Consider the following 57,671-nt stretch of genomic DNA (forward strand, 5'->3'; position numbering starts at 1 on the left):
CTGTGTTTGGTAAAGCGTTTCAAACCCAGAAGCATCATGCGCAATTCGTCGCCCGATGAAATGCTATTGGCAGCATCTTTTGCATTTTTATGAATGCGATCGGCGGCATCGTAAAAGAAGACCTTACACATGGCAATTTGTTCCTTGCAGACTTCTTCTCCTTTGTTTTCTAGCAACTTTTTAACGCGCAGCAATAAAGATTCTGCTTGATAACAATCGTTAATGATATCTGAGATATTCATCAGGATTTCCTGCTCCTTACTTAGCTTTTGCATGAACTTTTGTGCAGCTGCACCAGCTACCAGTAAAGCTGCTTTTTTAAAGCCTTTTATCAATTTTGTTTCAGTGGCAAGCAGGCTGGTATCTTCTTCTCCAAAATCAGGAATAGACATTAACTCCTTGGCCACCGATTGAGAAGCAGCCAACAATGGTAATTCATTTTTAAAAGCTTTACGCAATAGATAATCTACCACCAACATGCGGTTAATTTCGTTGGTTCCCTCAAAAATTCTGTTGATACGAGCATCGCGATAGGCTCGTTCCATTGGTGCTTCGGCAGAGTATCCCATACCACCATAAATCTGCACACCTTCATCCACCACATAATCCAAAGCTTCGGATGCAGCAACCTTTAAAATGGCAGCTTCGGCAGCAAACTCCTTCTGAGCCAGAACAGATGCTTGTTCCTTACTCATGCCTTCTTCTATCAAATGATGCTTGGTGTTCTGAATGTCGTTACTGCAACGATAAATGGCTGATTCGATAGCATAGGTTCGAATGGCTTGCTCAGCAATTTTGTACTGGATAGCCCCAAAATTAGCAATCTCGGTACCAAACTGAATGCGTTCGTTGGCATAGTTGATGGAATTGGAGATTACCTTTTTTCCAGCACCTAAAACAGCCGCAGCCAATTTAATTCTTCCATTGTTCAGAATGTTCAAAGCCATCTTAAAACCTTCACCTCTTTCTCCCAGAAGGTTTTCAACAGGAATTTCACAATTTTCGAAGAACATCATGCAGGTTGAAGAACCTTTAATCCCCATTTTCTTTTCTTCCTGTCCTAAACTGATTCCTGGAAAGTCTTTTTCTACAATGAAAGCACTTAAGTTTTTGTCATCATCAATCTTGGCGAACACTGTGTAAATATCGGCAAAACCACCATTGGTAATCCACATCTTTTGTCCGTTCAAAATGTATTTCGAACCATCTTCCGAAAGTTTTACCTTACTTTTTCCTGAATTGGCATCCGATCCTGCACCTGGCTCCGTCAAACAATAAGCTCCTTTGTATTCGCCACTGGCAAGCATTGGCAAATATTTTTCTTTTTGTTCTTGTGTTCCATAGTAGAGGATAGGAAGCGTTCCAATTCCCACATGAGCCGCATAAGCCACGGCAAAAGAGCTGTAGGTTCCCATTACCTCAGTACTTAGCATGGATGTATTCATGTCTTGACCAAATCCACCATACTCTTCTGGAATTGCGATTCCCAATAGTCCCAATTCACCTGCTTTATCAAGTAAATTGGTCATTAAGCCTTCTTCCTGTTTATCAATTCTATCTTGCATTGGAAATATTTCTTTTTCCTGAAAATCCCTACAAGTTTCCATGATCATTTTTTGCTCTTCCGATATCTCTTCCGGAATAAAAATATCTTGTGGCATGGTTTCTTTTACCAGAAACTGACCGCCTTTTACAGTTTTTATCTTTTCCATAGGGCAATAAATTATGAGTTATGAATTATAAATGGTCTTACCTCCATTTTTTATTACTCCCCTTTAGGGGAGATGTCCAAAGGACAGAGGGGGGGGCACAAAACTTATAAGATCTCAAAAATACCGGCGGCCCCTTGTCCTGATCCCACACACATGGTAACCATGCCGTATTTTTGTTTTCTTTTCTTCATTTCGTGTAAGAGCTGAACCGAAAGTTTTGTTCCTGTACATCCCAATGGGTGTCCTAAAGCAATTGCTCCACCATTTACATTGGTGATTTCAGGATTCATGTCCAACTCTCTCATTACAGATAAGACTTGAACTGCAAATGCTTCGTTCAATTCGATCTGTTCTATTTGATTCAAGTTCATTCCTGATCGTTTTAATACTTTAGGAATGGCTTCAACAGGTCCAATGCCCATGTGTTTTGGCTCAACACCGGCTACTGCATAAGAAACAAAACGGGCAATTGGTTCTACATTCAATTGTTTCAGCATTTTTTCAGATACCACCAAAACAAATGCTGCACCATCGGATGTTTGCGAAGAATTACCAGCTGTAACCGTACCATTTTGAGCGAATACAGGTCTCAATTTTGCCAATCCTTCCAAACTGGTGTCAGCTCTTGGGCCTTCATCGGTGGCAACAATATGTTCTTTGGTTTCAGCTTTCTCTTTACTGTTCACAAAAGTCTCCAATACTGTAATGGGAACAATTTCATCTACAAAACGGTTCGCTGCCAATGCTTCTAAAGCTTTTCTATGCGAATGAAATGCAAATTCATCTTGATCCTCTCTCGAGATTTTATACTTTTTCTGCAAGGCTTCTGCTGTAATTCCCATGTTCCAATAGTAATCGGGATTCGATTTTGCTATTCCCAGATTGGGAACCAATCGCCAGCCACCCATTGGCATAAGCGACATCATCTCCACACCACCAGCAAGAATGCAATCGGCCAATCCAGCTTCTATTTTCGATGCAGCAATGGCAATTGCTTCCAGGCCCGAAGAGCAGTAACGGTTCACAGTCATTCCAGGGACTTGAATATTATCCAATCCCATTAAAGAAATCATTCTGCCTATATTTAATCCTTGTTCGGCTTCAGGTGTGGCATTACCAACAATTACATCCTCAATAATCAGAGGATACAAACTTGGCATTTTTTCCAGAATGTGTTGTACTACTTGTGCGGCCATATCATCTGGCCTAATCAAGCGGAGCTTTCCTTTTTTTGCTTTGCCTACAGCAGTTCTATATGCGGCTACAATATATGCGTTCATATTTTTCAATTTTCAGTTATCAGTAAACAATTATCAATCACCAAGAATTAGTTTCGAAGAATTTTTCCTTTTTGGAGTAAACTTTGCATTCTTTCCAGTGTTTTCTTTTGTTGACAGAGTCGTACAAAAGCAATTCGTTCCAGATCGAGTAAATATTTTTCCGAAACTTCGGTTGGTTCATTTAGTTCACCTCCACTTAGCACTTTTCCAAGCTCTATGGACAAATGTTTATCGTATTCGGATATGTAATTTCCTACTTGCATTCCATCGGCACCCGAATACACCAAAGCCAAACCTTCACTTCCCAAAACAGTAATGTCTTTGGTTGGTAGAGGAGGAGTGTAGCCTTTCTCAAGCATTAACAAAGCTGCTTTTTTTGCATACGTTAACTGATGTTTTTTGCTAATAATTACTTCATCCACATCCTTTCGGAGATATCCCAAGTCGAATGCTTCGTAGGCCGACATCGATACCTTTGCCTGACCAATACTCAAGAATTTATCGCGGAAACGGTTGGTCCTGATATCATCCTTAGCAATTTCCCTGGACAATCGGTAGGCGAACTCTTTGGTTCCTCCACCAGCTGGAATCACTCCAACACCCAATTCAACCAATCCCATGTAGGTTTCGGCGTGAGCAATTACCTTATTGGTGTGCATGCAAAGTTCGCATCCTCCTCCCAGAGTCATGCCATGTGGAGCTGCAATTATGGGAACCGATGCGTACTTTAATTTCAGCATTGTATTTTGGAAAGTGCGAACAACCATGTCCAACTCTTCAAACTCCTGTTCAATGGCCAGCATAAATACCAATCCAATATTGCTCCGGCCGAGAAGTTTTCTCCTTCGTTGGAGATTATCAAAGCTTTATAATCGCTTTCTGCTAACTCAATCGCTTTGTTAGTTCCTTGTATGATTTCACTTCCAATGGTATTCATCTTGGTATGAAATTCCAGATTGATGATTCCATCTCCGAGATCAATGATACTGGCTCCTTCGTTACTCCAAATGGTTTTGGATGAACGAAGGTTATTAAGAAGAACCAGATTTTCAGTTCCAGGAATGGTTTGATGAGCATTGGTATTTACATCATAGTATTGTTTCAAGCCGTCTTTTAATTGATAGAAACCAAGATCTTCCTGAACCATATTGTGCACCCAATTGGCAGCCTTAAAGCCCATTTCTTCCATCATGCTTAAAGTCTTTTTCGCACCTAAACTTTCCCAAATCTCGAATGGACCCATTTCCCAGGCAAAACCAGAACAGATGGCTTCATCAATTTTGTAAAGATCATCAGTAATCTCAGGCATTCTGTTCGAAACATAGGCAAATAATCCAAAGAACATCTTCTGGTAGAACTGATTTACTTTGCTATTTCCTTTGAGGAGAACTTTAAAGCGATCATTGAGATGAGGTACAGCCTTTGCTGCTTCAAATTCACCAAACTTTACCCTTTGCTTTTCCTGATATTCAAAACTTTCCAGATTCAAGCTTAAAATCTCACTCTTTCCTTCTGACTTTATTTTTTTATAAAAGCCCTGACCAGTTTTTGATCCCAACCATTGGTTGCCCATCATGTGTTGAATAAACTCTGGAATCTGGAAAACATCTTTGGCTTCATCATCTTGCAGAGCTTTTTGAAGGTTTTGAGCTACAAATACCAAGGTATCCAGACCAACAACATCGCAAGTACGGAAGGTTGCCGATTTGGGTCTTCCAATAATTGGTCCAGTCAACTTATCTATTTCATCCACTGTGAATCCAAATTCATCAATCAAATGAAAGACCGACATCATGGAATAAACACCAACTCGATTAGCAATAAATGCAGGAGTATCCTTGCAACTTACCACTGATTTGCCTAAGAATCTTTCTCCAAAATCAGTAAGAAAATCTATTACCTCCTGATTTGTGTTAGGGGAAGGAATGATTTCTAACAATTTCAAATACCTTGGAGGATTGAAGAAGTGAGTACCACAAAAATGCGCAGCAAAATCTTCTGATCTTCCTTGAATCAACATCTGAATAGGAATACCTGATGTATTTGTGGTAATCAGGGAACCAGGTTTTCGGTGCTTTTCAATTTTGGTATAAAGCTCTTGCTTGATTTTAAGATTTTCGATAATGGCTTCTATTACCCAATCGCATTCTGCTATTTTATGAAGATCATCTTCGAAATTCCCTGTTGTAATTCTATTGGAATAAGTCTGTAAATACAATGGAGCGGGTTTCAGTCTTGTAGCCTTCAGAAAAAGATCGTTTACAATTCTGTTTCTCACTTTAGGATGCTCAGGTAACAAACCAGCCTTTTGTTCTTTTTCGTTAATCTCCTTTGCAGGCATGTCCAATAGTAAAACCTCGATGCCTATATTGGCAAAATGACATGCAATTTGAGCGCCCATGACTCCTGCACCCAAAACTGCAACTTTTCTTATTTTTCGAGCCATATTTTTGTTTGTTATAGTGTGTGAATATTTATTTAAAGTTCTTCTTCGTAGGCGTAAATATTTCGGATAATGTCTTTGTATTTATCTTTTAAAACTTTTCTTTTGAGTTTTAGGGTTGGTGATAATTCACCAGATTCAGGAGTCCATACATCTGAAACCAAACGGCAGGTTTTAATTTTCTTCGGTCGGTCAAGATTTACATTGGTTTTTTCAATCTCCTGCCAGATTCGCATTTGAATTCGTTCATTCTTAATGATTTCTTCCGGGCTGATAAAATCCAATTTCTTTCTTTTGCAGTATTCTTTCAAGAATTCAAAATTTGGAGAGATTAGCACAGAAGGAAAGCGTCTGAATTCACCAATTACAATTGCCTGATCGATAAAAGGAGATTCTTTTAGTTTGTTTTCAATTACCTGAGGAGCAATATAAATACCTCCAGAAGTTTTAAAGATTTCCTTTTTACGATCGGTAATTTTGAGAAATCGATCATCCACCATACATCCAATATCGCCAGTATGGAACCAGCCATCTTTGTCTATCACCTCATTGGTTAATTCTGGATTTTTGTAATATCCCAGCATGATGTTCGGTCCTCGAGCCAGAATTTCTCCATCTTCTGCAATTTTAACTTCTACGCCATCTAATACAGGACCTACGGTTCCAAACTTTACATCTGGATAAGCGTTTTGATTTGCCGCGATAATGGGAGAGGTTTCCGTTAATCCATAACCTTCTTGAACAGGAATGCCAGCAGCCCAAAAGAGGCGTTCTAATCTAACTTGAAGAGCAGCTCCACCCGAACACATAAACATGATGTTACCACCAAGAGCTTCCTGCCATTTGCTAAAAATTAGTTTTCTGGCAATTTTTAATTTGAATTCGTACCACCAGCCATTTGCTCCATTCAGTTCATATTTTTGACCAAGGTCAACAGCCCATAAGAACAAGGATTTTTTTATGGTTGGCAAACTTTTTCCTTTTGCCATGATCTTGTCATATACTTTTTCAAGCAATCGGGGAACCGTAGCGAACCCATGAGGTTTTAGCTCTCGTAAATTATCGCCAATGGTTTCCATACTTTCAGCATAATAAATACTAATTCCCTTGTATTGATACTGATAGTTTACCATTCGCTCATAAACATGGTTGATTGGTAAAAAGCTCAAGCATTTATGGCTTGAGTTTAGAATTAAACGTGCGGCTGAAGACAGCACATTACTCATAAAATTATGATGCGAAAGCATTACTCCTTTGGGGTCGCCTGTTGTTCCCGATGTATATATGATGGTAACTAAATCTTGTGGTTTGATCGATTCTTTAATAGACTTTAATTCATTCTTATATTGGTTATTAAGGGCTTTTCCCATATCAAGCAACCTTATCCAATGAGTTACAGCTTTTATTTTATCGAAAGAATAAACCTGTTTTATAGAAGGATGATTGTTTAATAGTGGTTCGATCTTGCAATATAGCTCTTCACTTGATATGAAAATGATACTAGGTTCGCAATGACGAATGATAAAGTCATAGCTTTTTGCGCTAATTGTGGGGTAGAGAGGAACATGAATTACACCAATCTGAGCCAGAGCCATGTCAACAAAATTCCATTCGGGTCTGTTGTTTGAAATGGTAATAACTCGGTCTCCTTTTTTAAGACCACTATCCAGCAAAGCGTAACTAATTAAATCTGAATATTTCAGATACTGTTCCGTGGAATATTTAATCCATTTGCCATCTTCTTTTTTTGCGAGAGCATCTGTTTTATCAGGATAGTTCTCTCGATAATTATCGAGTAAATCAAAAATGCGCGTAACCATAATTAAAGATTTAGATATGTAAGGCATTACAGCATTTCAAAATGGTTTTACAATCATTTTGATGCGCAGAAACTTAATCTCTAATTGTTAGAGGTGAGAGATTTAGTGTTGATTTAAGTTTTGTGTAAGAAGTTGTATTGGGATTTAATTTCGGAGATTTTCCGAAACCTTTTTACACTTACATAAAATTTACAAAAAGGAATCTGAAAATAAAAGAATAATTGGTAAGAATTCTTTTTTATTTGGTAAGTGAAAAAAAGGAAGCTTTTCGGCTTCCTTTGAAATTTTATAAGTGATAGTTGGATATTTGTTGAAATCCGCGAAGAAAATCTTCGACTTTCATTCGTTTCTTGCCGGCTTGTTGCAGCATTGTAATGGATAGAAAACCGCCTTCTACAGCTACTTTTAAATAAGTTTTTCCATCGGTGTGTAAACTACCTATTTTTTTGTCGTGATTTTCAATTGTTTTTTCGGTTGCGAATACTTTAATACCGATTTTTTTCCCTTCTTCATTTGGAATTAATTCCGTCCATGAAGCTGGGTATGGGCTTAATCCACGAATTAGGTTGTGGATTGAATTGATATTCTTTGTCCAATCAATCTTACAATCCTCTTTAAAGATTTTTGGTGCAGATTTTAATTCATCCGCAGCAATACTTTCCTGCGGGATTTGTGGATAGTCGTTGGCTTCGATTGCCTTGACTGTCTTAACCACCAAATCAGCACCAATATTCATCAATTTATCGTGAATGATCTCAGCATTGTCATTTTCGCCAATCTCAGTTTTTTCCTGAAAAATGATGTTACCTGTATCAATTTCGTGCTTTAACAGAAATGTAGAAACACCTGTTTCTTTATCACCATTGATGATTGCCCAGTTAATCGGTGCAGCACCACGATAATGAGGAAGCAAGGAAGCATGAAGATTCAGGGTTCCATATTTTGGCATGTTCCAAACAACCTCAGGTAACATTTTAAAGGCAACCACAACCTGCAAATCAGCTTCTAATGATTTAAGCTCAGCAAGAAATTCTTCATTTCTGAATTTCTCTGGTTGCAGAATTTTCAATCCTTTTTCAGCCGCATACTTTTTAACTGCTGCTTCTTGTATTTTTTGACCTCTACCAGCAGGTTTATCAGGATTGGTAACAACACCAACTACATTAACGCCCGCATTTAAAAGGGCTTCAAGAGGAGCCACCGCAAAATCGGGTGTACCCATATATATTACACGTAAACTCATAGCTATTCCTTTAAGTTCCTGTTTCCTTTATTGTGCTTCGGAAAATAAGGGCAATGTTTACATCCATTGCCACAGCAATATCCTCTTTCGGTAAGATATTTTTTTGTCATGATTCTATATCCATCAGGATGCATATAGTAATCGATATCTGGTTTTAAATCGTCAAACATATTAGTCTTGTTTAATTTTTAAAAACTCTTTTATGCTTTCGTTTTTAATGGTAACCGAAAGATGATAGTGAGAAATTTTATATTCGTTGTTTTCAATAACCAGCACACCAGAACCTCTACAAACTCCCATCCAGGTATTTAAAAGTTCATCAAACCAAATGGTTTTCTTGTCTTCTGATGTGTAGATTTTTCTGTCAAAAGCTTTAAAATCCCAGGTGGTTTCTTTTTCAAAATATGGTTCGCAAAAATTGTGAAATTCTTGTCTTGTCCATCTTTCTGATGGATCGGTTCCGATGTAAGTTGCATTTTCGGTCATCAATCCAAAATACTTTTCTAAGTTAGCATCAGCGGCAGCCTTATGCCAATCATCAAGAAGTTGATTGACTTCTTTTTCGGAATATTCTACTTGTTTTGTGCAAGCAGAGAATAATCCCAAAACTGCAATTAGAATTATAAATATAGATTTATGCATTTTTCTTTTTGAAAAATTTAGCCGGGTTAATCTTTTTAAAGAAATCAATATAATTTTCGATGTTGAAGACAGCAGAATCTGTAGTCGCTTTGTATGTCAATATAATCCCTAAAGGAAGAATTATCAATGATGATATCCACATCCCAATAGCAGGCGGAAGAACCAATTCTTTGGCAAATCGTTCACCTGTCATGGAAATGATGTAATAGAAAATAAAGAATAAAACAGATACAATTACAGGCATTCCTAAGCCACCTTTACGAATGATTGCACCAAGAGGAGCACCAATAAAGAAGAATATCAAACAAGCAAAAGGGAGTGTGAATTTTCTATGCCACTCATTGGTGAATTTTTTAATCCATTTTTCTTGTCCCAGTAGTTCTCCTTCTTTTCGAGATATAGTTTCTCTTGCTTTTCTGGCAAAACTAAGAGCTGAACTTACCGATGTTAGTTGTTTTGTGATTGTAGCCGATTTAAAAAGAGAATCAACATTTAGCGTTTTAATAATAAGATCTTGTGATTTTATAGAATCTTTTCGCATTGATTTTGATTCTTTCTTAAAGTAATGTCTAGCCAGCAATCCGGTAACAAGTCTATTTTTTTCATTTTGTAATTGATCTTGTAATGAATCTTCAGAATGTACCAACTGTTTTAAATTTAGCATTCTGTAGTTTTTACTGTATCTATCCTCATTGCCTCTTTTTAATTCAGTGCTTCTAAGAGGAACGTTGGTTTCATATTCCTGAAATTTAATTCTTCTGGAAGGATGGTTTTTATCTCTCCTCGATTTGGTTTTTACCTCCTGATACATATTGCCACTATACAGGGTGAGAGTCATATTCTTTTTATCAGGAGAAGTTATCATTGTACCGGAATCAGCCACTGTTACATTTGTATTTCCTCTTTCATCTCGATGATCGTAAATCAAGAGTTTATACATCATTCCGGTTTCTTTATCAATGTTGTCGACCTTAATACTAAAGTTAGGTAAATCATTAGTGAAAATACCTTCTTTCAGGATAAGTTCTGGTTTTTGATTTTTAATATCAACTAATAATGAGGTAGTTTTTAATGATGCAACTGGCATTACATAATTGGCAAAGAAAAAGGCACTAATACTAATAATCACAACAAGTGTGGTAAGTGGTTGCATGATTCTTTGTAAGGAAATCCCAGCGGCTTTCATGGCGGTTAATTCGTAATTTTCTCCCATATTCCCAAAGGTCATAATAGAAGCCAAAAGAATAGCCAAAGGCAGTGCCATTGGAACTAAAGTAGCAGAAACATAAAACAAAAATTCAGCAATTACAGTCCATTCTAATCCTTTTCCGACAAGTTCATCAATATATCGCCAAAGGAATTGCATGAGTAGGACAAACATGCAGACAAAGAAAGTAAAGGCCAATGGCCCAAGAAAACTTTTAAGAATAAATGAATGTAAACGTTTCATTCTAAAATATTTTAATTGAAGCGAGACCTAATTTTATAATAAGGATATCGCACTGCTACCTAAAAAATAAGACCAATAACTTGCAGAAACTGGTCTTACATAGCTTACAAAAATAAGCTAATTATTTAGGATTTGGTGTTATGATTTGTTAAAAAATCATATTCCCAATACATGCTTTAATTCGGCAATTTGAGTGTCCCAAAGTTCAATGCTTTCTTCTATTTCATCTTCATCAGCAAAATCGGTAATGATAAGAGATAGGTCATTTGTAAGGGCATCAATTTCAATTTTAAATTCAAAATAGCTGTCTTCATCTTCACTGTCAAGCCAATGGAAGCGAATTAAACGATTGTCTTTCTTGGTAACCAATTCAGCCTGCTGTTCCGATCCATCCCAAATGAATGTATAGATTTTACCTTTTTGATTTACATCATCAGCAAACCATTCTGATAATCCACTTGCATTACTTAGTCGATCGAAAATAACTTTTTGAGAAGCTTGAAGTACATATTCCAGTTCAAATTGTTTCATTTGTTTGGGGCATAAATGTTTTGATAATAAAATTAGAGGGATTAAGTTTGTTTTGATAAATTATTCCCCCAGTATTAAAATACTGCACTAAAAAGGTGAAATGTAAGTCAATACTTAAATTTCGCGCAAGATACTTAAGAATTTTCTAATAAAAAAAACTGATTCTTAAATCTTTAGGTTTGTTCATATTGTTAATACCTAAAGATGCTTACTTTACCTACTCCTTATAAGTTAAGAAAATTTTACAAATCGATAAATTAAATCATTTACAATTCAAGAATTGAAAAAAATGTGAAATGATTTTTTTTTAATGAAAAAGGATTCTATATTTGCACCGCGTTAGAAAAAACGGCGAGGTAGCTCAGTTGGTTAGAGCGCATGATTCATAATCATGAGGTCGGCGGTTCAACCCCGCCTCTCGCTACTAAGAAAGGGAAACAATTAATATTGTCTCCCTTTTTTCTTGCCTTAAAATTTCTCTACTAATCATTCTATCGGAAAGTAAATAATCTATTCATTCCAGAAAATTAGAGAGTGGAGATGTAAATCTGATGAAATAAAATTATCTAGTTTTAACTACCCGATGAAGGTTCCAATAATTATTGGAAAGTTGGACTCGCTACCTACAATAAACAAGATAAAATAGTAGCCTTTTTCTGTAAATAGATACTTCAAACATTAGCCAAATGACGTATTGAAAAAAAAATCAATATTTTTTTCAACTTGTAACATTTCTGTAAAACAGATAGTTTAATAGATCGCTTCATTTCTTTGCAAAGATTTTCAGAAAAAAGATTTTTTTTAGAAATAAAATGCTCTTATATTTGCACCGCAATCAAGCAAAACGGCGAGGTAGCTCAGTTGGTTAGAGCGCATGATTCATAATCATGAGGTCGGCGGTTCAACCCCGCCTCTCGCTACGAGAAGGATGACTTAAGGTCATCCTTTTTTGTTTTAATATATCTCCATTTTTTAGGAGAGTTGATTTTAATAGGGATCAATTCTTTTATCTTTGTTATCCGTTAAAAATAAAATATCAATGTTAAAAGTAAGCAGAGTTATGTGTTGCTTTTAGAATTAAATAATGTAATCGTATGAACAATTGGTTTGAGTGTAAGGTGAAGTATATTAAGGTCGATGAGATATCTGGAAAAGAAAAAAAAGTGTCTGAACCATATTTGGTAGATGCAATGTCTTTTACCGAAGCCGAGGCCAGAATCCACAAAGAATTGGAGCAAATGATTAGTGGGGAATTTAATGTAACCAATATCAGCAAATCAAACATCACGGAATTGTATCCTAATGACAATGGTGACCGTTGGTTTAAAGCTAAAGTTGCATTTATTGATGTGGACGAAGCATCTGGTAAAGAAAAGAAGAGCAATAATTATATGCTTGCCCAGGCAAATAATGTGAAACAAGCGTATGAATTCCTTGAAGAATGTTTGAGTGACATGCTGGTACCTTATGAGATCCCGGCAGTATCTGAAAGTCCTATTATGGATATCTTCCCATTTTTCAGTGATGAGGTGAATGAAGAAATTCCAGATAATCTGAAACCAGTTTCGGAAATTGAACCGAATGATAACGAATTTGAATAGATCAGAAATTTCTGATCTATTTTTTTTCGGAAACGATTGCTTTCTGTTGAAAAACATACGGTAAGCTTATTATTACTGTAAAGTTATGGGTGTTTAATATTCAGTAGATCAACTTAAAAGAAGGTGTATGAATTGATGTTCTGATTTTTTGTTTTTTTAGTGGTGAAATTTCTTTTCTCTACTACATTTGTCAGCATAAACAAACAACAAAAAACAGATTTGAATAAGTTTTTGACTTTTAAAGATTGGAGATCTTTGTAAAGTCTGATTTATTGATTTAAACGTATAATCACACCATGAAAACAAGAACTGAACACGACTTAATTGGCTACAAAGAGGTGTCTGCTGATGCATATTATGGCATTCAAACTTTAAGAGCAGTTGAAAATTTTGACATTTGCGGTGTTAAATTAAGTGCATATCCAGACTTTATTAAAGGTTTGGCGATGGTAAAATGGGCAGCAGCCAAAGCAAATAACGATCTTGGATTGTTATCGAACGATTTAACAGAGGCTATTACAAAAGCTTGTGAGGAAATTATTGAGGGTAATTTGCATGAACATTTTCCAGTTGACATGATCCAAGGTGGTGCTGGAACCTCTACTAATATGAATGCTAACGAGGTGATTGCCAATAGAGCATTGGAAATTCTTGGGTATCAAAAAGGTGAATACGAACATTGTCATCCAAACAATCACATTAACTTGTCTCAATCAACCAATGATGCTTACCCAACAGGGATTAAAATTGCATTGATTTTTATGAATGAGACTTTGGTGGCAGGCTTAAAATCATTGATTACAGCATTTAGAGCTAAAGGGGAAGAGTTCAAGGATGTATTAAAAATGGGTAGAACTCAGCTGCAAGATGCTGTGCCTATGACATTAGGACAAGAGTTCGAAGCTTGGGCTGTAAATCTTGAAGAGGAAATTGAGAGATTGAACCAAAATGCAAAATTGTTCCTTGAAGTGAACATGGGAGCTACTGCTATTGGTACAGGAATTAACTCAGAACCTGGTTATTCAGAAAAATGTGTTTCTCGCTTAAACGAAATTACAAACCTTCCAATTGTATTGGCTGGCAACTTAATCGAAGCAACTCCTGATACAGGTTCGTATGTAATGTACTCATCAGCAGTGAAGCGTTTGGCTATTAAGCTTTCTAAGATTTGTAACGACTTGAGATTATTATCTTCAGGACCACGTTGTGGATTGAACGAAATCAACTTGCCAAAAATGCAACCAGGATCTTCTATCATGCCAGGTAAGGTAAACCCGGTAATTCCTGAGGTTGTAAACCAAGTTGCTTACAAAGTAATTGGTAACGATTTAACTGTAACTTTTGCTGCTGAAGCTGGTCAGTTGGAATTGAATGTGATGGAACCTGTTTTAGTTCGTGCTATTTTTGAATCAATGGAAATGTTGGTGAATGGAATGGCAACATTAAAAGAAAGATGTATTGAAGGAATTACAGCAAATGTTGAACACTGTAAAGAAATGGTTCTAAACAGTATTGGTATTGTAACTGCTGTAAATCCTACATTAGGATATGAAGCTTCTTCTAGAATTGCCAAAAGAGCATTGGCAGAAAACAGAAGTGTTTACGATTTAATCCTTGAAGAAGGGTTATTGACCAAAGAGAAGCTAGACGAAATTCTTTCTCCGGAAAGAATGATTAAGCCTCAGAAGTTTGTTGAAGCTTAATTATTAGAATCTGAACCCGTTTGGGTTAAGGTTTATTTCTTAAACAACACTCCAATATAACTTGGGAAATACTCTATCATTGAGTTCTTGGCGCATTAAAGAGGTTGATTCGGTTTTCGTTTCAACCTCTTTTATTTTACCTCAAAGGTCTTGAATAGTCAAAGAGTCTAACAGTCAAAGTGTGAGATTGCAAATCAGAATTGTTACATTTATCTGATTGTAAATAAGAAATGATATGTCAGAAATTAGCTTTAAGCCAATAGGAGTTATTCATACACCACATAAAACCAGGGAGAATATGCCCATTCAACCTTTAAGCGCAAAAGGGGTTAAAGCAAGAGTAGAATTAAACCCAGATTTGATTAAGGGATTAAGGGACTTGGAATCTTTCTCTCATGTAATTTTGATTTACCATTTGCATAAATCAGAAGGCTACGAATTGGATGTAAAGCCATTTATGGATGATAAAACCCATGGCTTGTTTGCCACAAGAGCACCACGCAGACCCAATGCCATTGGAATTTCAACAGTCAAACTTAATTCTATAGAAGAAAATATTTTGCATGTTGAAGATGTAGACATCTTGGACGGAACACCTCTGCTTGATATTAAACCCTTCTTTTCGAAATTTGACAACAGGCCAGATGCAGTCTCAGGCTGGTTAGACGAAAAGTGGAAAGAGAAGAATCGTGATATCAAATCAGATACGCGATTCATCAAATAAAGATGAGGTAACTGAGTTGTATTGCCATAAAACAGAATGGAATTTTGTGACAGCCTACTTCAAATGGTCTGAACTGTGTTTCCACAAATAGCAGAGTGCTTCAAACAGTCTGAACTGCATTGCCACAAACGGCAGAGTATTTCAGACGGTCTGAACTGTATTGTACGAATGTGGCAGTGCACTTCATACGCTCTGAACTGAGTGGTTACATATGCCAGCGTACTTTAATTCGTCTGAACTGCATTTCCTGATGTAGTAATGCGCTTGAAACCATCTGAACCATAGTGCCACAAATGGGAGTCTACTTCAGACAGTCTGAGTTACGCTTCCTTAATTGGTAATCAAATCTTTTAGTGTTGCAATCCATTTGGGATGATCATTCAAGCTCTCTACTAAAATCAGCTCTTTACCACCATTTTCTTCAAACAGTTCGCTGTACTCCATGCCAATTTCTATTGTGGTTTCAAGGCAATCAGCCACAAAGGCAGGGCTAAATACCATTAATTTTTTAGCTCCTTTTTGAGCTTGCTCAATCACAATCTTATCAGAAAAAGGTTCCAACCAGTTTTTGTCTAATCGTGATTGAAAGGCAACGGTATATTTCTCTTTAGGGATATTTAATTTTTCTGCCAGCAGTTTACTGGTTTCGTAACAAGTAGCTCGATAACAGAAGTAATCGGTATCTGGTCTGAATTGCTTGTCACAATCACAATCCTTACAGTTTTTATTAGGATGAACCTTATTCACTTGTCGCAAAGGCAAACCATGATAGGAAAAAATAAAGTGGTCAAATTCATTAAGATCATGTTTATTCGCATTATCCACTATGGTGTTTAGGTATCCTTCATGATCGAAAAACTGATTTATCAATTTAATTTCCGGTATTACCTCCCAGCTTCTGATAATCTCCATGGCTTTCTCGAAAGTAGAACCGGTGGTAGAAGAGGCATATTGTGGATACATGGGAAGAATGATCAATTTGTCAGGCATATCCAAACGAATTTTCTCTAAAACTCTTTTCATAGATGCTCCTGATATCTCATGGCCAATTCTACCTTAAAGTTTTCATCCAATTCTTGTTGAAGCAGATTTTTTACTTTTTCTCCGTAAATCATCAAAGGAGAACCATCTTTGGTCCATAATTGCTGGTATATTTTCGATGATCCTTTGGCTCTAAACGGTACAATAATCAGGTTTACCAATATTTTTCGTAGCAACCAAGGGATATCAATTACCCTTCTGTCGTTTAAAAACTCGAACAAATAGGTGCGAACATCAGATACATTAGGGCTTTTAGGTGTTCCTAAATTCAGTAGCAGAACAGTAGTTTTTTTTGACATAGTGTGTTAGTTACAGCAATTATACCGATTAGTATTTAATTAATTCAAAATATTCGCAAACTCTATTTTGAAGATTAAATATCTATCGGCATTAAACCATAATTATTGTATATAAAAGTGGTTTAAAAAAAGGAAATGCTTTCTACATTTCCTTTCTGAAATTAATATTTTTTTTCGACTATCTGTAAAACAACTTAAACAGAAATTGGTTCAAGCCAATTGATATCTTTTTTTAGAAGTCTTAATGTCTCTGCTTCTTTCGACTCTTTTTTAATTTCATATTGGTAGGTCCATTTTACTTCAGGCGGCATACTTACCAAAATCGATTCAGTTCTGCCATTGGTATCCAGTCCAAATTTGGTTCCCTTGTCCAATACCAGGTTGAACTCAACATATCTTCCACGGCGATGCAGTTGCCAATCTTTTTCTTGCTCACTGTATCGTTTCGAGGCATTGTTTTGCATGATTTCGCAATAGGTAGGAGCGAAGAGTTCACCTACATCCAAAACAAATGTAAATAACTGTTCTTTTGTCATTCCCGAGGAATCATTCAGATGATCGAAGAAAATGCCTCCAACGCCACGCGTTTCGTTCCTGAAGGGCAAATAGAAATACTCATCGGCCCAAGGTTTAAATTTGTTGTAAAACTCAGGATTGTGTTTGTCACAAACTTTCTTCAATTTCAAGTGAAACTCTTTTGCCTGATTTTTATCTACATAAATTGGAGTGAGATCTATTCCTCCGCCAAACCAATATGTATCATCACTCAACTCAAAATAGCGAACATTCATATGAATAATGGGTACATGAGGATTTTCTGGATGCATGATTAAGGAAACACCTGTTGCAAAAAAATCATCAGCCTCAAGTTTTAATTTGCTCTTTATTTTTTCAGGCAGCTTGCCATAAACCGCAGAAAACTGAACGCCACCTTTCTCTATGATATTCCCATTCTTGATTACGCGGCTTCTTCCGCCTCCACCTGCTTCACGTTCCCAAATGTCTTCATGAAATTGAGCACCACCATCGCAATTTTCCAATGCTTTGGTAATTTTATCTTGTAGTTTTTTAAATTCTTCGGCTATTTGTTGTTTCTGCATATTTTGTTCTTTTTGTTTAGCATGATTTTCTTGCCGTTTTGTTGCTTTTTCGCTGAAACCGACTCAGCATTTTTTTCTCAAAATTCCAAAAGAATCGGAATTGTCCCAACAAGGTTCCCAAGATTAAAAGTAAAACCTGATAAGTAGGGGTGATAATTAAAATGCTTAGTAAGATTTTTAGAAAAATATTGGTATCAGCATCAATCGAGAAGTATTCAAATATTGGGTTACGAATCATTACAGATAAACTACCAGTAATCGAGAATACAATTAGAATGATTACCAGCTGTAGGTTTGAATTGATTTCCCAGCGCTTTTTTAGTTTTTTAAACATCTAGAGGTATTATTTAGATTTGTTTCAGATAAAGCAAATATAGCATAAAATACCTTTAGGTCTTAAATAGAATCTGAGAAATCTGTTTGATTTTATTGATTGTACAATAGAGAAGAAAATAAAGATCAGAAAGCATAAAAAAAACCGTCTCTAATTGAGACGGTTTCTATAAATATATTTTCGATCTGCTTATTCAGAAACTCTTTCTAACCATTTAAGCATAAATATCATGATGAACATTGAAATAGCACATGCCACGATGAATACTGTCCATGTTAACCAAATTGGTACTCCAACATAAAGCATAGCACCAAAAACTAAAAGTTGGTTACCAGCTCCAGTTGCACCTAACCAAAGACCTTGCATTAATCCTTGATATTGAGGAGGAGCTACTTTTGATACGAAAGAAATACCAAGAGGGCTAATGAAAAGCTCAGCTACAGTCAATATAAAGTAAGCACCAATTAGAAGGAAAGGAGTAACTTTTTCAATTTCTGGAAGACCTCCCATTTCAGTTACCTTAGAGAACAATGGTACATTAAGAGAACCAATAGTCATTAATACATAAGCCAATGCTGCGATAAACATACCAATAGCAATTTTCTTAGGTGTTGACGGCTCAATTCCACGGTTACGTAACCATCCGAAGATTCCAACTACGATTGGAGTTAAGAATACCACAAAGAATGGATTCATTGACTGGAAAATTTCAGGGTTCAATTCAAAACCAGCTAATTTTAACACAGTATAATCCCTTGCAAACATGGTTAGTGTTAATCCATTTTGGTGGAAAGAGAACCAGAAGAAAATTACAACACCAAAAACAGCTAATAGAGCGTAAATTCTTTGTCTAACCTCCTTGATATCCATTTCAGTTACAGTGGTGTTGTTAGCTTTAGCTTCAGCAGCTTTTTTTGCTGGATCAGGAAAGCTAACTTTATTTTTAAGATAGATAGCCAATGAAATTAACATTGCTATAATAGCAACCCCAAAAGCATAGTGGAAACCTTCATTAAATACATTTAAGTAGTCGTTACAGAAAGAGGTATAATCAGAAATAGGAGCTTCGCTTACCTGATTTGCAAGTTCATGAAATCTTTCTCTTGCTTGTTCTGTAAGAGTTCCTCCTAAGTGTTGATGACACAATTCAGGAAGGTTAGCGTTGTATGTATATCCAGATCTTGCTAGCCACCAGCTTCTTAATGATGGAGCAATCATTGGAGCAAAAATACCTCCAACATTGATAAACATATAGAATAAAGAGAAACCTGAGTCTCTAACTTTTTCATACTTAGGGTCATCATACATCTGACCTACTAGTGCTTGTAAGTTACCTTTGAACAAGCCATTACCAAATGCAATTACACCTAATGCAACACAAGTTGCTACTAGATAAAAAGTTAAATTTGGAACCGGAGTTGGTGTTGGAACTGCAAGCAATACATATCCAAAAGCCATCATTAATAAACCTGCAAGGATAGTTCCTTTGTAGTTTTTAGTTCTGTCAGCAATAATACCACCTACAATAGCAAGAAAATAGATTGAAGAATAGAAAGTTGAATAAATCCAACCAGCAGAAGTTCCATCTAATCCAAATTTCGCTTGTAAAAATAATACCAAGATTGCCATCATGGTGTAGAAACCAAATCTCTCGCCCATATTTGCTAGAGCGGCCGGAATTAGTCCTTTAGGATGTCCTTTAAACATAAATGTTAGTTTTAATTTATAATAGTTTCGTTTTAGTTATGAAAGTGACAAATATATAGAAAAAAACAGAAGTCCATAATGATTTGTAAGCGTTTCGATCTATTTTAAATCGTTTTCGAAAGAAGCGGCGAATTTCAAAAGTTTAGTATCTTTGATTATAAAGCCTATTTTGCTGTATGTTTGGCACTTTTACTACTGTTTTTCCATTTGTGTTACCTGTCGGAAACATGTTATAAAAAAGCAATCTGAATAGGAGTGTTTGCATACAATATCAATTGCATTTTTACGTCTAAAATACAAACCGATTGAACAATGAAAATATTTCCCGCCTCAAAGGTTGCTAAGATTGATTCTTACACGATAGAGAATGAACCGATTGAATCAATAGATTTGATGGAGAGAGCTTCGAGCAAACTATTTAAGAAGATTTTGAAGAAATTTCCTGCGCCTAGAAATTGTAAAATTTTTGTAGGGCCGGGAAATAACGGTGGAGATGGTTTGGCGGTTGCCAGAATGTTGGCAGAAAAAAACTATGCGGTTGAGGTGTTTATCGTTAAAATTACGAATCAACTTTCGAAAGATGCAGAGCTAAATTTGCAGCGCTTGAAATTGATAAAAACAGTGGATATTTACGAACTAACTTCGATTGATGCAATGCCGTGGCTTTTCCCGGATGATATTGTGATTGATGCGATTTTTGGTTCGGGGCTTTCAAGACCAATTGAAGGTTTGGTTTTTGAAGTAATTAAAGCGATTAATGCCAGTGAGGCTTGTGTTGTAGCTGTAGATATTCCTTCGGGCTTAATGGGAGAGGACAATTCAAAGAACAATTATCAGGGAATTGTAAAAGCCAGCCTGACCTTAAGTTTTCAATTTCCAAAGTTGGCTTTTTTGTTTCCGGAAAATTCAGATTATGTAGGAGAGTGGGAAGTTTTACCTATAGGATTACATCCAGAAATTATTAAACAAGAACAAACTCCTTATAAAATGTTGAATCGTGAGTTTGTAAAATCTCTTTTGATGCCTCGTAAAAAGTTCGATCATAAAGGTACTTACGGTCATGGTTTATTAATTAGTGGAAGCTATGGAAAAATGGGAGCGGCTATTTTGGCATCACGAGCAAGCTTGCGCTCAGGGATTGGCTTGCTAACTTCTCACATACCAAGGTTGGGATATGAAATTATGCAGACTGCGGTTCCTGAGGCAATGGTGAGTATCGATCGTTCGGATATCATTTTTACTGAATTTCCTGATTTAAATCAATTTAAAGCGGTAGCCATAGGACCCGGTATCGATAAAAAGCAAAATTCTTATTGTGCCATGATCAATTTATTGAAAGAGATAAAAATCCCTATGGTAATTGATGCCGATGCGATTAATATTATGGGTGAACATCCCGAATTAAAGGCGGACTTGCCAATGGGATCTGTATTTACTCCGCATCCAAAGGAATTTGAGCGATTGGTTGGAAAATCAGAGGATAGTTATACACGGAATTGCATGCAACTTCAATTTGCAAAAGATCATGGCGTAACTCTTGTATTAAAAGGAGCCTATACGGCAATTGCATGTCCTGAGGGAAGTGTTTATTTTAATCCAACAGGAAATCCAGGAATGGCAACTGCAGGAAGTGGAGATGTGCTTACAGGAATAATATTATCTTTGCTTTCACAAGGGTATTCTTCGAAAGTGGCAACAATTATTGGAGTATATCTTCATGGTTTGGCGGGCGATCTGGCATCAGAAAAAATCGGGTATGAGGCTTTGACAGCCAGCGATATTATTGATTTTCTGCCAAAAGCATGGATAACATTGAAAAAATAGGGAATTGTAGAGACGTAATATGCTGCGCTTCTGCCTAAAAGATAATATAAAATGAACAGAAATATTTTAAAATTACTTGTCGCAATTTTAATTGTTGGTGGAACAATTGGGAATGCAAATGCACAAAAACGCAAAACTTTAGATACTCCAAACACGGTTATTTATGCTTTACCACAAACAGTATTGAAAGTGGATGTAGTGGCTGAAAAAACAATCATGAAAAGAGGACCATTTGCCGACTATGCAGAAAAATACCTTGGAATTTCAGATGTTGTAACCAGCGATGGCGTGGAGTGGAAACTAAAGTCGATAGAACTAAATGGAGTGGGTGAGATTGATCCTGAACAGTACTATAAAATAACTGCTTCAGTAGATTATGAACCAAGTTTAATTTCTTTAACTTCTGAAGGGTTGATTCGTGGATTTAACCTGAAGAACTCTTCTTTTGAAAATGTAGAAAAAGAGATAATATCTCTTTCATCTGATGAAGTTAAGATGGAGTATGGAAAAATTTCGATTGATCCTATTGTGAAGTATCGAAAGGATACTACATACAAAGTTGTTGAAACGGATACAGCATTTGTAAAAGTTCCTGTGTTGGCGAAGCAAGCTCTTATCAAAACGTTGGAGGAAAAAGCTGAAGAAGCAGCTCACCAGATTTTTAAATTGAGAAAGAGAAGATTTAAAATTCTTACTTCGAATTATGAAGTACTACCTCCTGATGGAAAGGCTTATGAAGTATTGGTAAAAGAATTGGCAAAATTGGAAGAAGATTACATTTCGATGTTTGTGGGTAAAAAAGTAAGCATTCAGAAAGCTTATCAATTTTCATATGCACCAAAGCAAGGTGAAAATGGCGGCGTTATTTTCAGAATGTCACCACAAATGGGACCAGTTGGTGTGAACGATTTAGGTGGTCGCCCAATTCGAGTGGATTTTAAAAATTTAAATGTTACCAACGAATTGGCAATATTGCCGAGTGCAGGAGTTAATCCGCAAACTCAAATTGCATATAGAATACCTGGTATGGCTGATGTGTCCATTTCAAATGGCAAAAGTGTTTTATTAAAGAAACGAATGCCAATTGCACAGTTTGGTAAAATTGCAAAAATGCCTGCTGAAGTTCTTTTAAACGAGAATTACAGCATTGAATTCTATCCGGATTTAGGTTCAATAAAGGAGGTGACAAAGTAATATCAGTTATCAGTAAACAGTTGGGATTCCGATTTAGTTCGGATTTCCAATATCAATAAAATATCAGAACCCAAATCTCAAACTCCATAATTGGATTTTGGAATTTGGGTTTTGAAGCTTCAATAGTTTCTTAAAAAAACTTAATTCCTTATCACTTTTGCAATAAGTCTTTTTGCCTTCCTCAAAAAATATTACCTTTAGTGCTCTTAAATAATAAACACAAAATTTAACGGAGGAAATATATAATGAGCAAAGAAATTTTAAGCCTCGAGCCTAAAGCAATCTGGGAAAATTTTTATTCTCTAACTCAGATTCCACGTCCATCGAAGCACGAAGATGCGATTCAGGATTTTATGATGAAATTTGGTCAGGACTTAGGTCTTGAAACCATTAAGGATGAAGTTGGTAATATCATTATCAAGAAACCAGCTACTCCAGGTTACGAAGATCGTCAAGGTGTTGTATTGCAAGGTCACTTGGACATGGTTCCACAGAAAAATGCTGATACAGTTCATGATTTTGAAAAAGATCCGATTACTGCAATCATTGATGGTGAGTGGGTAACAGCTGAAGGTACTACTTTAGGTGCTGATAACGGTATGGGTGTTGCAGCTGCAATGGCTATTCTACAAGCTAAAGATATTGAGCATGGTCCAGTTGAGGCTTTGTTTACTGCTGATGAAGAAACAGGTATGACAGGTGCTTTTGGTCTTCAGAATGATGTTTTAGATGGAGATATCCTTTTAAACATGGATTCAGAAGATGAAGGTGAACTTTATGTAGGTTGTGCTGGTGGTATTGATGCAAATGTTACCATGAAGTACAAAGAAGAAAAGTTGGAAAAAGGACATGTTGCTTATAAGCTTTACATGAAAGGTTTGAAAGGTGGTCACTCAGGAATGGAAATTATTCTTGGTCGTGGTAACTCTAACAAGTTATTGTTCCGCTTCTTGAAATATGCTACTAAAAACTTTAAGCTAAAATTGGCTTCTGTTGATGGTGGTTCGCTTCGTAATGCAATTCCACGTGAGTCTTTCGCAGTAGTTGCTGTACCTGAAAAATATAATGAGAAATTCTTAGCTGCAATTGCTGAATTCGAAGCTACTTACAAAGCAGAATTGTCAGCTGTTGAACCAGATTTGGCATTCTTTGCTGAAGCAACTGATGTACCTAAAAAAGTATTCAAGAAAAAATCACAGAAGAATTTAATTAACGCTATTTATGCTTGTCCTAATGGTGTAATCCGCATGAGCGACGATATGCCTGGATTGGTTGAAACTTCTTTGAATCTTGCACGTGTATACAGTGAGAATGGTGTAATTATTATTCAAGCTTTGATTCGTTCATCTGTTAATTCAGCTAAAGAAGATTTAGCTCAAATGGTTTCTTCTACTTTCGAAATGGTAGGTGGAAAAGTGAAATTGGAAGGTGAATATCCAGGATGGAAACCAAATATGGAATCTCCAATCTTGAAAACCATGCAAACAGTTTATAACGATAAGTATGGTAAGATTCCTGAAATTAAAGCAATTCACGCTGGTCTAGAGTGTGGTTTGTTAGGAGCTGTTTATCCAAAATGGGATATGATTTCATTTGGACCAACTATTCGCTTCCCTCACTCTCCAGATGAGAAAGTGAAGATTGATACTGTGGCTAAATTCTATGATTTCTTAATTGAAACTTTGAAGAACGTTCCGGTAAAAGAAGCTGTTGAGGCATAATTAAAAGCAATCAGATATAGTAAAGGACGTACATTGTACGTCCTTTTTCTGTCTACATGTATTTTGTTTTCTGTACAGATGTAGCATTGCTACATCTCTATCTAAATCTCTTCAAAAGAAGGAATATCACCAAATAAAAAAGACTTCCAACACAACTGGCGACAATTAAGGAGCAAGAGCAAATTGCAAGTAGTTTTCACCCAGTGTTTTTAAATTCATTAAATCGGGAACTTCTGTTTGAAAATGTCCTGTTAGTACAAAAGCTCCGGTTTGATAACCAGCAATAAGAATTAAAGGAATTATTGGTGGAATGCTACTAATATTAACCGTTACCAAAACCAGAACTTTGTTAAGGCGCAGCAATACCGCCAGCGATAATGCCAATGCAGTTTGGAATCCCCAGGTTGGAGAAAAAGCAATAAATGCTCCCAATGCTAAGGAAAGAGCAATTACTGAATTGGAATTGTTGGATGCCGTTATTTCTGCAACAATTGCTTTTTTAATTCTCGAAGGTCTAAATTTTTCGATGTATGTTTGATAATTCATATCTACCCAATTTCTCTTTTCCAAGAAACAAATCGGAAATTAAAATGTTTGGTGAATCAATATCGATTTAATACAAATGATATTCTTTGATTTTTCTCTAGCCTTATTAGATTGTTAAGTATTCAATAATGATTATTCTTAACAGCTTACTGCTAGCTTATAATGGTTCACTGTTTGCTATTCATTGTTGTAATCCAATTCCCTTCAGTTGTCAGAAAATCTTTCATTAAATTGACTGTCATGCATGAGTGAACGGGTAATATTCCAATAAGATCGCCGATTGTGAATTGATCAAACAAATCATCGCTGCAACGAATAATTCCATGCTCTTGTGATAATTCTGCCAAAAAACCTCCTCCCAGAATTTCACTCCAACCATTTTCAGTTATTCGAACCAAGCTACCAAACAACTTTGTTCCTTCGTCGTCGGCCTCAATAAATTCTTTAGAGAAGTGAACGCCACCGCCATGAATCACCAACTCATTTCGATCAATATTTCTGGCTATAATCGGACAGGCCATGGCAACTGCAATTTCGTTTTCTTCGCACGAACCTAAAACATATTGCATGATATCATAAAAAACAAAGTTACCTGGTCGAAGCTCATCAACACCGTAGAATTCCTCACTTATGCTACATGCAGGAGTATCGCCCAAGGAAATTTCGATATTTGGGATATCTTTTCGGAATACATCCTTTAATTCATTTAAATCAAGTAATGTTTTACTGTGATTCTTATGAATTTCATTTTGATCGCTAGCCTTGTAATTATGCCCTGTATGAGCCAGGAAACCTCTACAATTCAACTTTTCAGTTTCCTTCATCAAATCAGTGAGAATTTGGATAGATCCAATTGCTTCAGCAGGAATTCCACTTCGGTGATAGCCTGTATCTATCTTGATAAAAATACCTACAGGATGTTTCAATTCCGATTCCAAAAAGAGAATGGCTTCTCTCGATTCAACGACCAGATTCAATTGAATTTTTGAAGCCAATTCGTTAATTAAATCAATTTCACGAACATTAACAGGAATGGCCACAGTAATATCTTTCCAACCATGATCGGCAAAATATGCTGCCATATCCATTGACGAAACGGCAATACTTTCAACACCTTTTTCTTTGAACCAATTTCCTACTTCAGCAGATTGATGAGTTTTAAAGTGCGGACGCAATCGTGCATTGGCTCTTTGTGCCTGGCAATCATTGCTTCGATGTTGGTCATGCATTTTTGCTTGTCTAACAATAAGGTTGGGCGAATTATTTTTGAGTCTAATTTATTCATCAGGTCTTTGTCTAGTGAAAGTAATACAGGTTTAAAATCTATTTAATTTTTGCTCTGATATTTTTAAGCATACCGTCTCTCAAATCGAGCAAGTTTTCAGATATTCCAACCTTGTAGATATGCGGACTGATAAAGCGTTTGTGCTCGTCTGGCAATTGATTAAATCTCTGCTTTAGGTATGCATTGATTTCTCCTGGTGTTTTATTTTCAATTAAAATTTCACCCTTTTCCATTACCTTTTGAGTCAACTCTTCGGCTCTAAAGTTGGTAACTTCAGTATTTTTGTCTTTATGAAATGGATGGTAAATTTTGTTTGCTTCTTCTTCATGAGCAAGCAAAATTCCATCTCTGAAAAACTTCCCATCCTGATCGAAATATCGTATCAATTTCTTTCTTCCAGGCATTGTTATCTTTTCAATGTTCTCTGATATTTTCAAACGAGGAATTCCATTGTTTTCAACCAATTTGTACACTCCATCCAAAGCGCCTGTATCCTTTCCTGTTACCAATTCGGTTCCAATGCCATAACCATCGATTCTTGCTCCTTGTTCGTTCAAACTTTTAATCACGTATTCATTTAACTGATTTGAAGCAAAAATTTGAACATAGTCCAAACCTTCATCGTCAAGCATTTTTCTGGCTTTTTTACTCAAATAGGCCAAATCACCGCTGTCTAATCGAATGCCGATTAGTTTATTTCCATTTTCTTCTAATTCCTTTGCTACAATGATTGCATTCGGAATGCCTGATTTTAATGTATTGTAAGTGTCTACAAGAAGAACAGTACTTGTTGGATTTATTTCTGCATATTTTCTAAAGGCTTCCAATTCATCCTCAAAACTTTGTACCCATGCATGAGCTTGAGTTCCACTTACGGGAATATCGTAATTGAACCCGCTGTAGACATTGGATGTGCTATCTGCACCTCCTATTACTGCAGCGCGTGAAGCATGAATGCCTCCCAAACCTTGAGCTCTTCTCAAACCAAAATCAGCGAAAGCTTTCTCTCCAATTACATTTCTTATTCGACACGCTTTGGTTGCTATTAGCGATTGAAAGTTCAAATAGTTAAGTAGAAGCGTTTCAATTAGCTGAGCTTCAATAATATTTCCTTCTACACGAACGATTGGTTCATTGGGAAATACAATTTCACCTTCGCGCACACTATAAATGCTGGCATTAAACTTAAAATCCTTCAGATAGTTTAAAAACTCTTCTCGTAAACCAGACTTTCTTAAGAACTCAATGTTTTTATCATCATACTTGAAGTTTTGTAATATTTTTAAAAGATCGTGAAGGCCGGCAAAAACAAGGTATCCGCCTTTATATGGATTCGTTCGATAGTAGTAATCAAAAACTGTTTGTTCTTGTTCTTTACCACTTAAGTAATAACCTTGTGCCATGGTTAGCTCATAATAATCAGTATATAAGCCAGCATTTCCTGTTAAAGTGTTCATCCGTTTATAATTTCATTTTGTTGTCGGATGTAAGCCGCAAGATTAAAATAATCATTGTCTTGTATGTTTAATAATTATTTTAATCTAGCTCGTTTCATCAGATTTAATTAAATAAAAATCACATCAAATATAGGGATTATCTGCCTTACAAACCTGAAATGTGGAATCAATATAGATAAGTTAAAAATGTTTTGAGGTAATTTGTTACTATCTGTATTAATCCTAAATTAGCAACCTTTTAAAAAATTAAACAACAAAAACTTATAAAAATGGTAATGACTGCGCAATTAAAAGAATCTATTAGAGATTCTAAATCGGCCAGATGGTTTGTTTTAATTACAGTATCTTTTTTGATGCTTACCGGATATTTCTTTACAGACATCATGTCACCTTTACAAGGAATGTTGAGAGATCAAATGGGTTGGTCTAATTCAGCTTATGGTACATTTGCAGGATCTTATTCAGCATTAAATGTATTCTGTTTGATGTTAATTTTCGGAGGTATTATTCTTGATAAAGCTGGTATTCGCTTTACAGGAACCTTCTTTGTTGGAGTTATGATTGTTGGAGCATTCTTTAATTATTATGCAATGACTGATACGTTCAATAATGGAGGTATTGGATATGCATTTTTAGATTCATTTTTGACAGATTACCCACCTTCACTTAAGATGGCTATGATTGGATATTCATTGTTTGGAGTAGGAGTTGAAATTGCTGGTATTACTGTTTCTCGTATCATTGTAAAATGGTTTAAGGGAAAAGAAATGGCATTGGCAATGGGATTAGAAATGGCTTGTGCTCGTGGAGGTATGTTAATTGCATTCTCTGCTTCACCATGGATGACGGGTGCTGATAAAATCATTACACGTCCATTGGCATTTGGAGTAATTCTTTTAATTATCGGTTTGTTGGCATTTTTTGTTCATAACATGATGGACAAGAAATTAGATGTTGAGGTTGCTGCTGATGATTCAGTTGAATCTTCGGAAGATGAATTTAAAATATCGGATGTATTCTTGTTGTTCAAGAATCCTGGATTTATCTTGATTGCACTACTTTGTGTATTATTCTATTCGGCAGTTTTCCCATTTACCAAGTTTGCTCCCGATTTGATGGTGCAGAAATATGGTTTTGCTGAAGAACTTTCGGGAATGATTGTTGGACTTCTACCAATTGGAACCATGGTGTTGACTCCAGTGTTTGGTGCATATATGGATAAAAAAGGAAAATCAGCAAGTATCATGATGTTAGGATCATTGTTATTGATTTTCTCTCACGTAATTTTTGCTTACCTACCAGGAAACACTGCTTTTGCATTTGTTGCAATGGTTGTTTTGGGATTTGCATTTTCATTCGTTCCTGCTGCAATGTGGCCATCAGTACCAAAAATTATTCCTGAATCTCGTTTAGGTTCTGCTTATGCAATGATCTTCATGATTCAGAATGTTGGTTTGATGTTGTTCCCTATGTTATTAGGATATGTATTGGATCAGTCGAACAAAGGATTAATTGAAGGCGAAGCTCTTAACTATACCGATTCGATGACCTTAATGGTAGGATGTGGTATTGCAGCTCTTATTGTTGCTTTCTTCCTACGTTCAATCGACACCAAGAAAGGATATGGTTTGGATCTCCCAAATATTCAGAAATAATTTGATACCATTTCTGATTAAATATTAAAAATTGGAATAGTGCTGATGGAGAATTACAATCTAGTAACAAATGCTGTGCAATTACTGGGTATTTAAAAATCTTTTGGTACCAATCAAACATATTATGAAAGTCGCCTCATAGGCGACTTTTTTTGTGCCTCATGTTCTATCATGAATTCAGTCATTTGTTTTTTAAGTCATTAATCTTAATTTAGTGGGCTACTAAAATGATTAATAAAAGTTTAACCCTAAAATTTTAATAATGACAGACGCTATTAAAAAGACGTTGAGAGAAAACGCAGGTGCCCGTTGGTTTGTGTTAATTCTCGTTTCGGTAACCATGCTTATTGCGTATACCTTTATGGAGGTGCTTTCTCCTCTTCAAACACTAATTCAAAGTACTTACGGATGGAGTGGTACCGACTGGGGATTGGTTACAGGTGCTCAGGGATATCTGAATGTATTTGCATTCATGTTGATATTTGCAGGTATTGTACTGGATAAAATGGGTATTAAATTTACCGCAGTAGGATCTGGTTTGGTAATGATTATTGGTGCTACTATAAAGTATTATGCTTTTGCTCATAACTTTGAAATGGGCGCTACAATTATTGGAATTGATGCTAGAGTTTTTGTTTCAGCTGCGGGTTTTGCTGTATTCTGTGTTGGTGCCGAAGGTGCTGGTATCACTGTATCAAGAATCATTGTAAAATGGTTCAAAGGAAAAGAGATGGCATTGGCTATGGGTACAGAAATGGCATTGGCTCGTTTAGGATCATTTCTTGCCTTGTTTGGATCACCACGTTTAGCAGATGCTTTTAGTATTCCTACAGCTGTTTTGGTTGGTACTTTGGCACTTTGTATTGGATTAATTCTTTTCATTGTTTACTGTGTAATGGATGTGAAATTGGATAAGCAAATAGAGGATGAGGCTGAAGAAGAGGAACCATTTAAAATTGCTGATCTTGGATTAATTATTAAGAGCAAAGGTTTTTGGTACATTGCTATCCTTTGTTTGTTATTCTATTCAGCAGTATTCCCATTCTATAAATTTTCATCAGGTTTGATGGTAAACAAGTTTGGTATTGATCCTTCAACAGCAGGTGATATTCCATCTATTTTGCCATTTGGTACAATCCTGTTAACACCTCTTTTTGGTTTTGTTTACGATAAATTAGGTAAAGGTGCTTCTATTATGATTTTAGGAGCTGTGCTGCTTGTAATTGTTCATACCATTTTCTATTTACCTGCACTTACTGCAACTTGGGTTGCTATTGCTGCCGTAATCCTTTTAGGAATTGCTTTCTCTTTGGTTCCTTCGGCAATGTGGCCATCGGTTCCAAAGATTATCCCAGAGAAACAATTGGGATCTGCTTATGCTTTGATTTTCTATGTACAGAACATTGGTCTAATGTTGGTGCCAATTCTTTTAGGTGTTGTTTTGGATAAGACTAATCCTGGTGTAAACGAGAAAATTGAAACTGCAATTGCAAACTTCAGAGCAGAAGGAGTACCTGCTAACGAAATTTCTGCTAAGGTTCAGGGATTAAGAGAAATCGGAGAGATTCCAATGTTCGATTATTCTTCAACTTGGTTAATTTTTGTAGGATTAACGATTCTTGCTACCATTTTTGGTTTCCTATTGAAAGCGGAAGACAAGAAGCAAGGATACGGTCTTGAATTGCCAAATATTCAAAAATAATTGAATTAAGATATTGTTTTAAAACCGTCTTGAACGCTATGTTTAAGGCGGTTTTTTTACCGATAAAATCCAAGGCTAACAGATTCAAAGGTGTTGTCAGGTTTTCCTGATCTGTTATCCTGCTAAGCTGCTGACAGCGACAAAGAACAACCCCAATAAGCAAAGATGGATGAGCAGCATCTTTATTGGGAGTACCAGAGCAAATTGCTATCCAGTACCCCAAATTTGGGGTGCAGGATAGCAATTTTCCCCTTTCAAGCCTCAAACTTTCTATCCCGAAGCTCGACCGAGGACAAAAACATAGAAAACTTGGTGTATACTTATAGCAATTCCCCTATAGCTTAGGGCAAATTTTCTTTCTTCGAACCCATTGTTTCTATCTTAAGGGGCAAACTTTCCCATCAAGAGACCTAAATTGCCCTCAAAAATATCGAATGTCTCAAAAAAAGATAGCAATTTGCTATCTGTACCCCAAAATTTGAGGTCACCGATAGAAAAGTCGAGGGTATAAACCCCAATGTTGCCCCTCCCTAGGGGAAAATTCTTAACCACGATGGCAATTTAGAGGATAGCAAGCCTTTGTCCGATGATCAGGAGAGAAAGTTTTACATGTAAAAGTTCAGTTAGCAGAAAAAAAGGACAAGAGTAAAGGTAGAAAAGAGAAATGTTTTCGGTTTGAGGTAACATTGTTCTTAATTCATGCTGCTTTTATGGATCTGGACTATGGATGAACACTTCGGTCTAATAATACCCGAGGCTAAGGTATTTTAATACCTTGCCTTAAGGTAGACTAATTATTATGCCATATGAAAAAGCTTTTGTATTTTCGGAACCAATTGTTTAAAAAATACTTATCCTAAATGAATACTAAATTAATCACATTTTTGTTAGACACTTACCGTCAATCCTGGAATGAGTTTAAAAATACCATTAGTGTATCCCTAAGAGAATCTGCATTAGTTCGATGGGCAATGTTACTTACAGTCGGATTTGTTTTAGCAGCAAATTATTATTTCTACGATGCTTTATCACCATTAAAATCAACCTTAACCAGGGAGCTTGGTTTTGATAGTACTGATTTTGGACTGTTTGTTTCAGTATATTCAGTACCCAATGTATTTTTACTAATGGCGGTTCTTGGTGGAGTAATTCTTGATAAACTGGGCATTCGCAGAACTGGTTTCATGTTTATTGCATTTATGGCATTGGGAGCCTTGATAACTGCCTATGGAGCCAGTGATATGTACCGCAATGAAGGTTTAGGTTACGCTTTTATGTCATCTTTTATGCCTGGATATTCACCAGAGCTAAAAATGATGTTATTGGGGCGATTCTTGTTTGGTTTAGGAGCGGAAACCAGTATTGTTGTAATTAGTAAAATCATTGTAAAATGGTTCAAAGGAAAAGAGCTTGCTTTGGCATTTGGTGTAAAACTAGGTTTGGCTAGAACAGGTTCTATGTTGGCATTAATGCTTTCACCTAGATTGATTAATTCTGAAGCTGGATGGACAGTGGCAACATGGTTTGCAGCTTTCTTTGTAACTACGGCACTTCTTGTATTTTTGATTTATATGATGTTCGACCTGAAGTTGGACAAGCAAGTTGAGAAAAGTACACTTGAATCTAAATCAGATCCATTTAAGTTTTCAGATCTTGGAAAATTGATTACAAATCGATCGTTTATTTTTGTTACACTTTTGTGTTTGACCTTTTATTCAGCAGTGTTTCCATTTTTTGCATTTTCAGCAGATTTCTTTAAAAATAAATTTGGTTTAACTGAAATCCAAAGTGGTGATATTGCAGCTATGATGCCACTAGGAACCATGTTGTTTACTCCTATCTTTGGATTCTTTGTAGATAAGTATGGGAAGGCAGCATCCTTGATGATATATGGTTCATTAATATTAACAATTGTACATCTCACTTTTGCTTTTACCACAGTTACTCCATATGTTATGATGGTGGTTTTGGGCTTAGCATTCTCGTTAGTGCCAGCAGCAATGTGGCCTTCTGTTGCTAAAATGATTGATGAAAAGAGAATTGGATCAGCATATGGTTTCATGTTCTCAGTGCAGAACTTAGGTCTTTGGGCTTTTCCAATTTTAGCAGGAATGATTTTAGATGGAACAAATCCTATAGGGACAGGAAGTTTAGATTATACTTATGCGATGATCATGTTTTCTTGTCTGGGAATTGTTGGATTTGTCTTTGCTCTTTTGTTGAAGCGAGAAGATAAGGTCTCAGGATACGGTTTAGAGTTGCCCTCGAATAGTAAATAGAGATATTTCAATATAGAAAACGAAGCTGTCAATGATTTGACAGCTTTTTTTTGTGTCTGAAATTTAGTCTATTGAATAAAATATAATAAGGAACAATGAATTTTGAGTAGGGTAATATTCTACATCTTCGTTTTATTAGTAGACAAAGCTTAGAATTGCTCGCAACCTTTTTGTTAAAGATGCATCTGTAAAATAAAAATCTACCTTATGAAAGTACGACTAATTTATGCTGCTATAACATTGTTCTCATTTGTTTCCTGTTCTACAGTATCGAATACATCAAGAATAAATTCCAAATTGATAAACAATAAATACGATAATCAAATTAGCATGGAGTTTATAGGAAATGACAATTGCTGTGTAGAAATGAAGAATTGCGAAGGTGTTTGGAACCGTGAGAATAAAACAATCTACCTGACAGGATTAATTGCAAACAGTGATTGTCTGGATATTGCTGAAGAAATTAGTATTGGAGTACAAGGGATTGACTTGAATAATATTAAGTTTCCTCATGTAGTTCGTGGTGAATTTGATGAATCGGGTTATGTATCCTGGTATAATGAACAAGAGGTACAAAGGGAAAGATATTTTTGTAATAAGACTGGAGTTTGTGAATATCAGGGCAATGTAAAGAAAGACAAGATTAAACTCACACTAACTGGATTTGAAAACAATGTGTTATACGGAAGTTTTGAGGGACGAATTTTTCTAAAAGGCACTGGTAAGTTGAAATTTGTGAAGACAAGTGAATACAAGGACATCAGCAATGGAAGCTTTAGTGTAAACCTAACTAATGAGCAGTTTAAAAAGCGAACGAATTATTTGGTAAATAGATAGACCGAAATTCAAATCCCCCGGGAATTAATATTGAATCGATTTGTCGGACAATTTCAGGTTGTTCGTGTAGTATAAAAAAATCCCGCTTTTTGGCGGGATTTTTATGCAATATATATTGATCTTAGTCAATCATTCTGTCGATTGTTTGTGCTCGGTTAGGACCTACCGAAACAACTTTTACAGGAACTCCTGTTTCTTTCTCAATGAAATCAATGTACGCATTAAATTCTTCTGGGAATTCATTTTCGTGAGTCATTGAAGTCATATCAGTTTGCCATCCTTTAAATTCAGTATAAACTGGCTCAATATCTTCAGTCATTTCGTAAGGAACGTGCTCTACTTCTTTGCCGTTTACTTTGTATGAAGTACAAATTTTAACGGTTTCAAAATCATCCATTACATCTGATTTCATCATGGTTAATTCTGTAACTCCATTAATCATGATAGAATACTTTAAAGAAACCAAATCTAACCAGCCACAACGTCTTGGACGACCTGTTGTAGATCCGTATTCGTTACCATTGTCTCTTAATTTTTGTCCGTCCTCGTCGAACAATTCAGTAGGGAATGGTCCCATACCAACACGAGTACAATAAGCTTTAAAAATACCGATAACATTACCAATTCTGTTAGGAGCAACACCTAAACCAGTACAAGCACCAGCACATACAGTATTCGAAGATGTTACGAATGGGTATGAACCAAAGTCAATATCCAATAAAGTACCTTGAGCACCTTCCGCAAGAATTGATTTGTTTTCTTTTAATGCGTCGTTTAGGAATTGTTCGCTATCGATGTGTTGGAATTCGCTAAGAACTTTAATTCCTTCGAACCATTCTGCTTCGTACTCTGAAATATCATAGTCGAACTCATAGAATTTGTCAAGCATCTGACGGTGCTTAGCAACCAGAAGTTCGTATTTTTCTTTAAAGTTACTGTTAATGTCACCAACTCTTAACCCATTTCTACCAGTTTTGTCCATATAAGTTGGACCAATACCTTTAAGAGTAGAACCGATTTTCGATTTTCCTTTGGCAGCTTCCGAAGCAGCATCAAGAATTCTGTGAGATGGCAATATTAGATGTGCTTTCTTAGAAATGAATAAAGATTTAGACAAATCAATACCCAATTTTTTAATTCCTTCAATCTCCTTTTTAAAGATTACAGGATCAATAACAACACCATTCCCAATTACATTGATTTTATCATCACGGAAAATTCCAGATGGGATAGTATGTAAAACGTGTTTTATCTCGTTAAATTCTAAGGTATGTCCTGCATTTGGTCCACCCTGAAAACGGGTGATAAGATCGTACTTTGGGGTTAGTACATCCACAACTTTTCCTTTACCTTCATCTCCCCATTGGAGGCCTAAAAGCACATCAACTTTCATTTTGTCTAATAATTTGATTTAAATCTTATAATCTAATTTACCGGACCGAATTCTTATTTTTTTCGGATTTATAAAACGGTTCGGATTTGTTGTTAAATCTTGAAGGATGGTTACAAGTTTTAACAGTCAAAGGTAGTAATTATTTTGAAATGGCTTTGAAGAAAATTTAACTTGTTGATAAAATGTACAGATACAAAAAAACCTCTTGTTTTAAGAGGTTTTTAGAGAAATATGATTGTTGATAAATCTAGTTGTTTTCTAGTTTTCTACATTCCTGACAAGTTCCATAAATGTATAAAGAATGGTGTGAAACCTTGAAGTCCATATCATCAGATACATTTCTTCTAACATCATCAAGTCTTGTATCACAGAATTCTAATACTTTTCCACATCGAGTACAAATTAAGTGATCGTGTTTATTGCTATCGTAAGCCTTTTCGAATTGAGCAATATTTTTACCAAATTGGTGCTTGATTACCAGCTTGCAATCTAGAAGCAAATCTATGGTATTATAAAGAGTTGCTCTACTAACGCGATAATTTTTATTTTTCATAAAAATATAAAGCGATTCAATGTCGAAATGGCCTTCTCGTGAGTAGATCTCATCTAAAATAGCATATCTTTCAGGGGTTTTTCGGTGTCCCTTTTTCTGAAGATATTCGGTAAACATCTTCTTAACAATTTCTTTGGTGTCCTCGTTGCTCATATCTTAAAAATAACCTAGGTGTTATCTAATCTAATTTAAAATAATGGGTCTAAAATAGTAATTTTTTTTAGAAATAGAATGTTATTTAGAATAAATTTTCACTAGGAATATTCTTCAATATTTTCGATACGTTTCACATTATCAAGGCCTTTGATCTTAATGAGTTTCACGATAAGATTGTTAAGGTCTTCGGTATTGTGTACGTAAAGGTGAATCAACCCTTCGAAAACTCCATCGTGACTTTCGAAGTGAAGCGATCTCATATTCACATCATGATCTTTGGAAATAATGTTGGTTACTTCGTTTACAATACCAATCTTATCAATACCCGAAAGCTCGATAACAGCAAGGAAAGACATTAATCTGTGACTGGTCCAATCGGCGGCTAAAATACGATCTCCCTGACTTGACATGAGTTTTAAAGCATTCGGACATTTGCGCTTATGAATGGTTACATTATTGGCCATATCTAAATAACCAAGTACTTCATCACCAGGAATAGGCTTACAGCAAGTGGCAATTTTGTAAGACTCATTGGCAGCCATTTCACTAAGCATAAAAGTCTTTTTCTTGTCAATGGTCGGCTTCTCATCCTTAACAGTTTCTTCTACTGGTTCTTCTTCTTCAAGCTCCTCTTTTGTGTTGTTTCCAAAAAAGTTAAGTCTCCAATATTTAATGAATTTACTGCGCGATTTTCTGCGAACAACACCTTCTATGTCGTTGATATCGATTTTACCCATACCAACTTTATAGAATAATTCTTCTTTACCAGATAGCTTATAGTGCTCAAGCATTTTACGAAGAGCTTTCGCATTTAACTGAAGGCCAACCTCCAAAAGATGATCTTCTAACATTCTTGCTCCCTTACTCGTATATTCTTTCCTCTCTTTTTTAAAGGCTGCCTTTATTTTTGATTTGGCTTTTGCTGTAACAACAAACTCAGTCCACTCGTGTTTGGGTGATTGTTTTTCAGAGGTAAGAATTTCCACCTGGTCACCACTTTTTAACACATGGCTAAGAGGAACCAATCGGTGATTTACTTTAGCACCAATACACTTGTTGCCAATATCGGTATGGATTTCGTATGCAAAATCAAGGGTGGTAGCATTCTTAGGCAGAGTTTTAATATGACCTTTAGGTGTGAAAACCTGAATTTCATGTGAAAACAGATTTAGTTTAAACTCATCTAAAAATGCCATTGCATCGGCTTCGGGATTATCGAGAATTTCTCTCACATCGTTTAGCCATTTATCAAGTTCCGAATCGGATGAACCTTCAGTATTGTATTTAGAATGAACAGCAAATCCTTTTTCCGCAATATCGTCCATTCGCTCAGTTCTAATTTGGAATTCAACCCACTTGCCTTGAGGTCCCATTGCGGTAACATGCAAGGCTTCGTAACCATTTGCTTTTGGTGTGCTAACCCAGTCGCGAATGCGTTCAGGTTTTGGCTTATAGATATCAGTAATCAGAGAGTAAATATTCCAACACTGATTTTTTTCAGGAATGCCTTCTTCAGGTTTAAAAACAACACGAACCGAAACCATGTCATAAATTTCCTCTACACTAACATTTTGTGTTTGCATTTTGGTCCAAATGGAGTAGATGGAACGTGGACGATTTTTTATGGAACATCGGATGCTATTGTCTTTTAGCTTTACTTCAACTGGTGCAATAATTTGCTCAATAAGTTTTGCTTGTTTGACTTCCTGTTCTTTTATTTTCTCATGAATTAAGTTGTAATCATCAGGATGCTCATACTTTAAACTTAAATTCTCAAGTTCAGTTTTTATTGTATATAATCCCATCCGATGAGCTAAAGGAGCAAAAAGAAAAAGAGTTTCACCGGCAATCTTCATTTGTTTGCGCAATGGCATGGAATTTAACGTTCGCATGTTATGCAGGCGATCTGCCATTTTTATCAGAATTACACGTAAGTCATCTGATAAGGTGAGAAGCATTTTTCTGAAATTTTCCGCTTGCATTGATGTATTCTGATCAAAAACACCTTTGATTTTGGTTAAGCCATCAACGATTTGAGAAACTTTTTCGCCAAACAGATTTTCAATGTCTTCAACGGTATAATCTGTATCTTCAACCACATCGTGAAGTAAAGCTGCAACAATGGATTTTGTGCCAAGTCCCATTTCTTTGGCAGCAATATGAGCAACTTCTATTGGATGTAATATATATGGTTCTCCTGATTTTCTTCGCACACCTCTGTGAGCTTTCCATGCAAAATGGAAAGCTTTTTCAATCATCTTACGGCTCTCTTCTGTACGACTTCTTTTACAGTCTTTCAAAAGAGCTTCATAAGCATCAAGCACTAATTGTTTATCTTTTTCGGTTTCAACGTTCATAAATAAACTTGAGTTCTCTTCTTTGTTAATTTTAGTTGTAATCTTTAAATGTAGCGAAATCTAATTATTTTTTAATGCTTTGGTAGGCTTAAAATTGTGCTATTTTCTGCGTAAACCTTCATTAAAATGTCTTTTAAGCCAAATTGCTTATAATTTATCCTATGATTTAATCTGTTTGTTAAAAACCATAATTTTTTAGATTGAATTTCTGCAATCTTCTGGACCACAAACAACTAATTTAAGATCTTCTTCTTGAAAATAATTGTTTGCAATGGTCTTAATTTTTGCAGCGTCAACCGTTTTTAATTCTCTTATAAAGTCCTGATAGTAAGAGTTATCTAATCCAAAAGGTAGGTTTCCTTTCAAACTTTCTGAAAGAGCAAACGGACTATCAAGATTACGAAGCATTTCACCAGAAATGTAATTTTTAACCAAATTCAATTCTTCATCTGATACCAATTCCTCTCTTAATCTTTTAATTTCTTTATAGATTTCATCAATTGCTGCTTTGCAAACATCACTTCCAACTTCGGTTACAATTACAAAGTGTCCTCCTTTTAAATGAGAGATGATTATGGAATTAATTCCATAAGTATATCCTTTGTCTTCACGGATGTTTTGCATCAAGCGTGAACCAAAATATCCTCCAAGAATTAAATTGAAAAGATGTAGTGTGGTATAATCTTTATGCGTTTTATTGAAAATAGGTCGACCAATACGAATGCAAGCCTGCACGGCATCATCCTTACATACAAAGCTTTTATTTTCCTTTGATAATTGGATCTCGTGTTTTGCATGAATCAAATTATCTTTTTTAGACCAAGCTTTCTTTCCAAATAGCTCTTCCAATTTGTTGATAACAGATTGATCTACTTTTCCTGCAATGATAATTTTACAGTTATCAGGAATGTAATGCGTTTTATAGAATTCTTTAACCGTATTGATATCTAATTTATCGAACTCTGATTCATCAAAAATATTCGAGTAAGGATGTTGTTTTCCATAGATTAGGCTACTGAACTCATCTTTTGCAAGCACATTTGTTTTTTGATGTTCAATTTGAAATCTCTGTTTCTTATTCAAAAGAATAGTTTCAAATTCCTTTTGTGGGAAAATGGAATCTTTAATAAGGTTTTCGGTTATTTCAAGGGTTTGAGATAGGTATTTATTCAAGGTGTACAAACAAACACTTGCATCGTGTTTGGCCGCAGAAAAACCAATGTATGCTCCATAAAAGTCGAACTTTTCTGCAATTTCAGCAGCATTGTACTTGCTGGTTCCCTCGTTAAGCATACTGTTGGCCATGCTTGCAACAAGAGGTGAGTTTTGATACCATATTCCAGCATCAAAAATGAATTCTATTTTTAATACATCCTGACTTCCTCCGTTAATTACATGAACCGGAATATCATTGCTCAGGGTATATCTTTTATCTCCAAGAATTTCTATACTATCAACAGTTTTAAACTCAGGAGCAGTATTTCTATATAATTTTTCCATTCCTATTTTTTTGCGTGATAATATAAAGTCGAACAATTCTCTTTTCTAAAAAGTTTTGCTGATGTGTTTAGTATATCATCAATGCTTACTTTACGATATTTCTCTACCTCGGTGTTGATATCATTCGCATCGCCAAGTAGTTCGTGTGTCGCAAGATTCATAGCTTTGTTTAAGTAGCTGATTTCGGAAAATACCAGGCTCGATTCAATCTTGTTTTTAACCTTTTGCAATTCGTAATCAGTAACCTTTTCTGTGGCAATCTTATTTAATTCTTCCCAAATAGCAGCTTCAGCTTCTTCAAAAGAAACTCCTTCGCTTAATTTGCCAGTTACCAGAAATAGTCCAGGTTCAAAATCACCAGTAAGATATGCATCAATAGAAGAGAACAAGTTTCTTTCTTTTATCAGTTTCTGGAAAATTCGTGATGATTGACCATTTGATAAAACATCTGAAACCAAATCGGTAGAGTAGAACTCATCATCGGTTCTTTTGCCCATGTGGAAAGCCATATAAATAGCATCGAATGGAACATTGCGTTCTAAATGTAAAGTTCTTAATTCAGTTTGTTCAGGTTCTTCAGGGAGATTTCGCTCAGCAATTTCCCGACGTTCAATTGGTCCGAACCATTTTTCTGCCAAGTGTTTTACATTCTCCGTTTCTACATTACCAGACACCACAAGTATTGCATTGTTTGGCGCATAGTGCTTAAAGAAAAATGCTTTGACTTCATCCAGTTGTACGGTTTCAATCTGCTCAATTGATTTTCCAATTGTTGACCATTGATATGGATGCTTTTTATATGCTAGCGGTCTTAAATGCAACCAAACATCACCGTAAGGTTGGTTAAAATATCTTTGTTTGAACTCCTCAATTACAACATTTCGTTGAACTTCCAGACTTTTCTCACTAAAAGCCAAACTCAACATTCTGTCAGATTCCAACCAAAACGCAGTTTCCAGATTGTCTTTTGGAACTGTAAGGTAATAGTTGGTTACATCGTTGCTTGTCCATGCGTTGTTGTCTCCGCCAACCAATTGCAAAGGCTCATCGTAATTGGGAATGTTTACAGATCCACCAAACATTAAATGCTCAAATAAATGAGCAAAACCTGTGCGTTCAGGATCTTCATCTTTTGAACCAATATTGTATAATAGGTTAACAGCAGCCATCGGAGTTGTTTCATCCCGATGAACAATGACTCTTAATCCATTTTCAAGTGTAAATTTATCGAATTCTATCATTTAGATATTGAATTTGGCTAAGCCAGTTAATGCTTCCTTGTATTCGGATTTTATCTCACTCACAATTTCTTCTACTGATTGGATTTTGGAAATCAAGGCCGAAACTTGTCCAATCTCCAGTTCTCCTTCTTCCAGGTTTCCTTCAAACATGCCTTTCTTAGCACGTCCTTTTCCTAAAAGCTCTCTCATTTCTTCCTGCGATGCACCTCTGCATTCAGCATCATTTACTTGCTCAAAGAATTGATTTTTAACCAAGCGGGTTGGAGCCAGCTTTTTCAAGGCCAATTTTGTTCCGCCTTCGCCCAGTTCAATTACTGATTTTTTAAAATCAATATGTGCTGAAGATTCTTCGGATACTGCAAAACGAGTTCCCATTTGTACTCCATCGGCGCCAAGAACCATTGCGGCCAACATGCTTTGTCCTGATCCAATTCCACCAGCCGCAATCACAGGAAGAGTCGTAGCTTTTCTAACCGAAGGGATTAGTGCCATTGTTGTTGTTTCCTCTCTGCCATTGTGCCCGCCAGCTTCAAATCCTTCAGCAACAATAGCATCAACTCCAGCATCTTCACATTTTTTAGCGAAGAATGCGCTTGATACGACATGAACAACTGTAATTCCATGCTCTTTTAAAAAAGGTGTCCATTTCTTAGGACTTCCGGCCGAGGTGAATACAATTTTCACATCTTCTTCAATGATAATGTTCATGATTTTATCCATTTCAGGATAAAGCAATGGAACATTAACACCAAATGGCTTAGAAGTGGCAGCTTTTGCTTTTTGAATGTGTTCTTTGAAAGTTTCCGGGTGCATCGATCCTGCTCCAATTAAACCAAGACCACCTGCATTACTTACTGCAGAAGCCAATTTCCAACCTGAACACCACACCATTCCTCCTTGCACAAGAGGAATTTCTATTCCAAAAAGAGATGTAATTCTATTTGTCATTATATTTTATTCTATTAGTATACAAGCAAAAAAGACACAAGAGCATTGTATTTTTCTTGTGCCTTATTAGATGATTTGTTTGATTGCAAATTTAGAAAAATTCTTGATAAGAATAAGATGTTGAAGTATGATTTTAAGCATACAAGTATTGGTAATGAAGCTTTTTATTCTCTTATTCTTTAGATTAATTATAGAATATTGCATTCTCATTAAATATTAGCTCGATTTGTGCAAAGGTTCTTGTTTCTTCCAATCAATATTACTTTTTTTATGCTGGAAAGCATTAATAGAGGATTAATCATTATCAATCAAGTGGTTTTGCTTGGTTTTATAAGTTTATCGAGTGAAGAAAAAATCATTATTAAGACGTTTTTTAGTTTGGCGCTTAAAGCATGTGAGCGATCGTCAATTTATCTCTTTTATGGCGGTGCTTATCGGCATAACATCGGGTATCGGTGCAGTAATTATTAAAAACTCGGTACACTTTATCAGTGAGCTGCTACAAAACAATTCATCAGATCAGTATCAGAACATCCTCTATGTAATTTATCCTACCATTGGTATTACAGTTGCTGTATTATTTATCAAGTTTGTGATTCGACGTCCCGTTCGACATGGAATACCAAATGTTCTATACAGCATTTCCAAGACCAATGGACAAATCAATCGCCACAATATGTTTTCCTCCATTGTTACATCCGCGTTTACGGTGGGATTTGGTGGATCGGTTGGATTGGAGGGGCCAACTGTTGCGACAGGTGCAGCTTTGGGATCGAATATTGGGAGATTGTTTCATCTTAACTACAAACAAATTACTCTGTTATTGGGGTGTGCCTGTACTGGTGCAATGGCCGCTATTTTTAAAGCTCCAATTGCTGCAATTGTATTTGCAATGGAAGTAATTATGCTTGACCTAACCATGTGGTCTTTGGTTCCGCTTTTACTTTCGTCAGCATCAGCTGTTGTAACTTCTTATTTCTTCTTGGGTATGGATGTTTTATATCCTTTCGATGTAGAGGAAGGTTTCGTTATGACAGATTTACCATATTACATTGCACTTGGTATTTTTACAGGATTGATAGCTACCTATTTCACCAAGTCGTACATGTTTATCAATTCAATTTTTGATAAGATAGAAAATACATACAAGAAATTGATTTTTGGTGCATTGGCATTAGGGGTAATTATTTTCTTCTTGCCCTCACTGTATGGGGAAGGGTATCACGCAATAAATGCATGTCTTTCCGGTGATTATTCATATCTCTACAACAACTCATTTTTTTATGCTTTGCAGGATAATTTCTGGGTGTTTGTTGCTTTAATGGCAATGGTCATATTCTTTAAAGTAATTGCCGCATCAATCACCTTTGGAGCTGGCGGAGTGGGAGGTATTTTTGCTCCAACTTTGTTTATGGGTGTAAATTCCGGAGTTCTGTTCGCAAAAGTTGTGGGTTATTTTGGTTTAAGAGATTTGCCAGTAAATAACTTTGCCTTGATAGGAATGGCAGGAATGATCGCTGGTGTTTTGCATGCTCCATTAACAGGTCTATTCTTGATTGCAGATATTTCGGGAGGTTATCAACTGTTTGTTCCCTTAATGATTACGGCTACTATTTCCTATGCAACCGTTAAAACTTTTGAGTCTCATTCGGTTTATACCATTCAGCTTGCAAAACGAAAAGAATTAATGACTCATGATAAGGATAAGAATGTTCTTTCGCTTATGCGTGTTACCAAGTTGATTGAGAAGAATTTTAACACCGTTGATTCGGAAGCAACACTTGGAGATTTGGTTAAAATTATTGCAAAAGCTCAGCGTAATATTTTTATCGTAATTGATGATGAAAACAATTTTCAGGGAATTGTAAAACTGGATGATATTCGTGAAATCATGTTCCAGCCAGAAAAATATGATAGTGTTTTTGTTCGTGATTTAATGGTGGTGCCGCAAGTAGTAATTCAGCACGATGAATCGATGGCTGATGTTGCCAGAAAATATCAATATTCCGATAAGTTTAATTTGGTTGTGTTAAAAGATGGAAAGTATTGTGGATGTGTTTCACGTGCTCAAATTTTTTCAACTTATCGTAGGATGTTGAAACATTTCTCAGAGGATTAATGTACACTTAATTTAAATATCAATTTATATCGGTTTTAAAAGCAAACGTTTTCTTAATTGTAGAAAGAAAGTTCTATTGAAAAAATCTTGCAAAAAGAGTTCTTTGTTTCCAATTATCTATTACTTTTGCACTCAATTTTTGAGGGATGTTTACATGACAGTAGGTTCTAAATGTTCCAAAATCAGCAAAATACATAAACTCCAACTAACCGCTTGGTAGTTTTATGTAATTTATCCTAAGGCCGCCTGACTTCTGCAGCCATCCGACCTTTTTAATTTATGTATGTGGAATAGAAAACTTGATTCGGAGCAATGAAGAATAAAAGTTTGCTTTCTCGATTTTTAATTTGGAGAGTAAAAAACATAAAAGAACGACAGTTCGTTTTAATTTTGAGTTTTTTGGTTGGAGTGGTAAGTGGTTTGGCTGCACTGGTACTCAAAAATACAATACATTTTACACACCATTTTCTAACTCACCGATTGCATGTTGAGTCTGCCAACTTGTTGTATTTGGCATATCCTGCTGTAGGTATATTTTTAACTGTACTGTTCGTAAAATTCTTTGTTAAGGATAATATTGGTCATGGGGTGTCAAGAATCTTATATGCCATATCAAAAAAGAACTCACTAATAAAATCTCATAACAGCTATTCTTCGGTACTTGCGAGTACTTTAACCATTGGTTTTGGTGGATCCGTGGGAGCAGAGGCTCCAGTAGTGTTAACTGGCGCATCAATTGGTTCGAATCTAGGAAGAATGTTCCACATGAACCAAAAAATTATTACCCTAATGGTAGGTTGTGGAGCAGCAGGAGCAATTGGGGGAATCTTTAAAGCGCCAATGGCCGGAATGGTATTCACCTTGGAAGTTTTGATGTTGGATTTGACCATGGCTTCCTTAATTCCACTATTGATTTCATCAATTACAGGTGCTAGTATAGCTTATTTCTTTATGGGGAAAGGCGTTTTGCTTTCCTATCATGTAGCAGAGCCATTTGTAATAGGTAACTTTCCCTATTACATTCTTTTGGGTGTATTTGCTGGGCTTGTTTCGCTTTACTTCACTCGATTTTCAATGTATTTGGAAGGTCAGTTTGATAAAATTACCAACTGTTATCGAAAAATGATGGTTGGTGGAGTTTTATTGGGTATTCTGATCTTTTTATTTCCTCCTTTGTACGGCGAAGGTTATACTACGATCCAGGCTTTGTTGGATGGAAATCATACCCATTTGGTAAACAACAGTATCTTCTATTTTTTAAAAGATAACTATTGGTTGTTGTTGGGATATGTTGTGTTGATTCTAGGATTTAAAGTGATTGCATCAACAGTTACCACAGGCAGTGGTGGTGTTGGAGGTATATTTGCACCTTCGTTGTTTCTTGGTGGAGTTTCAGGATTTTTTGTGGCCCGATTCATTAACGGTTTCAATTTTATCAAATTATCAGAAAGTAATTTTACTTTAATTGGAATGGCAGGAATGATGGCTGGTGTTATGCATGCTCCGTTAACAGCTATATTCCTTATTGTTGAAATTACCGGAGGATACGAATTGTTCATCCCAATCATGGTTACGGCAACAATTGCTTACTTGACCATTATGTATTTTGAACCCCATTCCATTTATACCAAACGTTTGGCCAGAAGAGGGGAATTGATTACTCACAATAAGGATAAAGCTGTTCTTACTTTGATGAAATTGGGCAAGGTGATCGAGACAGATTTGAAAAAAGTAAGTCCTGATGCCACGTTAGGGGAGTTGGTGAAAATTATTTCGCACTCGCAGAGAAATATTTTTCCCGTGGTAGATGAGGATGATAAACTATTGGGAATTGTTCTTTTGGATGATATCCGACACATCATGTTTAATCCAGAGATGTACGATGAAACGTATGTAAGAAATTTAATGATAATGCCGCCTGCAATTTTAGATGCCAATGCTCCAATGGAAAAAGTGATGAGGAGATTTGAAGAAACAGGAGCTTGGAATCTGCCGGTTACGCAGGATGAAAAATATTTGGGATTTGTATCCAAAGCCAAAATCTTCAATGTTTACCGAAGGGTTTTGGTACACTTTTCAGATGAATAATAGTTTTATTTTAGATTAGTTTAGGTTAGATAAAAGCTTGCTCAGTTATGAGTGAGCTTTTTTCTTGATTTTGAGGCTTGGAATTTGAAAAATGGATTTTAATAATATTTACATTTGCAGCAATAAACTATTAATCATGAACAACAAACATTATAAAACCATCGATCCTGAAATCTGGAAAGGAAGGATAGATGATGAGGAGGATTACGATGCTTTTCGTTGGCATCAAATAGTAAAGCCAATTGATTTACTAGATTCACAAACAAAGACTTTAAATGGCTTTGGTTTATTGGGTTTTTGTTGCGATAAAGGTGTTCAACGAAATTTGGGACGTAAAGGAACATCAAAAGCACCCAACAGTATTCGAAAAGAAATGACAAATCTGCCGTGTTCTTTTCCAAAAGGCACCAATATATACGATTGTGGAAATATTGTAAGCAATGGAGTAAAGCTTGAAGAAGTACAAAATATACTATCCGAGGCAGTCTATAAAATGCTAAAAATGGGACTGTTTCCATTAATTTTAGGTGGAGGACATGAAATAGCATATGGTCATTATTTAGGAATTGAAAGATATTTGGCAGAGCAAGAAAATCAGGAGTTAGGAATATTTAATTTGGATGCTCATTTCGATATGCGTCCTTATCAAAAAGGTGCAAGTTCGGGAACCATGTTTGCACAAATTGCTGATCGATGTAAAGAGAATGAAAAAGATTTTCGTTATATGGTTGCTGGTATCCAACAATATGGCAATACGGTTAGTTTGTTTAAAAAAGCCGATGATTTAGGGGTAAAATACCTAATGGCCAAAGATATTTCCAGCGACAGTATGTTTGCAGTAGGGCAGGATATTGTTCGATTTACCAAGAAGCAAAAAAAGATTTACATGACTCTTTGTTCGGATGTAATATCATCGGCCTATGCACCAGGTGTAAGTGCACCACAACCTTTTGGATTACATCCCGAAATTATTGTGAAACTGATTAAAACCGTTATTCAATCAGGAAAGGTAATTAGTTTCGATATTGCCGAAGTTTCTCCACGTTTCGATGAGGACAACCGTACTTCGAAATTGGCTGCGATTATCATTTTTGCAGTCATCAACTCGGTAGTCGAGTTTGGTTCTGCTTCGGATTGTACTTGTTAGATAAACATATATAGCCTGGCTGAAATGCCAGGCTTTTTTGTATTCGTGAATAGTTACTTTTTTCTTAAAAATCTCCTATGAGGTTTTTCCTAATTAACACCTCATTTTCTTTGAATGCCTATTTTTAGAGGGATCTTGGATTATTTTTCTCTAGCCAGACTCTCGCCGAGCAAAAAGTTGATCATCTGGCTCGCCCCAGAGGGTCAAAAAATCAAAAATTGACCTCCTAAATTGCGCCAGAGGTTCGCCAAGCAATTTTTTAAGCTTCAAAATTGCGCCAGCACATGGCTGAGAAAAAAATTAACCTGCTGGCTTGCCGCAGGCGATCTATTTTCAGAAAATTGATGTCCTGAATTGCGCCAGAGGGTGAATTTTCAATTTTTTGATAGGCTGGCGCAAGAAAAATACTCTTCCAACAATTACGAGTTAGAATCTTGTCTCAAATTTAGTACAGTCTGTTTTCATATTCAGACTGCTTGTAAACAACTACACTAGCTATTTGTTTTTCATTCATCCGTTTAAAATTTTCTTGCATTTGTATGATGGGAGGCTCAAGATCAAAATAATCAATTGCGTATGGGTTTAATAATTATTTTAATCATGCTCGTTTCATCATCAAATTCGTTAAATTAGGAGATACAACCCAATTTAATACCGATTATTAATATAGTAAGAGTCATTATGTGTGCTTAGCTTCAACTGGACTAACTAATTATATATCGGCATTTCAATTTAATATCTCAATGATTCGCCAATGGCTCACATTGAAATTTAAATGGTATAACCCTATGGCAAGAACAACCCGTTGGCGACGATTTTTAATCTGGAGATTAAAACATATCAACAATCAAAACTTCATGTTAATATTAAGTGTTTTTGTCGGAGTAGCCTCTGGCATGACTGCTTTAGTATTAAAAACAGCTGTATACCGTGGAAGAGAGTTTTTATTGGAAGGTATCGACTGGACCTACCAAAATTACCTCTTTTTCCTTTATCCTATGATTGGTGTTGGACTCACCTTAATTTTCAAAAAGTATATCATTCGCGATTTCATAAAACACAACATCACATCATTGTTGCATGCCATATCCATGCGCAATAGCATCGTAAAGCTTCACAAAACCTATTCTTCAGTCATTGGGTCTATTATAACTGCAGGTTTTGGAGGAAGTATCGGTCTGGAGTCGCCCATCATTTCGTCGGGAGCGGCCATTGGTTCCAATATGGCCCGCAACTTTCACCTGAATTACAAGGAGATTACTGTGATGCTGGCTTGTGGAGCTTCGGGTGCCATTGCAGCTATTTTTAATACGCCCATTGCTGCCATTGTGTTTGCTTTGGAGGTTTTGCTCATCGATTTGTCGCGTTTTTCTCTCATTCCTTTGTTGATGGCATCGGTGAGTGGGGCTATAACTACCAAGCTGTTTTTAGATGAGGATATCTTAATTGAGTTTGCCATTACTCATCCATTTGAGTCTAGCGATATTCCTTTTTTTATTCTGCTGGGGATACTTTCCGGTTTGATATCGGTTTATTTTACCCGTGTATATCTATGGATCGAAAATAAATTTGAGAATATCAAAAAGCTAAGGAATCGCATGCTTATTGGAGGATTCATTCTGGGGGTACTTATTTTTTATTTTCCAGCTTTGTATGGTGAGGGATACAATATGGTAAAAGCACTGATAGGTGGTCGTTTGGATGAGGTATTTCAATCCAGCCTATTCGAGAATTACACTCATGTTTGGTATATGGTTGTTATATTTATTGGAGGTATGGTATTTCTGAAAGTAGTAGCAACATCCATTACTTTGGGAGCAGGAGGAATAGGTGGAATTTTTGCCCCATCGGCTTTTACGGGGGCTATGCTGGGATTCTTGTTTGTATACATTTACAATCACTTTAATTTGGGACCTCCCCTGGCTGAAAGTAATTTTACCCTTGTTGGTATGGCCAGTGTATTGGGTGGCGTGTTGCATGCTCCTTTAACAGGAATTTTCCTGATTGCCGAGATTACCAGTGGTTACGAGTTGATTGTGCCTTTGATGTTGTCAACGACCATTTCGTTTATAACAGTAAAAAGCTTGCAAAAAGAATCGATTGTTACAACTCAATTGGTAAAAAGAGGAGAGTTGATTACCCACAACAAGGATAGGGCAGTGCTTACTTTTATGCAGCTATCGAAAGTAATAGAGAAGGATTTGAAAAGTATAAACGAGGATGCTACACTGGAGGATTTAATTCAGGTGATATCAAAATCGAAAAGGAATATATATCCGGTGCTAACCGAAGAGGGCTATTTAATTGGTGTTGTGTTATTGGATGATGTACGAGAAATCATGTTTGATAAAGAGATGTATGATACACCAATAAGCAATGTAATGATCATGCCACCGGCTTCCATTTCTTACAAAGATCCGATGGAAGTGGTTTTAAAGAAATTTACAGAAACAGGAGCGTGGAATTTACCTGTAATTGATGATGGTAAGTATATTGGTTTTGTGTCCAAGTCGAAATTATTTTCAGCTTATCGTCAGCATTTGGTTAAGATTACGTCAGATTAGTAACATATAAAAAAACCTGACAATGTGAATTGCCAGGCTGTGTTTGAAAGGTATTAATAAATATGGATAGCAATTCAGATTACAGATCTATAGTCTGGTTTTGCATACCATTGTGTTTGCGATATATTGAATCTCTTTTCTGATAATATTTTCGTCTTTGTTCCAGGAAATCATTTCTTAATGAGTCCAGTTCTTGTTGCATTTTACTATTGTATTCTTGTCTGAATTGTCTTCTACTTTTCATTATTTCTTCCCACTCTTTAAGAAAGTCTTTTTGACTGGAATCCCTTTGGTGAAAATTTCTTCGAAACATTGTAGAATCTAAAAAGTTATTGTCAAAGAAATCATCATTGAAAAAATCATCCGAAAAGAAAGGATGTCTGTTGTTTTTTTGTCTTAAGCTATCCGGACCAAAAAAGCGACTCAATTGTTCCTGCATTCTTTTGTGCATTCTACTCATGTCCATTCTGTTTAAAAATGCTGAGTCGTTTTGAAACTGGTGTGTACTATCCGATGACCAGAAATAAACATAGGTAGAATCATAACGAATTAGGTTTCCATCTTTGTCGTATTCTTTGTTTACTTTAATGTCTTTTTTAGGTAAGTTTTTGCTTTCGGTGTTTTGCCCAAAAGAAGTAAAAGTAAGCAGCAAAATACCTGTTAAAAATAAAATTTTGTTTATGCTTTTCATGATAACGAGGACTAATGGTTTTGCCCAATAAAATTACAAAACATCTGTATTTGCTGTGAGTTAAAATATTTTAAAAAGTATTAAAAAAAGCTGTCTCAATTGAGACAGCTTCTGTAGATTATTTGAATTTAAAAGATCTATTTCATGTGTTTTAAATTGACTGCATACATGATAATAAATATAGCCGAAATTGCTGCCCCAATCATTGTATTAAAAAATGTGGCATCAAAATCAATTAGACCAAGAGGAACTAATAGCCAGAATACATTTGCAAAAGTATAAAGATAGAAACCGTTTTTCTTTAATTTGAACATCATGAATACACCTAGTAAACTAAGAATGGCAAACAAGCAATTAGCACCTGTAATCATTTCTAGGTTTTTAGACATAGCTTCTAGTTGAACCAGCCCTTTTTCCGTATTTTCATAGATGAAACCAGAATCCATACCTGCATCTTCCAATTGCTCTAAAGTTTCGGTAAGTTGTTTCACCTGCTTTGGATAAGAGGTATCGAAAGTCACGTACTGATATAGTGGATATAAAAGTCCGAAGCCACCGCTACCAATAAACGATAGAATACACAGTACGGTTAAGAAAGTTGGTCTTTTTTTAGGCAATTCAATAGTTGTTACATTTTCTTCCATAATTAAATAGGTTTTGTAGGATGAGTAATATTATTTAGTTCATTTTTTTCAGGTTAATTGCATACAGAGCAATAAAAAGAATGGTAAAAACACTTGAGAATAAAATACCGATGTTTACAAATAAATTGAAACCAATAAAAATTGCAGGAACAAATAAGAGTAATACTTGAGCAATTGCATAAACATAGAAACCTGCTTTTTTCAATTGAAACATTAGGATTGCTCCCGTTAAACTAACAGCATACAATAAGAATTGTGTCAAAGAAATTTCAAAAATGTGTTCAATTGCTTTTTGTCCAATTTCCAAAGCTCGTTCTAAAAATTGCCTTGCAGGTTCCTCTTGAACTTCTTCTAGAGCCATTTCGAAAAACTCAGGACCTAAAAAGTTTTTTATGGGCGACATTATCATCCCCATAAGGTTATTGATAACACCAAATCCGCTACCGATAAAAGTAAGTATACATAAAACAGTTAACAGTCCGGGTCTTTGTTTAGGATTGGTTTCAACAATTTCCATTTCAGTTTTATTTATGAGTTATGGTATAAATTTTCACAATGATAAATTTACGATAAAGTTGATTAGTATAAAAAATATAATCCTGTTATTAGATTTTATACCTTTCTTCCTTGTTGAGTATGTGCTTTTGCATGATATGTGAGAACAATGCTATGATTGATAAAATTTTATCATTGTTTTTGTTGTATGTTCTAGAAATGTTCGTTGACAAGTTAAATAAGCACAAAATAATTTTTTTAATATCCCGATTTGTCTAATTTTGAACCTGCACTTTAAGGAGAGGATAAATGATATGAATCTTGCGGTGCATCATCTTTTCAAGGGGGAAGAAAGTTCAGTAAATATGGGTTTTTTACCCTTTAAACACTAACAAAACATTAAATTAATCCGATTTAATCGGGGAAAAGACAAACAACAATGGAAAGAGATAGACAAATTTTCGACCTAATTGATCAGGAATACCTACGTCAGAAAAATGGTATCGAGTTGATTGCTTCTGAAAACTTTGTGAGCCAGCAAGTAATGGACGCAATGGGATCGTGCCTTACTAACAAATACGCTGAAGGTTATCCAGGAAAGCGTTACTATGGTGGTTGTCAGATTGTAGATCAAACTGAACAATTGGCTATCGACAGAGCATGTGAGCTTTTCGGTGCTGAGTATGCTAACGTTCAACCTCACTCAGGTGCACAAGCTAATGCTGCTGTATTTTATGCATGTATGAAACCAGGTGATACATTTCTAGGTTTAGATTTGGCTCACGGTGGTCACTTATCTCATGGTTCTCCTGTAAACTTGTCAGGTAACCTATACAATCCAATTGCTTACCACGTGAAAGAAGAAACCGGAATGGTTGATTACGACGAGGTAGAAAAATTGGCTTTAGAGCACAATCCTAAAATGATTGTTGCTGGTGCTTCTGCTTACTCTCGCGATTGGGATTTCCCACGTTTACGTGAAATCGCAGATAAAGTAGGTGCTATTTTGATGGCTGATATTGCTCACCCAGCAGGTTTAATTGCTAAGGGATTATTGAGCAACCCAGTTCCTCACTGTCACGTTGTAACTACTACAACTCACAAAACTCTTCGTGGACCTCGCGGTGGTTTGATTTTGGTAGGAAAAGATTTCCCAAATCCATTTGGAGCTAAAACTCCTAAAGGAGAAACTAAAATGATGTCTGCTGTATTGGATTTCGCAGTATTCCCTGGACAGCAAGGTGGTCCTTTAGAGCACGTAATTGCTGCTAAGGCTGTTGCTTTCGGTGAGGCTTTAACTGATTCTTACAAAGAGTATGCTATCCAAATGCAGAAGAATGCTAAGGTGATGGCTGAAGAATTTGTAAATCTAGGTTACAAGGTTATTTCTGATGGTACAGATAACCACTCTATGTTGATCGACCTTCGTTCTAAGTTCCCTGAAATTACAGGTAAGAAAGTTGAAAATGTATTGGTACAAGCTGATATCACTATTAACAAGAACATGGTTCCATTCGATTCACGTTCTCCTTTCTCAACTTCAGGTTTGCGTGTTGGTACTCCAGCAATCACAACTCGTGGTTTGAAAGAGGAAGATATGCCAGTAATCGTTCAGATGATTGATGAGGTAATCTCTAACATCGACAACGAAGAGGTAATTGCTTCAGTACGTACTCGTGTTAACGAAATGATGTGCGAGCGTCCAATGTTTGCTTGGTAAGAAGATTATACCAAAATATATGTGAAAGGGGAGAACTAAGGTTCTTCCCTTTTTTTGTGGTCAACAGATATTAGTTGTGGAATGCAGTCAGGAGGAGCAAATAGAGTTAAAAGAAATCTTTATTTAATTATCCATGATTTTTTCATTTTGTTATAGAGCATATCTAATCTCAATAATTCTCTGTAGTTTAGCGCAAAATCTTTTGTTATGGAATGGTATTATTATTTGTTAATTGTATTGGTAGGCGTATTTTCAGGATTTTTAAATACTTTGGCTGGTAGCGGATCGATTATTAGTTTGGCCATGTTGATGTTTATGGGATTACCAGCAAATATTGCCAATGGTACGAATAGAATTGCCATTTTGATGCAGAATATTGTAGGAGTAAGTAGTTTCAAGAAACAGAAGGTATTTACTTTTAAAGAGGGAATATGGTTGGCAATGCCCGCAATTATAGGTTCGGTAATAGGAGCCAGTTTAGCCGTTGAAATCAATGAAGAAATGATGGAGAAAACCATTGGTGGCTTATTGGTATTTCTCTTTTTTATTGTACTCTATAAACCTGATGCTTGGGTAAAAGGTCAGGCGGGATTGGTTCGTTCTAAACCCAGCATATGGCAAATTGTAATCTTCTTTTTTATTGGATTGTATGGTGGATTTATTCAAGCAGGAGTAGGATTTTTCCTATTGGCGGGTTTGGTATTGGGAGCTGGTTTCGATTTGGTTAAGGCCAATGCCATTAAGGTATTCATCGTTCTTCTTTATACCCCATTTGCCATAGGTGTGTTTATTATGAATGGTCAAATCGATTATAAGATTGGTTTTATTCTTGCCGCAGGTAATATGATCGGAGCCTATATAGCAGCTAATTTTGCGGTAAGCTGGGGAGCTAAATTTGTCCGATATATTTTATTAGGGGTAATTGTATTTGCTTCCCTTAAGTTTCTTGGTGTTTACGAAATGATTGGATTGTTTTAACTGTTGTCAGAACGCAGTCCATTAGAACTGCTAATTCAATTGGAAATGATAAGTTATGGTTCCTTTCTGATATGCAGGAGCGCTGCTATCTGAATTAAACTTGGCTTTCAATGCAGCTTTTCTGGCGGCCTCAAAAAGTGTTGAATTGCTGGTAGTCGAACCAGGCATTCCTGGGCGTGCATTAACAACTTTCCCATTCTTGTCAACAGTTATCTCTACAACAACTTTTCCGCCCTCTTGAAGGTTATATTGAGGTTTAGGTATCGATAGGGAATTACGTCCTTGTAAATCGTAAGAAACACCTTTACTTCCCAGGCCAGTTCCACTGTAATTGTCAGAGTTTGGCGAACCGGTTGGTTTTCCCTGATTCCCACTTCCAGTACTTACACCTTGAGATGAGTTGGATGAAGTGCCTTGTCCAAAAACATTTTTAGCTCTATTGTTTATTGCATCAATTTTTGCCTGACGTTCTGCAGCTTCACGTTTTTTCCTTTCAATTTCTTCGAGGCGTTTTCTTTCCGCTTCGGCTTCTTGTTGTTTTCGAATTTCTTCCTGCCTTTTATTCTCGGCTTCTATTTTAGCCAATCTATCTCTTTCGGCTTTTGCCTTTCTTGCTTTTTCGTCAGCTGCTTTTTTCTTTGCAATTTCTTCAGCAGATGGCAACTCCGGAGCATCTTCGGTATTTTGAGTCAACACTTTTTCTTGAACAGAGCTTGACTCTGGTTCTGTTTTGGCAGGTGCTGATTTAGGTACTGAAACAGGATTGGCAACGGCAACTTTTTTCTGAGCTTTTGAAGGTGCAGGAGCTATTCTTCCTACACCTTGGTTTGAGTTTCCAAAATTCACGAGAATCCCTTCTTCTTCAGGAAGTGGTAGGGGAGTGCGAAACCCCAGAAAATACAATAACACGATTAATCCAATGTGGAAAAATAGTGTACCAGCAAATCCTATTCTCTTATTTTTGGATTCTTCCATAATCTACTTTGCTCTTGTTGCCAATATCAATTTATATTTGTTGTCCTTGGCGATATTCATCACTTTAACAACCTGTTCCATTGGAACCGATTTATCCACGTGAAGTGATATTGTTGGATCTTCTTCTCTCGCCAGTTTTCTTTGCAATTTTTGTTCCAATTGTGAGAATGGAACAGGAGTGGTTTCAATGTAAAAATTGAAACTCTTATCGATAGAAACCGTTGTTATTGGTTTAGCTGCAGTTTGGTTACTGCTTTTTGGCAACAGCAATTTCAATGCATTCGGACTAATAAGAGTAGATGTTACCATGAAGAAAATCAGTAACAAAAACACAATATCAGTCATGGAAGACATACTGAAAGCTGCACTTACTTTATTTCTTGTTTTTAGAGCCATACTTTCTTACTTGATTGGTTCATTCAACAAATCCATGAATTCGGTAGTTGTAGCTTCCATATTGAAAACTACTTTTTCAACTTTGGCCACCAAAATATTGTAGGCGAAGTAGGCAATAATACCAACTGTAAGACCCGCAACAGTAGTTACCATTGCTTGGTAAATACCGCTCGATAACAAACCAACATCAATATTATTTCCTGCATTTGACATGTCGTAAAATGCTTGAATCATACCCATAACGGTTCCAAGGAATCCAATCATAGGTGCTGCACCAGCTACAGTGGCTAGTGTAGGTAGGTTTTTTTCTAATTTTGATACTTCTAGGTTACCAATATTCTCGATTGCAGCATTTACATCGTTTAGCGGACGACCAATACGTTTAATTCCTTTCGAAATCATTCGAGATACAGGAGTATCTTTAGACTGACATAAAGCCAAAGCAGAATCTATCTTGCCTTCATGAATGTAATCGCGAATGCGGTTCATAAAGTTTGCATCTTCTTTTGTCGCTTTACGAATAGCAAAATATCTTTCTAAAAAAATGTACATCGCAATTACCGAAAGAGCAAAAATTGGAATCATGATCCAGCCTCCCTTAAAGGCTAAATCAACAAAATTTAGAGTTAGTTCTGTTGCTTCAGCTCCTTGTCCTTCTATAGGCAATTCATTTTGAGCCATTTCCTGTACACCTGCAATAAGCGATAGATAATTCATATACAATTTTTTCTAGTTTGATCTAATACATAAAAAAACGAGATATAATAAGGAATATTATATCTCGCTAAATTAATATTATTGATTTTATTCCCCTATAGAAATTAAGGGAAATTGTATTTTATTCTAATGCAATAGTACCGCTTGTAAATAGTAAACTCCAGCACCAGCTAAATAACCAATAAGTGCAAGAAGAGAAATTTTCTTTAAGTACCAGATAAAATCGATTTTTTCCATACCCATTGCAGCAACACCAGCAGCTGAACCAATAATCAACATAGATCCACCTGTACCAGCACAATAAGCAAGAAATTCCCAGAATAAACCGTCTTGAACGAAGTTTGAAGCATAACCAACAGCTTCTGCACCCTCGATAGGATACATACCCATTGCAGCAGCAACCAAAGGTACATTATCAACAATTGAAGAAAGCACACCAATAATTAGGTTGATGATATAAATATCGTGTACGTTATCATCCAGCCATGATGCTAAAATATCAAGGTGACCAGCAGATTGTAAACTTGCAACAGCCGATAGAATACCTAAGAAGAATAATACTGTTGGAACATCAACTTTTTTCAGAATACCGGTTACATTTAAACGGCTCTTGAATTCCTGATCCTTGTCCTTGTGCATAATTTCAGTTACTACCCACATTACACCTAAACCGAATAGCATGCCTAAATAAGGAGGCAAGTGAGTTACTGTTTTAAATACAGGAACAAATAGTAGTGATGCAACACCCAAGCAAAGAATGGATACTCTTTCCTTATAGGTTGTATATTCCTGGTCTTCACCATTAGTAAGTTGAGGACGTGTAACATTTCCTTTCATATAGGTACTTACAATAATCAAT

At 36.0% G+C, this 57,671-nt stretch carries 45 protein-coding genes, 2 tRNA genes and 1 pseudogene (2 of these 48 only partly in view); 18 read left to right on the forward strand and 30 right to left on the reverse strand.

The window, feature by feature from the left end; all coding sequences use genetic code 11:
- The 10 genes from JCM15579_RS01310 to JCM15579_RS01345 all read right to left on the reverse strand — a co-directional run.
- On the reverse strand, window positions 1-1,712 hold the 5' portion of the coding sequence (locus tag JCM15579_RS01310; RefSeq protein WP_054714607.1) for an acyl-CoA dehydrogenase FadE. It extends 73 nt beyond the left edge of the window; only the first 1,712 of its 1,785 coding nucleotides appear in the window; it begins with the start codon at window positions 1,710-1,712; its stop codon lies off the left edge, out of view.
- A 104-nt stretch (window positions 1,713-1,816) separates the two neighbouring features.
- Window positions 1,817-2,992, reverse strand: coding sequence for an acetyl-CoA C-acyltransferase (locus JCM15579_RS01315; RefSeq protein ID WP_054714610.1), 1,176 nt, complete (start codon window positions 2,990-2,992; stop codon window positions 1,817-1,819).
- 47 nt (window positions 2,993-3,039) lie between these two features.
- On the reverse strand, window positions 3,040-3,795 hold the full coding sequence (locus tag JCM15579_RS21165; RefSeq protein ID WP_245625782.1) for an enoyl-CoA hydratase/isomerase family protein: 756 nt from the start codon (window positions 3,793-3,795) through the stop codon (window positions 3,040-3,042).
- On the reverse strand, window positions 3,726-5,438 hold the full coding sequence (locus tag JCM15579_RS01320; RefSeq protein WP_245625783.1) for a 3-hydroxyacyl-CoA dehydrogenase NAD-binding domain-containing protein: 1,713 nt from the start codon (window positions 5,436-5,438) through the stop codon (window positions 3,726-3,728). The genes JCM15579_RS21165 and JCM15579_RS01320 overlap by 70 nt, the downstream gene beginning before the upstream one ends.
- A 32-nt stretch (window positions 5,439-5,470) precedes the next feature.
- Complete coding sequence (locus tag JCM15579_RS01325) at window positions 5,471-7,255, reverse strand: AMP-dependent synthetase/ligase (RefSeq protein ID WP_245625784.1); 1,785 nt, start codon at window positions 7,253-7,255, stop codon at window positions 5,471-5,473.
- Window positions 7,256-7,541: 286 nt separating this feature from the next.
- On the reverse strand, window positions 7,542-8,498 hold the full coding sequence (fmt, locus tag JCM15579_RS01330) for a methionyl-tRNA formyltransferase (RefSeq protein ID WP_054714617.1): 957 nt from the start codon (window positions 8,496-8,498) through the stop codon (window positions 7,542-7,544).
- Window positions 8,499-8,500: 2 nt separating this feature from the next.
- Window positions 8,501-8,668, reverse strand: coding sequence for a DUF5522 domain-containing protein (locus JCM15579_RS20365; RefSeq protein ID WP_165836038.1), 168 nt, complete (start codon window positions 8,666-8,668; stop codon window positions 8,501-8,503).
- Window position 8,669: 1 nt separating this feature from the next.
- Entirely contained in the window at window positions 8,670-9,140 is a 471-nt protein-coding gene (locus JCM15579_RS01335; protein WP_054714621.1) for a nuclear transport factor 2 family protein, read from the reverse strand.
- Window positions 9,133-10,590, reverse strand: coding sequence for an LptF/LptG family permease (locus tag JCM15579_RS01340; RefSeq protein WP_054714623.1), 1,458 nt, complete (start codon window positions 10,588-10,590; stop codon window positions 9,133-9,135). Before JCM15579_RS01340 ends, JCM15579_RS01335 begins: the two co-directional genes overlap by 8 nt.
- A gap of 156 nt (window positions 10,591-10,746) precedes the next feature.
- The gene (locus JCM15579_RS01345; protein WP_054714626.1) at window positions 10,747-11,121 is read right to left on the reverse strand and encodes an START-like domain-containing protein; all 375 of its coding nucleotides are present in this window, start codon (window positions 11,119-11,121) and stop codon (window positions 10,747-10,749) included.
- 350 nt (window positions 11,122-11,471) lie between these two features.
- Here JCM15579_RS01345 and JCM15579_RS01350 point away from each other — a divergent pair.
- The 5 genes from JCM15579_RS01350 (at window position 11,472) to tsaA (ending at window position 15,149) form a co-directional block, all read left to right on the forward strand.
- A tRNA-Met gene (locus tag JCM15579_RS01350) sits at window positions 11,472-11,545 on the forward strand.
- Window positions 11,546-11,967: 422 nt separating this feature from the next.
- Window positions 11,968-12,041: transfer RNA gene (locus JCM15579_RS01355), tRNA-Met, on the forward strand.
- Window positions 12,042-12,215: 174 nt separating this feature from the next.
- Window positions 12,216-12,722: a DUF4494 domain-containing protein gene (locus tag JCM15579_RS01360; RefSeq protein WP_054714629.1), complete on the forward strand. Its 507-nt coding sequence runs from the start codon at window positions 12,216-12,218 to the stop codon at window positions 12,720-12,722.
- Between the two features lie 296 nt (window positions 12,723-13,018).
- Window positions 13,019-14,425, forward strand: coding sequence for an aspartate ammonia-lyase (aspA, locus tag JCM15579_RS01365; RefSeq protein WP_054714632.1), 1,407 nt, complete (start codon window positions 13,019-13,021; stop codon window positions 14,423-14,425).
- Window positions 14,426-14,660: 235 nt separating this feature from the next.
- On the forward strand, window positions 14,661-15,149 hold the full coding sequence (tsaA, locus tag JCM15579_RS01370; RefSeq protein ID WP_054714635.1) for a tRNA (N6-threonylcarbamoyladenosine(37)-N6)-methyltransferase TrmO: 489 nt from the start codon (window positions 14,661-14,663) through the stop codon (window positions 15,147-15,149).
- A 330-nt stretch (window positions 15,150-15,479) separates the two neighbouring features.
- Here the strand turns inward: tsaA and hemH are convergent.
- The 4 genes and pseudogenes from hemH to JCM15579_RS01390 all read right to left on the reverse strand — a co-directional run bounded on the left by hemH (window position 15,480) and on the right by JCM15579_RS01390 (window position 19,630).
- A pseudogene (gene hemH / locus JCM15579_RS01375) lies at window positions 15,480-16,489 on the reverse strand (ferrochelatase).
- A gap of 194 nt (window positions 16,490-16,683) precedes the next feature.
- Window positions 16,684-17,589, reverse strand: coding sequence for an oxygen-dependent coproporphyrinogen oxidase (gene hemF, locus JCM15579_RS01380; RefSeq protein WP_054714638.1), 906 nt, complete (start codon window positions 17,587-17,589; stop codon window positions 16,684-16,686).
- Between the two features lie 16 nt (window positions 17,590-17,605).
- Window positions 17,606-17,923: a DUF6787 family protein gene (locus tag JCM15579_RS01385; RefSeq protein ID WP_054714641.1), complete on the reverse strand. Its 318-nt coding sequence runs from the start codon at window positions 17,921-17,923 to the stop codon at window positions 17,606-17,608.
- Window positions 17,924-18,112: 189 nt separating this feature from the next.
- Window positions 18,113-19,630, reverse strand: a complete 1,518-nt coding sequence (locus tag JCM15579_RS01390; protein ID WP_054714644.1) for a peptide MFS transporter — start codon at window positions 19,628-19,630, stop codon at window positions 18,113-18,115.
- A 312-nt stretch (window positions 19,631-19,942) separates the two neighbouring features.
- Between JCM15579_RS01390 and JCM15579_RS01395 the strand changes: the two genes are divergently transcribed.
- The 3 genes from JCM15579_RS01395 to JCM15579_RS01405 all read left to right on the forward strand — a co-directional run bounded on the left by JCM15579_RS01395 (window position 19,943) and on the right by JCM15579_RS01405 (window position 24,369).
- Window positions 19,943-21,454 (forward strand): bifunctional ADP-dependent NAD(P)H-hydrate dehydratase/NAD(P)H-hydrate epimerase, encoded by a 1,512-nt coding sequence (locus JCM15579_RS01395; protein ID WP_054714648.1) that lies wholly within the window; start codon window positions 19,943-19,945, stop codon window positions 21,452-21,454.
- A 51-nt stretch (window positions 21,455-21,505) separates the two neighbouring features.
- Window positions 21,506-22,648 (forward strand): DUF4831 family protein, encoded by a 1,143-nt coding sequence (locus tag JCM15579_RS01400; protein WP_054714651.1) that lies wholly within the window; start codon window positions 21,506-21,508, stop codon window positions 22,646-22,648.
- Window positions 22,649-22,893: 245 nt separating this feature from the next.
- Window positions 22,894-24,369 carry an aminoacyl-histidine dipeptidase gene (locus JCM15579_RS01405; protein ID WP_054714654.1) on the forward strand — a complete coding sequence of 492 codons (1,476 nt, stop codon included), beginning with the start codon at window positions 22,894-22,896 and terminating at the stop codon, window positions 24,367-24,369.
- Window positions 24,370-24,534: 165 nt separating this feature from the next.
- Here JCM15579_RS01405 and JCM15579_RS01410 read toward each other — a convergent pair whose 3' ends face one another.
- The 3 genes from JCM15579_RS01410 to JCM15579_RS01420 all read right to left on the reverse strand — a co-directional run bounded on the left by JCM15579_RS01410 (window position 24,535) and on the right by JCM15579_RS01420 (window position 27,657).
- Window positions 24,535-24,915, reverse strand: a complete 381-nt coding sequence (locus JCM15579_RS01410; protein WP_157471258.1) for a DUF2062 domain-containing protein — start codon at window positions 24,913-24,915, stop codon at window positions 24,535-24,537.
- Window positions 24,916-25,082: 167 nt separating this feature from the next.
- Window positions 25,083-26,144 (reverse strand): alanine racemase, encoded by a 1,062-nt coding sequence (locus tag JCM15579_RS01415; protein WP_054714661.1) that lies wholly within the window; start codon window positions 26,142-26,144, stop codon window positions 25,083-25,085.
- Window positions 26,145-26,238: 94 nt separating this feature from the next.
- A complete protein-coding gene (locus JCM15579_RS01420) occupies window positions 26,239-27,657 on the reverse strand; it encodes a nicotinate phosphoribosyltransferase (protein WP_054714665.1) in 1,419 nt (472 codons plus the stop codon).
- Window positions 27,658-27,932: 275 nt separating this feature from the next.
- Here JCM15579_RS01420 and JCM15579_RS01425 point away from each other — a divergent pair, with 275 nt between their 5' ends.
- From JCM15579_RS01425 to JCM15579_RS01440, 4 genes are all read left to right on the forward strand, one after another.
- Window positions 27,933-29,312: an MFS transporter gene (locus tag JCM15579_RS01425; protein ID WP_054714938.1), complete on the forward strand. Its 1,380-nt coding sequence runs from the start codon at window positions 27,933-27,935 to the stop codon at window positions 29,310-29,312.
- Window positions 29,313-29,574: 262 nt separating this feature from the next.
- Window positions 29,575-31,014, forward strand: a complete 1,440-nt coding sequence (locus JCM15579_RS01430; protein ID WP_054714667.1) for an MFS transporter — start codon at window positions 29,575-29,577, stop codon at window positions 31,012-31,014.
- An 860-nt stretch (window positions 31,015-31,874) separates the two neighbouring features.
- On the forward strand, window positions 31,875-33,293 hold the full coding sequence (locus JCM15579_RS01435; RefSeq protein WP_054714670.1) for an MFS transporter: 1,419 nt from the start codon (window positions 31,875-31,877) through the stop codon (window positions 33,291-33,293).
- Window positions 33,294-33,500: 207 nt separating this feature from the next.
- The gene (locus JCM15579_RS01440; RefSeq protein WP_054714673.1) at window positions 33,501-34,130 is read left to right on the forward strand and encodes a hypothetical protein; all 630 of its coding nucleotides are present in this window, start codon (window positions 33,501-33,503) and stop codon (window positions 34,128-34,130) included.
- A gap of 121 nt (window positions 34,131-34,251) precedes the next feature.
- On the opposite strand, the gene JCM15579_RS01445 is transcribed toward JCM15579_RS01440, so the two are convergent.
- The 6 genes from JCM15579_RS01445 to JCM15579_RS01470 all read right to left on the reverse strand — a co-directional run bounded on the left by JCM15579_RS01445 (window position 34,252) and on the right by JCM15579_RS01470 (window position 42,278).
- Window positions 34,252-35,523 (reverse strand): adenylosuccinate synthase, encoded by a 1,272-nt coding sequence (locus tag JCM15579_RS01445; RefSeq protein ID WP_054714676.1) that lies wholly within the window; start codon window positions 35,521-35,523, stop codon window positions 34,252-34,254.
- Window positions 35,524-35,770: 247 nt separating this feature from the next.
- A complete protein-coding gene (locus tag JCM15579_RS01450) occupies window positions 35,771-36,229 on the reverse strand; it encodes a Fur family transcriptional regulator (protein ID WP_054714678.1) in 459 nt (152 codons plus the stop codon).
- 101 nt (window positions 36,230-36,330) lie between these two features.
- Complete coding sequence (locus JCM15579_RS01455) at window positions 36,331-38,589, reverse strand: RelA/SpoT family protein (protein WP_054714681.1); 2,259 nt, start codon at window positions 38,587-38,589, stop codon at window positions 36,331-36,333.
- 195 nt (window positions 38,590-38,784) lie between these two features.
- Window positions 38,785-40,089: a M16 family metallopeptidase gene (locus tag JCM15579_RS01460; protein WP_054714684.1), complete on the reverse strand. Its 1,305-nt coding sequence runs from the start codon at window positions 40,087-40,089 to the stop codon at window positions 38,785-38,787.
- Between the two features lie 2 nt (window positions 40,090-40,091).
- Complete coding sequence (locus tag JCM15579_RS01465) at window positions 40,092-41,330, reverse strand: M16 family metallopeptidase (protein ID WP_054714687.1); 1,239 nt, start codon at window positions 41,328-41,330, stop codon at window positions 40,092-40,094.
- Window positions 41,331-42,278, reverse strand: coding sequence for an NAD(P)H-dependent flavin oxidoreductase (locus tag JCM15579_RS01470; protein ID WP_054714690.1), 948 nt, complete (start codon window positions 42,276-42,278; stop codon window positions 41,331-41,333).
- 343 nt (window positions 42,279-42,621) lie between these two features.
- On the opposite strand from JCM15579_RS01470, the gene JCM15579_RS01475 reads away from it, so the two are divergent.
- The 4 genes from JCM15579_RS01475 to JCM15579_RS01490 all read left to right on the forward strand — a co-directional run bounded on the left by JCM15579_RS01475 (window position 42,622) and on the right by JCM15579_RS01490 (window position 50,196).
- Complete coding sequence (locus tag JCM15579_RS01475) at window positions 42,622-44,397, forward strand: chloride channel protein (protein WP_054714693.1); 1,776 nt, start codon at window positions 42,622-42,624, stop codon at window positions 44,395-44,397.
- A 312-nt stretch (window positions 44,398-44,709) separates the two neighbouring features.
- The gene (locus JCM15579_RS01480) at window positions 44,710-46,485 is read left to right on the forward strand and encodes a chloride channel protein (RefSeq protein WP_054714696.1); all 1,776 of its coding nucleotides are present in this window, start codon (window positions 44,710-44,712) and stop codon (window positions 46,483-46,485) included.
- 136 nt (window positions 46,486-46,621) lie between these two features.
- Window positions 46,622-47,632: a formimidoylglutamase gene (gene hutG, locus JCM15579_RS01485; RefSeq protein ID WP_054714941.1), complete on the forward strand. Its 1,011-nt coding sequence runs from the start codon at window positions 46,622-46,624 to the stop codon at window positions 47,630-47,632.
- A 788-nt stretch (window positions 47,633-48,420) separates the two neighbouring features.
- A complete protein-coding gene (locus JCM15579_RS01490; protein WP_172677341.1) occupies window positions 48,421-50,196 on the forward strand; it encodes a chloride channel protein in 1,776 nt (591 codons plus the stop codon).
- A gap of 79 nt (window positions 50,197-50,275) precedes the next feature.
- Here the strand turns inward: JCM15579_RS01490 and JCM15579_RS01495 are convergent, their stop codons facing one another.
- From JCM15579_RS01495 to JCM15579_RS01505, 3 genes are all read right to left on the reverse strand, one after another.
- Window positions 50,276-50,887: a hypothetical protein gene (locus JCM15579_RS01495; protein WP_054714702.1), complete on the reverse strand. Its 612-nt coding sequence runs from the start codon at window positions 50,885-50,887 to the stop codon at window positions 50,276-50,278.
- A 137-nt stretch (window positions 50,888-51,024) separates the two neighbouring features.
- Complete coding sequence (locus JCM15579_RS01500; protein ID WP_054714705.1) at window positions 51,025-51,531, reverse strand: hypothetical protein; 507 nt, start codon at window positions 51,529-51,531, stop codon at window positions 51,025-51,027.
- A gap of 34 nt (window positions 51,532-51,565) precedes the next feature.
- Window positions 51,566-52,048 carry a hypothetical protein gene (locus JCM15579_RS01505; RefSeq protein WP_054714708.1) on the reverse strand — a complete coding sequence of 161 codons (483 nt, stop codon included), beginning with the start codon at window positions 52,046-52,048 and terminating at the stop codon, window positions 51,566-51,568.
- Between the two features lie 417 nt (window positions 52,049-52,465).
- Between JCM15579_RS01505 and glyA the strand changes: the two genes are divergently transcribed.
- Together glyA and JCM15579_RS01515 are read left to right on the forward strand one after the other, a co-directional pair.
- Window positions 52,466-53,746: a serine hydroxymethyltransferase gene (gene glyA, locus JCM15579_RS01510; protein WP_054714711.1), complete on the forward strand. Its 1,281-nt coding sequence runs from the start codon at window positions 52,466-52,468 to the stop codon at window positions 53,744-53,746.
- 207 nt (window positions 53,747-53,953) lie between these two features.
- Window positions 53,954-54,724, forward strand: a complete 771-nt coding sequence (locus JCM15579_RS01515; RefSeq protein WP_054714714.1) for a sulfite exporter TauE/SafE family protein — start codon at window positions 53,954-53,956, stop codon at window positions 54,722-54,724.
- A 30-nt stretch (window positions 54,725-54,754) separates the two neighbouring features.
- Here the strand turns inward: JCM15579_RS01515 and JCM15579_RS01520 are convergent, their stop codons facing one another.
- From JCM15579_RS01520 to nhaD, 4 genes are all read right to left on the reverse strand, one after another.
- The gene (locus JCM15579_RS01520; protein ID WP_054714716.1) at window positions 54,755-55,699 is read right to left on the reverse strand and encodes a cell envelope integrity TolA family protein; all 945 of its coding nucleotides are present in this window, start codon (window positions 55,697-55,699) and stop codon (window positions 54,755-54,757) included.
- A 3-nt stretch (window positions 55,700-55,702) separates the two neighbouring features.
- On the reverse strand, window positions 55,703-56,095 hold the full coding sequence (locus JCM15579_RS01525; protein WP_054714719.1) for an ExbD/TolR family protein: 393 nt from the start codon (window positions 56,093-56,095) through the stop codon (window positions 55,703-55,705).
- 6 nt (window positions 56,096-56,101) lie between these two features.
- Window positions 56,102-56,812 carry a MotA/TolQ/ExbB proton channel family protein gene (locus tag JCM15579_RS01530; RefSeq protein ID WP_054714723.1) on the reverse strand — a complete coding sequence of 237 codons (711 nt, stop codon included), beginning with the start codon at window positions 56,810-56,812 and terminating at the stop codon, window positions 56,102-56,104.
- Window positions 56,813-56,938: 126 nt separating this feature from the next.
- Window positions 56,939-57,671: the 3' portion of a sodium:proton antiporter NhaD gene (gene nhaD / locus JCM15579_RS01535; RefSeq protein ID WP_054714726.1), read on the reverse strand. The gene runs 656 nt beyond the window's last position; only the last 733 of its 1,389 coding nucleotides appear in the window; its start codon lies beyond the right edge, outside the window — the gene reads right to left on this strand; the stop codon is at window positions 56,939-56,941.

Origin of the sequence: Marinifilum fragile JCM 15579 (assembly GCF_001310955.1) — a bacterium.
Lineage (GTDB): Bacteria > Bacteroidota > Bacteroidia > Bacteroidales > Marinifilaceae > Marinifilum > Marinifilum fragile.

Excerpts from the sequence above, each read along its gene's own strand:
- hemF (WP_054714638.1), bottom strand. The coding sequence starts at position 17,589 with ATGCAGAAACAACAAATAGCCGAAGAATTTAAAAAACTACAAGATAAA.
- JCM15579_RS01455 (WP_054714681.1), bottom strand. The coding sequence starts at position 38,589 with ATGAACGTTGAAACCGAAAAAGATAAACAATTAGTGCTTGATGCTTAT.
- tsaA (WP_054714635.1), top strand. The coding sequence starts at position 14,661 with ATGTCAGAAATTAGCTTTAAGCCAATAGGAGTTATTCATACACCACAT.
- JCM15579_RS01360 (WP_054714629.1), top strand. The coding sequence starts at position 12,216 with ATGAACAATTGGTTTGAGTGTAAGGTGAAGTATATTAAGGTCGATGAG.
- aspA (WP_054714632.1), top strand. The coding sequence starts at position 13,019 with ATGAAAACAAGAACTGAACACGACTTAATTGGCTACAAAGAGGTGTCT.
- JCM15579_RS01460 (WP_054714684.1), bottom strand. The coding sequence starts at position 40,089 with ATGGAAAAATTATATAGAAATACTGCTCCTGAGTTTAAAACTGTTGAT.
- JCM15579_RS01515 (WP_054714714.1), top strand. The coding sequence starts at position 53,954 with ATGGAATGGTATTATTATTTGTTAATTGTATTGGTAGGCGTATTTTCA.
- JCM15579_RS01315 (WP_054714610.1), bottom strand. The coding sequence starts at position 2,992 with ATGAACGCATATATTGTAGCCGCATATAGAACTGCTGTAGGCAAAGCA.
- JCM15579_RS01435 (WP_054714670.1), top strand. The coding sequence starts at position 31,875 with ATGAATACTAAATTAATCACATTTTTGTTAGACACTTACCGTCAATCC.
- hutG (WP_054714941.1), top strand. The coding sequence starts at position 46,622 with ATGAACAACAAACATTATAAAACCATCGATCCTGAAATCTGGAAAGGA.
- JCM15579_RS01505 (WP_054714708.1), bottom strand. The coding sequence starts at position 52,048 with ATGGAAATTGTTGAAACCAATCCTAAACAAAGACCCGGACTGTTAACT.
- JCM15579_RS01525 (WP_054714719.1), bottom strand. The coding sequence starts at position 56,095 with ATGGCTCTAAAAACAAGAAATAAAGTAAGTGCAGCTTTCAGTATGTCT.
- JCM15579_RS01530 (WP_054714723.1), bottom strand. The coding sequence starts at position 56,812 with ATGAATTATCTATCGCTTATTGCAGGTGTACAGGAAATGGCTCAAAAT.
- glyA (WP_054714711.1), top strand. The coding sequence starts at position 52,466 with ATGGAAAGAGATAGACAAATTTTCGACCTAATTGATCAGGAATACCTA.
- JCM15579_RS01490 (WP_172677341.1), top strand. The coding sequence starts at position 48,421 with ATGGCAAGAACAACCCGTTGGCGACGATTTTTAATCTGGAGATTAAAA.
- JCM15579_RS01325 (WP_245625784.1), bottom strand. The coding sequence starts at position 7,255 with ATGGTTACGCGCATTTTTGATTTACTCGATAATTATCGAGAGAACTAT.
- JCM15579_RS01415 (WP_054714661.1), bottom strand. The coding sequence starts at position 26,144 with ATGCATGACCAACATCGAAGCAATGATTGCCAGGCACAAAGAGCCAAT.
- JCM15579_RS01480 (WP_054714696.1), top strand. The coding sequence starts at position 44,710 with ATGAAGAATAAAAGTTTGCTTTCTCGATTTTTAATTTGGAGAGTAAAA.
- JCM15579_RS01390 (WP_054714644.1), bottom strand. The coding sequence starts at position 19,630 with ATGTTTAAAGGACATCCTAAAGGACTAATTCCGGCCGCTCTAGCAAAT.
- JCM15579_RS01425 (WP_054714938.1), top strand. The coding sequence starts at position 27,933 with ATGACTGCGCAATTAAAAGAATCTATTAGAGATTCTAAATCGGCCAGA.
- JCM15579_RS01450 (WP_054714678.1), bottom strand. The coding sequence starts at position 36,229 with ATGAGCAACGAGGACACCAAAGAAATTGTTAAGAAGATGTTTACCGAA.
- JCM15579_RS01440 (WP_054714673.1), top strand. The coding sequence starts at position 33,501 with ATGAAAGTACGACTAATTTATGCTGCTATAACATTGTTCTCATTTGTT.
- JCM15579_RS01345 (WP_054714626.1), bottom strand. The coding sequence starts at position 11,121 with ATGAAACAATTTGAACTGGAATATGTACTTCAAGCTTCTCAAAAAGTT.
- fmt (WP_054714617.1), bottom strand. The coding sequence starts at position 8,498 with ATGAGTTTACGTGTAATATATATGGGTACACCCGATTTTGCGGTGGCT.
- JCM15579_RS01335 (WP_054714621.1), bottom strand. The coding sequence starts at position 9,140 with ATGCATAAATCTATATTTATAATTCTAATTGCAGTTTTGGGATTATTC.
- JCM15579_RS01340 (WP_054714623.1), bottom strand. The coding sequence starts at position 10,590 with ATGAAACGTTTACATTCATTTATTCTTAAAAGTTTTCTTGGGCCATTG.
- JCM15579_RS01420 (WP_054714665.1), bottom strand. The coding sequence starts at position 27,657 with ATGAACACTTTAACAGGAAATGCTGGCTTATATACTGATTATTATGAG.
- JCM15579_RS01520 (WP_054714716.1), bottom strand. The coding sequence starts at position 55,699 with ATGGAAGAATCCAAAAATAAGAGAATAGGATTTGCTGGTACACTATTT.
- JCM15579_RS01465 (WP_054714687.1), bottom strand. The coding sequence starts at position 41,330 with ATGATAGAATTCGATAAATTTACACTTGAAAATGGATTAAGAGTCATT.
- JCM15579_RS01395 (WP_054714648.1), top strand. The coding sequence starts at position 19,943 with ATGAAAATATTTCCCGCCTCAAAGGTTGCTAAGATTGATTCTTACACG.
- JCM15579_RS01320 (WP_245625783.1), bottom strand. The coding sequence starts at position 5,438 with ATGGCTCGAAAAATAAGAAAAGTTGCAGTTTTGGGTGCAGGAGTCATG.
- JCM15579_RS01445 (WP_054714676.1), bottom strand. The coding sequence starts at position 35,523 with ATGAAAGTTGATGTGCTTTTAGGCCTCCAATGGGGAGATGAAGGTAAA.
- JCM15579_RS01410 (WP_157471258.1), bottom strand. The coding sequence starts at position 24,915 with ATGAATTATCAAACATACATCGAAAAATTTAGACCTTCGAGAATTAAA.
- JCM15579_RS20365 (WP_165836038.1), bottom strand. The coding sequence starts at position 8,668 with ATGTTTGACGATTTAAAACCAGATATCGATTACTATATGCATCCTGAT.
- JCM15579_RS01430 (WP_054714667.1), top strand. The coding sequence starts at position 29,575 with ATGACAGACGCTATTAAAAAGACGTTGAGAGAAAACGCAGGTGCCCGT.
- JCM15579_RS01400 (WP_054714651.1), top strand. The coding sequence starts at position 21,506 with ATGAACAGAAATATTTTAAAATTACTTGTCGCAATTTTAATTGTTGGT.
- JCM15579_RS21165 (WP_245625782.1), bottom strand. The coding sequence starts at position 3,795 with ATGCTGGCCATTGAACAGGAGTTTGAAGAGTTGGACATGGTTGTTCGC.
- JCM15579_RS01500 (WP_054714705.1), bottom strand. The coding sequence starts at position 51,531 with ATGGAAGAAAATGTAACAACTATTGAATTGCCTAAAAAAAGACCAACT.
- JCM15579_RS01385 (WP_054714641.1), bottom strand. The coding sequence starts at position 17,923 with ATGTTTAAAAAACTAAAAAAGCGCTGGGAAATCAATTCAAACCTACAG.
- JCM15579_RS01495 (WP_054714702.1), bottom strand. The coding sequence starts at position 50,887 with ATGAAAAGCATAAACAAAATTTTATTTTTAACAGGTATTTTGCTGCTT.
- JCM15579_RS01405 (WP_054714654.1), top strand. The coding sequence starts at position 22,894 with ATGAGCAAAGAAATTTTAAGCCTCGAGCCTAAAGCAATCTGGGAAAAT.
- JCM15579_RS01470 (WP_054714690.1), bottom strand. The coding sequence starts at position 42,278 with ATGACAAATAGAATTACATCTCTTTTTGGAATAGAAATTCCTCTTGTG.